The 56,542-nt window shown below is 69.8% G+C and carries 54 protein-coding genes and 1 pseudogene (1 of these 55 cut by a window edge); 37 read left to right on the forward strand and 18 right to left on the reverse strand.

Annotated elements, in window-relative coordinates; translation table 11 throughout:
* Positions 1–237 (reverse strand): annotated as a pseudogene (locus E1294_RS15040) (molybdopterin molybdenumtransferase MoeA); the annotation flags it as partial.
* A gap of 307 nt (positions 238–544) precedes the next feature.
* On the opposite strand from E1294_RS15040, the gene E1294_RS15045 reads away from it, so the two are divergent.
* From E1294_RS15045 to E1294_RS15085, 9 genes are all read left to right on the forward strand, one after another.
* On the forward strand, positions 545–1,522 hold the full coding sequence (locus E1294_RS15045) for a 2-dehydropantoate 2-reductase (protein WP_132508933.1): 978 nt from the start codon (positions 545–547) through the stop codon (positions 1,520–1,522).
* A gap of 37 nt (positions 1,523–1,559) precedes the next feature.
* The gene (locus E1294_RS15050; RefSeq protein ID WP_132508935.1) at positions 1,560–3,461 is read left to right on the forward strand and encodes a molybdopterin oxidoreductase family protein; all 1,902 of its coding nucleotides are present in this window, start codon (positions 1,560–1,562) and stop codon (positions 3,459–3,461) included.
* Positions 3,462–3,465: 4 nt separating this feature from the next.
* Positions 3,466–5,271: an NAD(P)H-dependent oxidoreductase subunit E gene (locus E1294_RS15055; protein WP_132508937.1), complete on the forward strand. Its 1,806-nt coding sequence runs from the start codon at positions 3,466–3,468 to the stop codon at positions 5,269–5,271.
* Entirely contained in the window at positions 5,268–6,110 is an 843-nt protein-coding gene (locus E1294_RS15060; RefSeq protein WP_132508939.1) for a 2Fe-2S iron-sulfur cluster-binding protein, read from the forward strand. Before E1294_RS15055 ends, E1294_RS15060 begins: the two co-directional genes overlap by 4 nt.
* Positions 6,103–6,936: a formate dehydrogenase accessory sulfurtransferase FdhD gene (fdhD, locus tag E1294_RS15065; RefSeq protein ID WP_132508941.1), complete on the forward strand. Its 834-nt coding sequence runs from the start codon at positions 6,103–6,105 to the stop codon at positions 6,934–6,936. Before E1294_RS15060 ends, fdhD begins: the two co-directional genes overlap by 8 nt.
* Before the next feature lie 513 nt (positions 6,937–7,449).
* Positions 7,450–8,418: a metal ABC transporter substrate-binding protein gene (locus tag E1294_RS15070; protein WP_246083027.1), complete on the forward strand. Its 969-nt coding sequence runs from the start codon at positions 7,450–7,452 to the stop codon at positions 8,416–8,418.
* Positions 8,415–9,197, forward strand: coding sequence for a metal ABC transporter ATP-binding protein (locus E1294_RS15075; RefSeq protein WP_132508945.1), 783 nt, complete (start codon positions 8,415–8,417; stop codon positions 9,195–9,197). The genes E1294_RS15070 and E1294_RS15075 overlap by 4 nt, the downstream gene beginning before the upstream one ends.
* Positions 9,197–10,069, forward strand: a complete 873-nt coding sequence (locus E1294_RS15080; protein ID WP_132509039.1) for a metal ABC transporter permease — start codon at positions 9,197–9,199, stop codon at positions 10,067–10,069. Before E1294_RS15075 ends, E1294_RS15080 begins: the two co-directional genes overlap by 1 nt.
* On the forward strand, positions 10,066–10,455 hold the full coding sequence (locus tag E1294_RS15085; RefSeq protein WP_132508947.1) for a Fur family transcriptional regulator: 390 nt from the start codon (positions 10,066–10,068) through the stop codon (positions 10,453–10,455). Before E1294_RS15080 ends, E1294_RS15085 begins: the two co-directional genes overlap by 4 nt.
* On the opposite strand, the gene E1294_RS15090 is transcribed toward E1294_RS15085, so the two are convergent.
* A complete protein-coding gene (locus E1294_RS15090) occupies positions 10,395–11,312 on the reverse strand; it encodes a DMT family transporter (protein ID WP_132508949.1) in 918 nt (305 codons plus the stop codon). The genes E1294_RS15085 and E1294_RS15090 overlap by 61 nt on opposite strands.
* Positions 11,313–11,383: 71 nt before the next feature.
* Between E1294_RS15090 and E1294_RS15095 the strand changes: the two genes are divergently transcribed.
* Positions 11,384–11,932 carry a CGNR zinc finger domain-containing protein gene (locus E1294_RS15095; protein ID WP_165977293.1) on the forward strand — a complete coding sequence of 183 codons (549 nt, stop codon included), beginning with the start codon at positions 11,384–11,386 and terminating at the stop codon, positions 11,930–11,932.
* Between the two features lie 4 nt (positions 11,933–11,936).
* Here the strand turns inward: E1294_RS15095 and E1294_RS15100 are convergent, their stop codons facing one another.
* Positions 11,937–12,710, reverse strand: a complete 774-nt coding sequence (locus tag E1294_RS15100; protein ID WP_132508951.1) for an isoprenyl transferase — start codon at positions 12,708–12,710, stop codon at positions 11,937–11,939.
* Entirely contained in the window at positions 12,707–13,441 is a 735-nt protein-coding gene (gene recO, locus E1294_RS15105) for a DNA repair protein RecO (RefSeq protein ID WP_132508953.1), read from the reverse strand. The genes E1294_RS15100 and recO overlap by 4 nt, the downstream gene beginning before the upstream one ends.
* A 150-nt stretch (positions 13,442–13,591) precedes the next feature.
* On the opposite strand from recO, the gene E1294_RS57160 reads away from it, so the two are divergent.
* Both E1294_RS57160 and E1294_RS57165 read left to right on the forward strand, forming a co-directional pair.
* The gene (locus tag E1294_RS57160; RefSeq protein WP_132508955.1) at positions 13,592–15,160 is read left to right on the forward strand and encodes a CDP-alcohol phosphatidyltransferase family protein; all 1,569 of its coding nucleotides are present in this window, start codon (positions 13,592–13,594) and stop codon (positions 15,158–15,160) included.
* Positions 15,157–15,882 carry a DUF5941 domain-containing protein gene (locus E1294_RS57165; RefSeq protein WP_132508957.1) on the forward strand — a complete coding sequence of 242 codons (726 nt, stop codon included), beginning with the start codon at positions 15,157–15,159 and terminating at the stop codon, positions 15,880–15,882. Before E1294_RS57160 ends, E1294_RS57165 begins: the two co-directional genes overlap by 4 nt.
* Positions 15,883–15,928: 46 nt before the next feature.
* On the opposite strand, the gene E1294_RS15120 is transcribed toward E1294_RS57165, so the two are convergent.
* Positions 15,929–16,603, reverse strand: coding sequence for an ATP-binding protein (locus tag E1294_RS15120; protein WP_165977294.1), 675 nt, complete (start codon positions 16,601–16,603; stop codon positions 15,929–15,931).
* 374 nt (positions 16,604–16,977) lie between these two features.
* Between E1294_RS15120 and E1294_RS15125 the strand changes: the two genes are divergently transcribed.
* From E1294_RS15125 to E1294_RS15135, 3 genes are all read left to right on the forward strand, one after another.
* The gene (locus tag E1294_RS15125) at positions 16,978–17,967 is read left to right on the forward strand and encodes a hypothetical protein (RefSeq protein ID WP_132508961.1); all 990 of its coding nucleotides are present in this window, start codon (positions 16,978–16,980) and stop codon (positions 17,965–17,967) included.
* Positions 17,964–18,734: a vWA domain-containing protein gene (locus E1294_RS15130; protein WP_132508963.1), complete on the forward strand. Its 771-nt coding sequence runs from the start codon at positions 17,964–17,966 to the stop codon at positions 18,732–18,734. The genes E1294_RS15125 and E1294_RS15130 overlap by 4 nt, the downstream gene beginning before the upstream one ends.
* Positions 18,735–18,934: 200 nt before the next feature.
* Positions 18,935–20,293: a glycoside hydrolase family 16 protein gene (locus E1294_RS15135; RefSeq protein WP_246083028.1), complete on the forward strand. Its 1,359-nt coding sequence runs from the start codon at positions 18,935–18,937 to the stop codon at positions 20,291–20,293.
* 77 nt (positions 20,294–20,370) lie between these two features.
* Here the strand turns inward: E1294_RS15135 and E1294_RS15140 are convergent, their stop codons facing one another.
* Positions 20,371–21,549: a hypothetical protein gene (locus E1294_RS15140; RefSeq protein WP_132508967.1), complete on the reverse strand. Its 1,179-nt coding sequence runs from the start codon at positions 21,547–21,549 to the stop codon at positions 20,371–20,373.
* Between the two features lie 152 nt (positions 21,550–21,701).
* Positions 21,702–24,053 (reverse strand): GH1 family beta-glucosidase, encoded by a 2,352-nt coding sequence (locus E1294_RS57740; RefSeq protein WP_132508969.1) that lies wholly within the window; start codon positions 24,051–24,053, stop codon positions 21,702–21,704.
* 92 nt (positions 24,054–24,145) lie between these two features.
* Here E1294_RS57740 and E1294_RS15150 point away from each other — a divergent pair, with 92 nt between their 5' ends.
* The 3 genes from E1294_RS15150 to rocD all read left to right on the forward strand — a co-directional run bounded on the left by E1294_RS15150 (position 24,146) and on the right by rocD (position 26,769).
* Positions 24,146–24,631: an Lrp/AsnC family transcriptional regulator gene (locus E1294_RS15150; protein ID WP_132508971.1), complete on the forward strand. Its 486-nt coding sequence runs from the start codon at positions 24,146–24,148 to the stop codon at positions 24,629–24,631.
* 123 nt (positions 24,632–24,754) lie between these two features.
* Complete coding sequence (gene ddaH / locus E1294_RS15155; RefSeq protein ID WP_132508973.1) at positions 24,755–25,552, forward strand: dimethylargininase; 798 nt, start codon at positions 24,755–24,757, stop codon at positions 25,550–25,552.
* 2 nt (positions 25,553–25,554) lie between these two features.
* Positions 25,555–26,769, forward strand: a complete 1,215-nt coding sequence (gene rocD / locus E1294_RS15160) for an ornithine--oxo-acid transaminase (protein ID WP_132508975.1) — start codon at positions 25,555–25,557, stop codon at positions 26,767–26,769.
* Positions 26,770–26,773: 4 nt separating this feature from the next.
* Here rocD and E1294_RS15165 read toward each other — a convergent pair whose 3' ends face one another.
* Positions 26,774–28,327 carry an alkaline phosphatase D family protein gene (locus tag E1294_RS15165; RefSeq protein ID WP_165977295.1) on the reverse strand — a complete coding sequence of 518 codons (1,554 nt, stop codon included), beginning with the start codon at positions 28,325–28,327 and terminating at the stop codon, positions 26,774–26,776.
* 215 nt (positions 28,328–28,542) lie between these two features.
* Between E1294_RS15165 and E1294_RS15170 the strand changes: the two genes are divergently transcribed.
* A complete protein-coding gene (locus E1294_RS15170) occupies positions 28,543–29,820 on the forward strand; it encodes a Glu/Leu/Phe/Val family dehydrogenase (RefSeq protein WP_132508977.1) in 1,278 nt (425 codons plus the stop codon).
* A 26-nt stretch (positions 29,821–29,846) separates the two neighbouring features.
* Here the strand turns inward: E1294_RS15170 and E1294_RS15175 are convergent, their stop codons facing one another.
* Entirely contained in the window at positions 29,847–30,389 is a 543-nt protein-coding gene (locus tag E1294_RS15175; RefSeq protein WP_246083029.1) for a MarR family winged helix-turn-helix transcriptional regulator, read from the reverse strand.
* A gap of 48 nt (positions 30,390–30,437) precedes the next feature.
* Here E1294_RS15175 and E1294_RS15180 point away from each other — a divergent pair, with 48 nt between their 5' ends.
* From E1294_RS15180 to E1294_RS15195, 4 genes are read left to right on the forward strand one after another with little or no spacing between them, the layout of a single operon-like run.
* Positions 30,438–31,238, forward strand: a complete 801-nt coding sequence (locus E1294_RS15180) for an ABC transporter substrate-binding protein (RefSeq protein WP_246083030.1) — start codon at positions 30,438–30,440, stop codon at positions 31,236–31,238.
* Between the two features lie 47 nt (positions 31,239–31,285).
* Positions 31,286–32,653, forward strand: coding sequence for an APC family permease (locus tag E1294_RS15185; protein ID WP_132508979.1), 1,368 nt, complete (start codon positions 31,286–31,288; stop codon positions 32,651–32,653).
* The gene (locus E1294_RS15190; protein WP_132508981.1) at positions 32,650–33,654 is read left to right on the forward strand and encodes an acetamidase/formamidase family protein; all 1,005 of its coding nucleotides are present in this window, start codon (positions 32,650–32,652) and stop codon (positions 33,652–33,654) included. The genes E1294_RS15185 and E1294_RS15190 overlap by 4 nt, the downstream gene beginning before the upstream one ends.
* Positions 33,655–33,709: 55 nt before the next feature.
* Positions 33,710–34,534, forward strand: coding sequence for a trypsin-like serine peptidase (locus E1294_RS15195; RefSeq protein WP_132508983.1), 825 nt, complete (start codon positions 33,710–33,712; stop codon positions 34,532–34,534).
* 16 nt (positions 34,535–34,550) lie between these two features.
* On the opposite strand, the gene E1294_RS15200 is transcribed toward E1294_RS15195, so the two are convergent.
* Genes E1294_RS15200 through E1294_RS15210 form a run of 3 tightly spaced genes read right to left on the reverse strand, consistent with a single transcriptional unit; the run spans position 34,551 to position 36,702 of the window.
* Positions 34,551–35,438, reverse strand: coding sequence for a Gfo/Idh/MocA family protein (locus tag E1294_RS15200; protein WP_132508985.1), 888 nt, complete (start codon positions 35,436–35,438; stop codon positions 34,551–34,553).
* A complete protein-coding gene (locus E1294_RS15205) occupies positions 35,435–36,346 on the reverse strand; it encodes an NAD-dependent epimerase/dehydratase family protein (RefSeq protein ID WP_132508987.1) in 912 nt (303 codons plus the stop codon). Before E1294_RS15205 ends, E1294_RS15200 begins: the two co-directional genes overlap by 4 nt.
* Before the next feature lie 2 nt (positions 36,347–36,348).
* Positions 36,349–36,702: a YrdB family protein gene (locus E1294_RS15210; RefSeq protein ID WP_132508989.1), complete on the reverse strand. Its 354-nt coding sequence runs from the start codon at positions 36,700–36,702 to the stop codon at positions 36,349–36,351.
* 113 nt (positions 36,703–36,815) lie between these two features.
* Here E1294_RS15210 and E1294_RS15215 point away from each other — a divergent pair, with 113 nt between their 5' ends.
* Genes E1294_RS15215 through E1294_RS15230 form a run of 4 tightly spaced genes read left to right on the forward strand, consistent with a single transcriptional unit; the run spans position 36,816 to position 38,724 of the window.
* Positions 36,816–37,508, forward strand: a complete 693-nt coding sequence (locus E1294_RS15215) for a TetR/AcrR family transcriptional regulator (protein WP_132508991.1) — start codon at positions 36,816–36,818, stop codon at positions 37,506–37,508.
* A gap of 24 nt (positions 37,509–37,532) precedes the next feature.
* A complete protein-coding gene (locus tag E1294_RS15220) occupies positions 37,533–37,862 on the forward strand; it encodes a PadR family transcriptional regulator (RefSeq protein ID WP_132508993.1) in 330 nt (109 codons plus the stop codon).
* Positions 37,859–38,464, forward strand: coding sequence for a hypothetical protein (locus E1294_RS15225; protein WP_132508995.1), 606 nt, complete (start codon positions 37,859–37,861; stop codon positions 38,462–38,464). Before E1294_RS15220 ends, E1294_RS15225 begins: the two co-directional genes overlap by 4 nt.
* A complete protein-coding gene (locus tag E1294_RS15230; protein ID WP_132508997.1) occupies positions 38,449–38,724 on the forward strand; it encodes a hypothetical protein in 276 nt (91 codons plus the stop codon). The genes E1294_RS15225 and E1294_RS15230 overlap by 16 nt, the downstream gene beginning before the upstream one ends.
* On the opposite strand, the gene E1294_RS15235 is transcribed toward E1294_RS15230, so the two are convergent.
* The 3 genes from E1294_RS15235 to E1294_RS15245 all read right to left on the reverse strand — a co-directional run bounded on the left by E1294_RS15235 (position 38,711) and on the right by E1294_RS15245 (position 43,300).
* Positions 38,711–39,301: a TetR/AcrR family transcriptional regulator gene (locus tag E1294_RS15235; protein ID WP_132508999.1), complete on the reverse strand. Its 591-nt coding sequence runs from the start codon at positions 39,299–39,301 to the stop codon at positions 38,711–38,713. The two genes, E1294_RS15230 and E1294_RS15235, sit on opposite strands and share 14 nt — an antisense overlap.
* A 9-nt stretch (positions 39,302–39,310) precedes the next feature.
* A complete protein-coding gene (locus E1294_RS15240; RefSeq protein ID WP_246083031.1) occupies positions 39,311–41,713 on the reverse strand; it encodes a PEP/pyruvate-binding domain-containing protein in 2,403 nt (800 codons plus the stop codon).
* A 186-nt stretch (positions 41,714–41,899) separates the two neighbouring features.
* Positions 41,900–43,300: an MFS transporter gene (locus tag E1294_RS15245; RefSeq protein ID WP_132509003.1), complete on the reverse strand. Its 1,401-nt coding sequence runs from the start codon at positions 43,298–43,300 to the stop codon at positions 41,900–41,902.
* Between the two features lie 158 nt (positions 43,301–43,458).
* Here E1294_RS15245 and E1294_RS15250 point away from each other — a divergent pair, with 158 nt between their 5' ends.
* The 3 genes from E1294_RS15250 to E1294_RS15260 all read left to right on the forward strand — a co-directional run bounded on the left by E1294_RS15250 (position 43,459) and on the right by E1294_RS15260 (position 45,414).
* Entirely contained in the window at positions 43,459–44,013 is a 555-nt protein-coding gene (locus E1294_RS15250; RefSeq protein WP_132509005.1) for a hypothetical protein, read from the forward strand.
* Positions 44,014–44,064: 51 nt separating this feature from the next.
* Positions 44,065–44,433: a hypothetical protein gene (locus E1294_RS15255; protein ID WP_132509007.1), complete on the forward strand. Its 369-nt coding sequence runs from the start codon at positions 44,065–44,067 to the stop codon at positions 44,431–44,433.
* Positions 44,434–45,294: 861 nt separating this feature from the next.
* Positions 45,295–45,414 (forward strand): DUF397 domain-containing protein, encoded by a 120-nt coding sequence (locus E1294_RS15260; protein WP_132509047.1) that lies wholly within the window; start codon positions 45,295–45,297, stop codon positions 45,412–45,414.
* A 254-nt stretch (positions 45,415–45,668) separates the two neighbouring features.
* Here the strand turns inward: E1294_RS15260 and E1294_RS15265 are convergent, their stop codons facing one another.
* A complete protein-coding gene (locus E1294_RS15265; RefSeq protein ID WP_132509009.1) occupies positions 45,669–45,986 on the reverse strand; it encodes a hypothetical protein in 318 nt (105 codons plus the stop codon).
* A 566-nt stretch (positions 45,987–46,552) separates the two neighbouring features.
* Between E1294_RS15265 and E1294_RS15270 the strand changes: the two genes are divergently transcribed.
* The 3 genes from E1294_RS15270 to E1294_RS15280 all read left to right on the forward strand — a co-directional run bounded on the left by E1294_RS15270 (position 46,553) and on the right by E1294_RS15280 (position 49,634).
* Positions 46,553–46,846, forward strand: a complete 294-nt coding sequence (locus E1294_RS15270) for a hypothetical protein (RefSeq protein WP_132509011.1) — start codon at positions 46,553–46,555, stop codon at positions 46,844–46,846.
* Positions 46,843–49,047, forward strand: coding sequence for a hypothetical protein (locus E1294_RS15275; protein ID WP_132509013.1), 2,205 nt, complete (start codon positions 46,843–46,845; stop codon positions 49,045–49,047). The genes E1294_RS15270 and E1294_RS15275 overlap by 4 nt, the downstream gene beginning before the upstream one ends.
* 143 nt (positions 49,048–49,190) lie before the next feature.
* Positions 49,191–49,634: a hypothetical protein gene (locus E1294_RS15280; RefSeq protein ID WP_132509015.1), complete on the forward strand. Its 444-nt coding sequence runs from the start codon at positions 49,191–49,193 to the stop codon at positions 49,632–49,634.
* Positions 49,635–49,673: 39 nt separating this feature from the next.
* Here E1294_RS15280 and leuA read toward each other — a convergent pair whose 3' ends face one another.
* The gene (leuA, locus tag E1294_RS15285) at positions 49,674–51,377 is read right to left on the reverse strand and encodes a 2-isopropylmalate synthase (protein ID WP_132509017.1); all 1,704 of its coding nucleotides are present in this window, start codon (positions 51,375–51,377) and stop codon (positions 49,674–49,676) included.
* 319 nt (positions 51,378–51,696) lie between these two features.
* Positions 51,697–52,443 (reverse strand): dimethylargininase, encoded by a 747-nt coding sequence (gene ddaH, locus E1294_RS15290; RefSeq protein ID WP_132509019.1) that lies wholly within the window; start codon positions 52,441–52,443, stop codon positions 51,697–51,699.
* A gap of 38 nt (positions 52,444–52,481) precedes the next feature.
* On the opposite strand from ddaH (E1294_RS15290), the gene E1294_RS15295 reads away from it, so the two are divergent.
* The 4 genes in view from E1294_RS15295 to E1294_RS15310 are tightly spaced (at most 57 nt apart) and all read left to right on the forward strand, a layout consistent with a single transcriptional unit that may run on beyond the window.
* Complete coding sequence (locus tag E1294_RS15295; protein ID WP_132509021.1) at positions 52,482–52,727, forward strand: DUF2630 family protein; 246 nt, start codon at positions 52,482–52,484, stop codon at positions 52,725–52,727.
* Positions 52,728–52,778: 51 nt separating this feature from the next.
* Complete coding sequence (locus E1294_RS15300) at positions 52,779–53,759, forward strand: GNAT family N-acetyltransferase (protein ID WP_132509023.1); 981 nt, start codon at positions 52,779–52,781, stop codon at positions 53,757–53,759.
* Positions 53,760–53,816: 57 nt separating this feature from the next.
* Positions 53,817–56,270 carry a glycoside hydrolase family 6 protein gene (locus E1294_RS15305; protein WP_165977296.1) on the forward strand — a complete coding sequence of 818 codons (2,454 nt, stop codon included), beginning with the start codon at positions 53,817–53,819 and terminating at the stop codon, positions 56,268–56,270.
* A gap of 50 nt (positions 56,271–56,320) precedes the next feature.
* Positions 56,321–56,542 carry the 5' portion of a Mut7-C RNAse domain-containing protein gene (locus E1294_RS15310; protein ID WP_132509027.1) on the forward strand. The gene runs 498 nt beyond the window's last position, so 222 of the gene's 720 nt are visible here — the first part of the coding sequence; its start codon is at positions 56,321–56,323; its stop codon lies beyond the right edge, outside the window.

The following is a 56,542-nucleotide window of genomic DNA, read 5'->3' on the forward strand; positions in this document are numbered from 1 at the left end:
CCGCAGCACTCCCCCGTACGGCGCTCCCCCGGCCAGGACACCGCCCACGACCAGCCACGGCCCCCGGCCCGCCACGGCGTAGCCGTCCATCGCCGCCACGTCCACGCCCGGCACCGGCACGAGCGCCGCCAAGGGGGCGGTCAGGCGGCGGCCGAGCGCCTCCTGGAGCGGGACCCACGCCGGTTCCAACCGTCCCGCCGACCGTGCCGCGAGGGCCCGCGCGGCGGCCCATGACATCGCTTCCACCACTGGTTCATGCCGAACAACGGTCACAGGCACGCTCCTTGACCCGACTTTTTCCATACTGTATACCGAATGCACAGTAGCTCGCGTCCAGCGAGCTACTGCAGGCAGCGGAGAATCCGCGCCTACGGTCCCCTCGTCCAGCGATCCGCCGCGGGGCAGCGAAGATTCGCGCCTACACGGCCTAGCGTCCAGCGAGCTACCGCAGGCTGTGGAGCATTCGCGCCAACGGTGGGCCGCGGCGGCGGCCATCGCTGCACGGGGGCCGTACAGACAGTCCGACGCGAGAACGGAGCGGATGATGAAGGTCGCTGTTCTTGGCGCCGGCGCCATCGGCGCATACGTGGGGGCCGCCCTCCACAGAGCGGGAGTCGAGGTGCACCTCATCGCCAGAGGCGAGCACCTGCAGGCGATACGCGCCGCCGGTGTGCGGGTGCTCACCCCCAGGGGCGATTTCGTCGCCCATCCCCATGCCACCGACGACCCCACCGAGGTCGGCCCGGTGGACCACATCTTCCTGGGCCTCAAGGCGAACAGTTACGCCTCCGCGGGCCCCATGATCCGGCCGCTTCTGCACGAGGCCACGAGCGTCATCGCCGCGCAGAACGGCATCCCGTGGTGGTATTTCCACGGACTCAAGGGTCCGTACGACGGCTACCGCATCGAGAGCGTCGACCCGGGCGGCGCGGTGACGGCCGCGCTGCCGCTGCACCGGGCGATCGGCTGCGTCGTCTACGCCGCCACCGAGATCGAGGCGCCGGGCGTGATCCGCCACCTCGAGGGCACCAGGTTCTCCATCGGCGAGCCGAACGGCGAGCTGACCGAGCGGTGCGCCGCTTTCAGCCAGGCAGCGGTGGAGGGCGGACTGAAGTGCCCGGTGGAGCATGATCTCCGCCGGGATGTCTGGATCAAACTCATGGGCAACATCGCCTTCAACCCGATCAGCGCGCTCGCCAGGGCGACGATGGCCGGGATCTGCCGCCACGACGGCACCAGGGAGCTGGTCGTGGCCATGATGCGGGAGACGGTCGAGGTGGCGCGGCGGGTGGGCTGCGATCCCGGCATCTCGATCGAGCGCCGGCTGAGGGGGGCCGAGAAGGCCGGCGAGCACAAGACGTCCACGCTCCAGGACCTGGAGAAGGGTAAACCGTTGGAGCTCGACGTGCTGCTGGCGGCCGTGGTCGAGCTGGCCGACCTCACCGGAGCGGAGGTGCCGACCCTCCGCGCGATCCACGCTGTGAGCGATCTGCTGAACGCGAACCTTGTCCGCGCGGTCTAGCTGGGAATACCGTAATTGTATACAGAATGGAGGGATCATGAGCTATGACCGCCTGACCCATCCACTGGTGCGCGAGAACGGCGTGCTGCGCAGGGCGAGCTGGGAGGAAGCGCTGGAGCGCGCGGCGGAGGGATTCCGCCGCAACGTCACCAAGCACGGCCCCAACTGCTTCGCCATGCTGTCGTGCGCCCGTTCCACCAACGAGATGAACTACGTCGGGCAGAAATTCACCCGCGTGGTAATAGGCACCAACAACGTGGACTCCTGCAACCGCACGTGCCACGCGCCGAGCGTGGCCGGGTTGTCGGCGGTGTTCGGCAGCGGCGGCGGCACCTCCTCCTACCAGGAGGTCGAGGACACCGACGTAATCGTCATGTGGGGTTCGGCGGCCAGGAACGCCCACCCCATCTTCTTCCAGCACGTCCTCAAGGGCATCCGTAAGGGCGCGCGGATGTTCGCCGTCGACCCCCGCCGCACCGGCACCGCCCAGTGGGCCGACCTGTGGCTGGGGCTCAACGTCGGCACGGACATCCCGCTCGCCCACGCGGTGGCCCGCGAGATCATCCACTCCGGCCTGCACAACGAGGCGTTCATCGAGCGGGCCACGATCGGCTTCGAGGAGTTCAAGGAGTCGGTCGAGCCGTGGACGCTCAGCGCGGCCGAGCAGGTCACCGGCGTGCCCGCGGCCGCCATCCGCGAGCTGGCCCACGCCTACGCCCGCGCCGACCGCGCCCAGCTGTGCTGGACGCTCGGCATCACCGAGCACCACAACGCCACCGACAACGTACGGGCACTGATCAACCTGTCCCTGCTGACCGGCCACGTCGGCCGCTACGGGTCGGGCCTGTCGCCGCTGCGCGGGCAGAACAACGTGCAGGGCGGCGGCGACATGGGTGCCATCCCCAACCGCCTGCCCGGCTTCCAGGACATTCTCGACCCGGATATCAGAGCCAGGTTCGAGAGCGCGTGGGGCCGGCCGATCCAGCCGACGTACGGGCACAACCTCACCGAGATGCTCGAGGCGATGGCCGAGGGCGAGGTCACCACCTGCTATCTGATCGGTGAGAATCCCGTGCAGTCGGAGGCCGACTCGCTGGCCTGCATCAAGCGCCTGTCCATGCTCGACCACCTCGTCGTGCAGGACATCTTCCTCACCAAGACCGCCCAGATGGCCGACGTCGTGCTGCCGGCCAGCGCCGCCTGGTGCGAGGCGGACGGCACGTTCACCAACAGCGAGCGCCGCGTCCAGCGGGTGCGCAAGGCTCTGGAGCCGCCGGGCGAGGCCCGCGACGACATCTGGATCATGTGCGAGGTCGCCCGCAGGCTGGGCCACGACTGGCAGTACGACGGCGCGGAGGAGGTCTGGAACGAACTGCGCGCCCTGTCCCCGCAGCACACGGGCATGACCTACCAGCGGCTGGCCGACCTGCAGGGCATCCAGTGGCCCTGCCCGTCGGAGGAGGAGCTGGAGCCCCCGTACCTGCACGGCAGGCTCTGGGAGAACGACCCGTCGAAGCGGGGCATGCCGGCGCCGTTCGCGGTGCTGCGGCACTCGCCGCCGGTGGACCTGCTGGACGACGAGTATCCGCTGCGGCTGACCACCGGCCGCCGGCTCGACTCCTACAACACGGGCGTGCAGTCGTCCGGTTTCGCCTCGCCGCTGCGCCGCGGCGAGACCATCGAGCTCTGCCCCGAGGACGCCGAGCGGCTCGGCCTGACCGAGGGCGAGGAGGTGCGGATCACCTCGCGGCGCGGCTCGGTGACCGCACCGGTCTATATCGACCCCGCCCTGCGGCCGGGGCTGGTGTTCATGACGTTCCACTTCCCTGACGAGGTGGACACCAACTCCTTGACCATCGAGGCCACCGACCCGCTCTCGGGCACGGCCGAGTTCAAGGCCGCCGCCGTACGTGTCGAGAAGCTCGTCAAGGCCGGGTGATCAGATGGATTTGAGATTTCGTGGTGCGGAGCCGTCCGAGGAGGAGCGCGCGGCGGTCGACGCCCTGCTCGGACCGCCCGCCTCCGCCTGGGACGGCGGATCGAGGACCGAGGCCGACCTGCGCTTCGCCGCCCGCGCCGAGGCCGCCCGCGACCAGTTGCTGCCCGCGCTGCACGCGGTCAACGACCAGGTCGGGTGGATCAGTGAGGGGGCGCTGGAGTACATCTGCCGCCGCCTGACGATCCCGCCGGCCGAGGCGTACGGTGTGGCGACGTTCTACGCGCTGTTCTCGATGAAGGAGCGGCCGAAGCGGGTGCTGCACGTCTGCACCGACCTGGCCTGCCAGGCGAAGGGCGCGGAGTCCGTCCGCAAGCGCGTCGAGGACCACTTCGGCCCGGCGGGCACGTCGTGGCACGAGAGCCCCTGCCTGGGGATGTGCGAGCGGGCCCCGGCCGCGCTCGCCCTGGAGGCGGGCACGCCGCCCGTGGCGCAGGTGTACGCTCCCGCCACCCCCGACACGATCACCACCATGGCCGAGGCGCCGCCGAGCTCCAACGGGAGCACGCCGAGCGTCAAGGTCACCGGCGAGACCCCAGAACGGGCGGCGGTGCCGCAGGCCGGGCAGGACGGGTTGCTCCTGCTCAGGAGAATCGGCGCCGTCGACCCGGCCAGCCTGGACGACTACCGGGCGGCCGGCGGCTACACCGCGCTCAGGCGGGCGTTCGACCTCGGCCCCTCGGGAGTGATCCGCGAGGTGCTGGAGTCGGGCCTGGTCGGCAGGGGCGGCGCGGCGTTCCCGACGGGGCGCAAGTGGGACGCCACGGCCCGCCAGCCGGACCACCCCCACTACCTGGTCTGCAACGCCGACGAGAGCGAGCCGGGCACGTTCAAGGACCGGGTCGTCATGGAGGGCGACCCGTACGCGCTGGTCGAGGCCATGACGATCGCCGCCTACGCCACCGGCTGCGCCAAGGGATACCTCTACATCAGGGGCGAATATCCCCGGGCGGTCGCGCGGCTCCAGCACGCGATCGCGACCGCCCGCGCGCGGGGCCTGCTCGGCGACGACATCCTCGGCAAGGGTCTGTCCTTCGACATCGAGCTGCGGAGAGGCGCGGGCGCCTACATCTGCGGCGAGGAGACCGCGATCTTCAACTCGATCGAGGGGCAGCGGGGCGAGCCGCGCAGCAAACCGCCGTTCCCGGTGGAGAAGGGGCTGTTCGGCAAGCCGACCGTGGTCAACAACGTCGAGACACTGGTCAACGTGCTGCCGATCCTGGAGCGCGGGGCGCAGGCGTACGCGGCGGCCGAGCCCAAGCTGTTCTGCGTCTCGGGCGCGGTGGAACGCCCCGGCGTGTACGAGCTGACGTTCGGCGCCACGCTGCGCGAGCTGCTCGACCTGTCCGGCACCACCGGGACGACCAGGGCGGTGTTGCTCGGCGGCGCGGCCGGCGCGTTCGTCACCGACCTCGACATCCCGCTCACCTTCGAGGGCACCAGGGCCGCCGGCGCGACGCTCGGCTCCGGCGTGGTGCTCGTCATCGACGACGGCGTGGACCTCAAGAACCTGCTGCTGCGCATCGCGGAGTTCTTCCGCGACGAGTCGTGCGGCCAGTGCGTGCCCTGCCGGGTGGGTACCGTACGCCAGGAGGAGGCCCTGCACCGGCTGTCGCGCCGGGTGGACGACGATGATCTCGTGCTGCTGCGCGAGGTCGGCCAGACCATGCGTGACGCCTCCATCTGCGGCCTCGGACAGACCGCCTGGAACGCCGTCGAATCGGCCATCGACCGCCTGGGAGTTTTCAGATGATCCCGCTCCAGCCGCCCCGCCGGCTCATCGACGTCGAGATCGACGGCGAGACCGTACGGGTGCCAGAGGGCTCGACGATCCTCGACGCGTGCGCCGCGGCGGGCAAGGACATCCCGACGCTCTGCTACGGCGACACGCTCACCCCGAAGAACGCCTGCCGGGTCTGCGTCGTGGAGGTGGAGGGCGCGCGCACGCTGGCGCCCGCCTGCTCCAGGCAGGCCGAGAAGGGCATGAAGGTCGGCACCGACACCGAGCGCGCCCGGCAGAGCCGCAAGGTCGTGCTGGAGTTGCTCGGCTCCTCGGTGGACATGTCGACCACCCCCAGGGCAGCCGAGTGGGTGGAGGAGTACGACGCCGACCCTGCCAGGTTCGGCGACGACGCCGCCACCGTCGAGCAGCCCGCCAAGGTCGACAACGAGCTCTACGTACGCGACTACAGCAAGTGCATCATGTGCTACAAGTGCGTGGACGCCTGCGGCGACCAGTGGCAGAACACGTTCGCCATCGGCGTCGCGGGCCGGGGCTTCGACACGACGATCTCCACGGAGTTCGACGCCCCGCTCACCGACTCGGCCTGCGTCTACTGCGGCAACTGCGTCGAGGTGTGCCCCACGGGCGCGCTGTCGTTCAAGACCGAGTTCGACATGCGGGCCGAGGGCACCTGGGACGAGTCGAAGCAGACGGAGACGACGACGATCTGCAGCTACTGCGGGGTCGGCTGCAACCTGACCCTGCACGTGCAGGACAACAAGATCGTCAAGGTGACCTCGCCGCACGACAACCCGGTCACCAAGGGCAACCTCTGCGTCAAGGGCCGCTTCGGGTACGGCTATGTCTAGGGTCTCCGTCAAACGCCGCATCCTGCGGGTGAAGGACACCGCCCGCACGCGCAAGATCGACTCGCTGGCCGCCGAGGAGCCGCTGGAGATCCGGCTCAACGGCACGCCGCTGACGGTCACCATGCGCACGCCCGGCGACGACTTCGACCTGGCCGCCGGCTTCCTCGTCAGCGAGGGGGCCGTGGGCGCGGCGGACGACATCGCCACGATCCGCTACTGCGCGGGCGCGACGGTGGACGGCGGCAACACGTACAACGTGCTCGACGTGCGGCTCGCACCAGGCGTTCCGGCGCCGGAGCCGCGCAACTTCTACACCACCTCCTCCTGCGGCGTCTGCGGCAAGGCGTCGCTGGAGGCGGTGCGCACCGTGGCCCGCTGGAGCGCCGGCGACGACCCCGTCGAGCTGACGCAGCCGGTGATCACCTCCCTGCCGCTGCGGCTGCGGGCGGCCCAGCGGGTCTTCGACAGGACCGGAGGGCTCCACGCGGCCGGTCTGTTCACGGCGGACGGCGAGGCGCTGTGCGTACGCGAGGACGTGGGCCGGCACAACGCCGTCGACAAGCTCCTCGGCTGGGCGCTCACGAACGGGCGGCTGCCGTTGCGGGGCACTGTGCTGATGGTGTCCGGCAGGGCGTCGTTCGAGCTGGTGCAGAAGGCGGTCATGGGGGGCATCCCCGTGCTCGCCGCGGTGTCCGCGCCCTCCTCGCTCGCGGTCGAGCTGGCCGCGGAGGAGGGGCTGACGCTCATCGGCTTCCTCCGCGGCGACTCGATGAACGTCTACGCCGGCGAGCACCGGCTGGCGGAAGAGGCCCTGCTCCCCGACTGAACCCAGCTCCGTGAGGCGCCGGGCGACCGCAAGCGCCTCGCGGACCGGGGCCGCGAACGTCGCTCCCGGGCGCCGGCAACGGCTCTGCCAGCGTACGAACATCGGAGCGACCGCGGGATGCCGAGCGGCGTGCCTGGGCCCCCAGCCGCCGTCCGGCATCCTGTATGTACGGCCTCCACAGTGTTCATGGCCTGTGTTCATGGCCTGTGTTCATGGCCTGTGTTCATGGCCTGTGTTCATGGCCTGTGTTCATGGCCTCCACTCCGTGGAGGCGGGCTCGGTCGCCCGACGCCGCCGCCTTCCCCCGCTCTGGTCGCTACGCTTCCGCCGCTCCTCCAGGCGACCGCACTCCCTCGCAAGCGCCCCGCCACCCCATCGGTCGACGGCACTCCCTCACCGACTCCCGCCACACCCCAGGCGACCGGACTCTCTCGCTAGATTTTGACAATCATTTTCATTCTGTCGCATACTGGGTGCATGATTTCAGGATTTTCCCGGTCTTGTGCTGCGCGTTTGCTGGCGGGAGCCGCGCTGATCACCACCGCCGCGTGCGGCGGCGGTTCCGCAACCACCGCGGCCGAGGGCGGCAAGCCCGAGGTGGTCGCCGCCTTCTACCCGCTCCAGTGGCTGACCGAGCAGGTCGGGGGATCCGACATTCAGGTGTCGAGCCTGACCGCGCCCGGCGTCGAGCCACACGACCTGGAGCTGGGCATCCAGCAGGTCACGGCGATCAAGAACGCCGCGCTCACCGTCTATGTCAAGGGTGTCCAACCGGCCGTGGACGATGCCGTGGAGCCCGGCACGAGCTTCGACGCCGCCACCGCCGTCAAGACGATCCCCGCCGGTGAGCACGCCGACGGGCACGCGGACGAGCCCGCGGATGGGCATGCGGACGAGCACGCCGACGAGCACGCGGATGGGCATGCGGATGAGCACGCGGAGGAGGGCACCGAGGAGCACAACCACGAGGTCGCCTACGACCCGCACCTCTGGCTCGACCCGTCCCGCCTGGCCACCGTCGCCACGACGCTGGGCGAGCGGCTGGCCGCCGCCGACGCCCCGCACGCCAAGGCGTACCAGGACCGCGCCGCCAAGACGGCCGCCACGCTCGGCGCGCTCGACCAGGAGCTCACCAAGGGCCTGAGCACGTGCGAGACCAGGACGATAGTCACCGCGCACGAGGCGTTCGGCTACCTCGCGGATCGTTACAAGCTCAAGCAGGTCGGCATCACGCTCGACCCCGAGACCGAGCCGTCGCCCACCCGCATCTCCGAGGTCGCCAAGATCGCCAAGGCCGAGGGCGTGACCACGATCTTCACCGAGGCTCTGGTCAGCCCGAAGGTGGCCAAGGTGCTCGCGAGCCAGGTCGGCGCGAAGACGGCCGTGCTCGACCCGCTGGAGAGCAAGCCCTCGGGCGACTACCTGTCTGCCATGCGCGATAACCTCAAAACCCTACAAACAGCACTGGGGTGTAAGGCATGAGCGAAACGGCCTTCGCGATGACCGGCGGCCGGGTCTCCTTCGAGGGCAAGCCCGTCCTGCGAGGGATCGACCTGACCGTCCGTCCCGGGGAGGTCGTCGCCCTTCTGGGCGCCAACGGCTCGGGCAAGTCCACGCTGGTCCGCGCGCTGCTCGGCCTCACGCCGCTGTCCGGCGGCACGACCCTGGTGTACGGCTCGCCGCCGGCCAGGTTCCGTGACTGGTGGCGCATCGGCTATGTGCCGCAGCGGCTGCACGTCGGAGGCGGCGTGCCCGCCAGCGTGCGCGAGGTCGTGGCCTCCGGCCGGATCGCGAGGCAGAGCAGGTTCCGCAGGACGAGCGCGGCCGACAGGGCGGCCGTGGCGAGCGCGCTGGAGGCCGTCAGGCTGGCCGACCGCGAAGGTGATCCCGTCCAGTCGTTGTCCGGCGGCCAGCAGCAGCGGGTGCTCATCGCCCGCGCGCTGGCCGGGGAGCCGGACACCTACGTGATGGACGAGCCGACCGCGGGCGTGGACGCCGAGACCCAGAACCTGCTCGCCGAAACCCTCTCCGCGCTGGTGCTGGACGGCAAGACCGTGGTGCTGGTCGCGCACGAGCTCGGCCCGCTGGAGTCGATCATCACGCGGGGCGTCGTGATCCGCGAGGGCCGGATCGTTCACGACGGCAGGCCGCCGCGGCCCGAGGGCGACTGCGCGCGACCCGGGCACCAGCACCAGCACCCGCACGCGGCCGTGGAGCCGGGCGCGGGACCACTCACGGGGTGGCAGGGGGACCCACGATGATCATAGAGCTGCTTCAAGAGGAGCTCTTCCAGCTCGCGCTGATCGCGGCGCTGCTGGTGGGGCTCTGCGCGCCCGCGGTCGGCACGTTCATCGTGCAGCGCAGGTTGTCGCTGCTCGGCGACGGCATCGGCCACGTGGCGCTGACCGGCGTGGCGCTGGGGTTCCTCACCGGCACCGCTCCCGTGCTGACCGCGGTGATCGTGTCGGTGCTCGGCGCCGTGGCCATCGAGCTGGTCAGGGCGCGCGGCCGCACCAGCGGCGACGTGGCGCTGGCGCTGCTGTTCTACGGCGGGATCGCGGGCGGCGTCATGCTCATGGGCATCGCGCCGGGCGGCAGCACCACCAAGCTCAACTCCTATCTGTTCGGCGCCATCGCCAGCGTCACACCCGAGGACATCTGGATCATCGCCGCGCTGGCAGCAGCCGTGATCGCGGTCGTGGTGATCTTCGGCAGGGAGCTGTTCGTGCTCTGCCAGGACGAGGAGATGGCCAGGGCGAGCGGCCTGCCCGTGCGCTTCCTCAGCCTGCTGATCGCCGTCACCGCGGCGCTCACCGTCGTCATCGCCATGCGCGTGGTCGGCCTGCTGCTGGTCAGCGCGCTGATGGTGATCCCGGTGGCCACCAGCCAGCAGCTGACGCGGGGATTCCGCACGACGATGGTGCTGGCCATGCTGTTCGGGGTGCTCGCCTCCGTGGGCGGCCTGCTCGCCTCCACCTACTCGGCCAAGGTCCCTCCAGGAGCCGCGATCGTGCTTCTTGCGCTCGCCGGCTTCGTCCTGGCCCTCGTTGTCGGTAGATTCGTACGGCGAGGCCGGACCCAGGAGTCACCATTGAGCGAGCGACACAAGCTGCGCGTCAAGGAGGTCGCATGACGACGAGGCGCGATGCCGTCCACGACACTCTCCGCAAGAGCGCGGGTTTCCGCAGCGCGCAGGACGTCTATGCCGAGATGCGCCTCCACGGCGCCAAGATCGGCCTGACCACCGTCTACCGCGCGCTGCAGGCGCTGGCCGACGGCGGCCAGGTCGACGTGCTGCGCACCGACGACGGCGAGTCGGTCTACCGCGCCTGCGCGAGCGACACCCATCACCACCACCTGGTGTGCCGCCGCTGCGGCCGCACCGTGGAGGTCGCGGGCCCCGCGGTCGAGCGCTGGGCCGAGACGGTCGGTACCGAGCACGGCTTCACCGACATCACTCACACGGTCGAGGTCTTCGGCACCTGCTCGTCCTGCTCCACCGCGGTCAGGACGGGCTGATCGCGGCGTGAGCCGTAGAGCACCCCGAGCACGATCACCGCGCAGCCCGTGAGCTGCAACACCGAGGGGCGCTCCCCGAGCGCCAGGGCGGAGATCCCCACGGTCGTCATGGGCTGGATCAGCAGCAGCAGTGCCGTGAGCGCGGCGGGCTGGCGCGGCAGCGAAAACGTGATCAGCGACCACCCGAGCACCTGCGGCCCGAGCGCGAGCAACAACAGCCATCCGTGCGCGGGCCAGCTCGGCGTGAAGTCCGCGCCCCCGAACACCGGGCTGAGCAGCGCGATCGTCGCGGCGGTCACCACGGTCGCGTGTGCCAGCGGGCCCGCGCCGCGATCCGGCCCGGCCTTCATCAGCAGCAGGAACACCGCGTACGACAACGACGTGGCCACCCCCGCGAGCACTCCCATCATCGGGTCGCTGCCGTAGGCTGCGCTGTCGAACACCCCGGAGATCAGCACCACGCCTCCGAACACCACCGGCGTCCCGACCATCAGCCGCGCGGACGGCCGCTCCCCGAACACCGCCCAGGCGGCGAACGCCACGATGAACACCTGCAGGTTTCCCAGCACGGTCGCCAGCCCCGCGCCGACGTACTCGATCGCATGGTGCCAGAACAGCAGGTCGAGCGCGAAGACCGCGCCTGCCGACCAGGCCAGCAGGAGCGCCCTGCGCGGCATGGGGCCTAACCTGCGCCGCTCCAGCCAGGCCAGCACGAGCATCGGCGGCACGGCGTACGCGCAGCGGAAGAATGCGGAGGTCGCGGGTGACACGTCCGCCATGCGGACCATGGGGCCAGAGGTGGAGATGATGAGCGCTCCGGCGATCGCGACCATGACGATACGCCGATGTGCACTCACGGAAACCCCCGGAACCCCATGCAAGAGATACGCTGCGACAACGCTAGAACCCGGCGCGTACAGGAGTCAACATGCCGTTTGGCCATGACATGGTGCATTCGCTGGCCACCGTTGTCGAGCTGGTCAACACCTCGCCCTCCACCGGCGGCGAGGAGGGCCTGGCCGGCCTGGCCGAACTGCAGGCGTTCGTGGAGTCCCGCCAGATCAGCGGCGTGAGCCGGCTGACGGCCCGCGACCTGGGTCAGGTGCGGATGGTGCGGGAGGCGTTCCACCGTGTCTTCACCGCCACCGACCAGCCGAGCGCGGTCCGCACGTTGAACGCGCTGCTGTCGGAGACGCGCATCACGCCCAGGCTCACGGAGCACGACGGGCACCCGCTGCACGTACACTATTTCGCCGCCGACGCGGCGCTGGCGGAGCACGTGGCGGCCGACTGCGGGGTGGCGCTGGCCCACCTGCTGGTCGAGGGCGAGGCCGAACGCCTGCGCACGTGCGCGGCGCCCGACTGCGACCGGGTGTTCGTGGACGAGTCACGCAACCGCTCGCGCGTCTACTGCGACAGCCGCACGTGCGGCAACCGCATGCACGTCGCCGCCTATCGCGCCCGCCGCCGCGCCTGAGCCGCTAGACCTGGTTGGGCATCGCCCCGCCGTAGCGGCGGTCGCGCTTGGCGTAGATCTCGCACGCCTCCCACAGGTCCCTTCGGTCGAAGTCGGGCCAGAGCCGGTCGAGGAACACCATCTCGGCGTAGGCCGACTGCCACAGCAGGAAATTGGAGAACCGCTGCTCGCCCGACGACCGTACGAACAGGTCGACCTCGGGGATCTCCGGCTCGTCGAGATAGCGGGCGAACACCTTCTCGTTGACCCTGGACGGTCTCACCCGCCCGGCCGCGATGTCCTCGGCCATCCGGACCGCCGCGTCGACGATCTCGGCCTGCCCGCCGTAGTTGACGCAGAACTGCAGCGTCAGCGTGCGGTTGGCGACGGTCATCTCCTCGGCCGTCTGCAACTCGGAGATGACGCTCTTCCACAGCCGTCCCGGTCGGCCGGCCCAGCGTACGCGCACGCCCATGGCGTTGAGCTCGTCGCGACGCCGCCGGATGACGTCGCGGTTGAAGCCCATGAGGAACCGCACCTCGTCGGGCGAGCGCTTCCAGTTCTCCGTCGAGAACGCGTACGCGCTCAGATAGGGGATGCCCAGCTCAAGAGCCCCCTCGATGACGTCGAACAACGAGGACTCGCCTGCTTTGTGCCCCTCGGTGCGCGGCAACCCCCGCGCCTTGGCCCAGCGGCCGTTTCCGTCCATGACGATCGCGACGTGCCGGGGCACCAGCTCGCGCGGGATCGGCGGCGGTGTCGCGCCTGACGGATGCGGGGACGGTGGTCGGACGTTCACGCGGGCTCCCTTTCGACGTGTCGGAGAGAGCGTATGCCGTGTTCGAGGTGCCACTGCAGATAGGCGGCGACAAGGCCGCTGCATTCGCTGCGATGGCGCGACTCGGAGGCGTCGGCCAGGGCCCAGTCGCCGCGCAGCAGCGCGGCCATGAGCACGATCGTCTCTCCGGCGGGCACGGCGGACCCGGACGGCTTGCACGCCCCGCACACCACGCCGCCGGCGATGATGGCGAACGCCCTGATCGCCGGGGCCCGGCACTTGGCGCACGCGTCGAGCGCGGGGGCGTAGCCGGCCACGGCCAGGGAGCGCAGGAAATAGGCGTCCAGCACCAATCTGGCCTCGTGATCCCGGCCGGCGAGCGTGCGCAGCCCGCCCACCAGGAGCAGGAACTGCCGCAGCGCCGGCTCCTTCTCCCCGTGCGTCAGCCGGTCGGCGGTCTCCAGCATCGCGGTGCCCGCGGTGTAGCGCGGATAGTCGGCGGCCAGCGCCTCTCCATAGGGCCTCAACGTCTCCGCCTGGGTGACGACGTCGAGGGTGCGCCCGGTGTGCAGCTGCAGGTCGACGTGGGTGAACGGCTCGAGCCTCGCCCCGAAACGCGACGTCGTGCGGCGCACGCCCTTGGCCACCGCGCGGATTTTGCCGGTGCGCTTGGCCAGAATGGTGACGATGCGGTCGGCCTCACCGAGTTTCTGTGTACGCAGGACCACGCCTTCGTCACGGTAGAGACTCACTCGGACATCTTACGGCCACTCTCGGTACCGACGGGCGGACGTTACGGGCATGCTCTGTTGACGCGACTTTGCGTAACCCTCACTAGACTTTGACGCCTGTCCCCGCATCACCCGTTGTTCAACCCCCCGCAATCGCCTCGAAAGGGAGACATGACCCGCGTGGTCCTGCTGGGCGCCTCGCCCGGCCCCGAAACCTCTCCGACCGGCCTGAGGCTGGCCGCGCTAACCGGCAACCCCACCGTGGCCGAACGACTACGCAGCCAGGTCACCTCCATGGATCCGCGGCCCGCCACCATCGAGTCAGGCGATGTGGCCGCCGCCCTGCGAGCCCTGGCCGATGTCGCAGCATCAGCAACGGAAAACCTCTTCATCATCCCGACCAACTCCGTCGTCCACGACGAGCTGATCTACCAGATCACCAAGTCCAAGCGCGGTGCGCTGGCGCTCGTCGCGAAGGAGCCGCGCTACGGGATCACCGAGGAGGCGCAGGAGGACACCGGTCAGGAAGACAACGGCCAGGAAGACGGCGACGACGAGTCCGGTCAGGAAGGGCGCGTCCCGATCGCCGAGGCGGAGCCGGAGATCGGCTACGAACGCCTCGAAGGCCTGCCCGTCCGCGCCCGCATCGGCAAATCCTCCCGCGTGGTCTCGGTGGGCACCGCCCACCACGCGGTCACCAGGCCCAACGCGGCGCTGCTCGGCCCGCTGCACGTGAGCGCGCGCAACGCGCCCGTGCTGGCGCAGACCTGCCGCGAGCTGGCCGAGATCGCCCACCGCTTCGGCGATGACGACGACCTGGTGCAGCTCATCGTGTTCGGCCTGGTGCGCAACGGCGTGTCGGTCGGCATCCGCGGCCGCCGCGACCTGTTCTACCGCCGGGTCACCACCCAGGAGGAGGTCAACGAGGCGGGCGCCGAGATGACCGGCATGGACGAAGACCGCTCCAGGCTCAACAACGCGGTCAAGGGCGCCGACGGCTTCTTCACCACCTACTTCGTCTCCACCTACTCCCGCTTCATCGCCCGCTGGGCGGCCAGGCGCGGGCTGACGCCCAACCAGGTCACGCTGATCTCGATCGCGCTCGGCGTGGCCGCGGCCGCCTGCTTCGCCACGGGCGATCGCCCGTGGATGGTGGCGGGCGGGATCCTGATCTACTTCGCGTTCGTCTTCGACTGCGTTGACGGGCAGGTGGCCCGCTACGCCCGCAAGTTCGGCGTGCTGGGGGCATGGCTGGACGCCACGTTCGACCGGTTCAAGGAATACGTGGTCTTCGCCGGCCTGGCCATCGGCTGGGTGGTCTCCGGCAACAGCGAGGACATCTGGATCCTGGCGCTGGCCGCGATCGGCCTGCAGTCGGTGCGCCACCTGCTCGACTTCTCCTTCGGCATCTCCAACCGCCGCAAACCACCGGCCAAGCTGCCCACCGTGGCCCTCGACGCGCCCGACGACCGCGACCTGCGCGAGGCGCTGACGCGGCGGAAGGTCGAGCGCAGCCAGGGCGTGCGGGGCGTGCTCAAGATGTGGAGCAAGGCGGGCAAGAACCGCGCCGTCCACTGGGCGCGCAAGATGATCGTGTTCCCCATCGGCGAGCGGTTCGCGGCCATCGCGATCACCGCCGCCCTCTTCGACGCCCGGATCACCTTCATCACCTTGGTGATCTGGGGCTCCGTCGCCGCCATCTACACCCTCACCGGACGCCTCATGAGGTCGCTCGTATGATCACCCAACCGCAGGCCATGGCCACCCCCACGCCGGACCCCGACGAGGAACGCCGCCGCATCCAGACCGCCCGCCTGCTCGCCTACCGCGACGACGGCCCGCTCGTCCACGCACTGGCCGGCAAGATCGGCAGGGGCTTGCCGCCCGTGCCCGCCACGCTCGTCGCCCTGCTGGCGATCATCGGCCTCATCGTCGCCGGCGTGCTGGAGCCGGGCCCGATCCTGCTCCTGCCCGTGGCGATCATGCTGCTGCTGGTGCTGCCCACCGCGCCGCGCGACCACCTGGGCCGCTTCGACTGGCTGACCCCGCCGCTGCTGCGGGGCACCGAGTTCCTCACCATGATCGCCATCGGCCTCGTGGCCGACGCGCCGAGGTGGCTGCTGTTCGTGCTGGTGTACGTCGTGGGCTACCACACCTACGACACCGTCTACCGCACCCGCCAGAGCATCTGGCCGCCCGCCTGGGTGTTCCACGCGGGGCTCGGGTGGGAGTTGCGCCTGCTCATCATCGGCGCCGGGGCCGCGCTCGGGGCGCTGACCCCGGTGCTGGCGGTGCTGACGGCCTACCTGTTCGTCCTGTTCGCGGTGGAGAGCGTGACGAGCTGGGTCCGCCTCGACAAGTCCTCCGCGCAGGCGAGCGCCGACGCCGAGCAGGACCTCGAAGCCTCCCCCGAAGAGGCGATGGAGCAGGCTCAGGCCAACGGCGAGGCCGCCAAGGGCTGACCGGGGTCGATGCCGCGGCACCGCACGTCCGTACGGTGCCGCGGCCTCACCCACCGCCCGTTCTCCGGCCGCGAAGGCTCGGCACGACCCGGTCTGGTTCCACGTGATTCCACAAGGCCGACAGTGGCGAGAAGAAGATGCGGTCCCCTGACGGGAGGTTCGTCGCGCCGAGGTGCAGGACGTATCCAGCGCGGAACCTGTCGCCAAGCCTCTCTCTCAACCAGCGAAGATGCTTGGCGTCCTCGCTCTTGGGCGTGGCTGAGGCCTCGACCTCAATGCCCACCACACCGCCGTCACGGCGCTCGAGGATGGCGTCGATCTTGCGCTTCTCTCTGTCCCGGTAGTGGCGCATGGTGACCTGCCGGCGGGCGAAGGTCGACAGCTTGAGAAGTTCCGCGAAGACGAAAGTCTCCAGGAGCCCGCCGAGGGCTGGATGTCCCGGGGCGAGAAGCGCGTCAGCATCCACGTCCATGAAGTAGGCGGCCAGCCCGCTGTCGGTCACATAGGTCTTGGGCGCGTGGGTCACGCGTGAGGTGAGGTTGTTGGAACATGCAGGTGCCGAGCCGACCAGGAACACGGTTTCCAGATAGGCCAGATGCGTGCGTACGGTCGCCGCGTCGAGCCCGAGACCTTCGGCGATGTGGGCGAGGACCAGTTGCCCTCCGGCCCCGGGCGTCCATGCTGACACCCGGCCTGTGGAGAACTCCGGGTCGGCGAACACGTGATCGCAGAACGCCTGTGTCCCCCCACGCGCTCGCTGACCGCGAAAGGCCACAGATCCACGAACGCCACACGGCCCGCGAGTGACTCTGAGAGCGTGGGGATCACCGGTTGCGGATGTCTACGCGCGAAAGTGCGCGGGTCGTCCTTGGCGATCGCGAGTTCGGAGCGATCGTCGAGGGTGGTGAACGTGGCTTCGCCGAAGCGTCTGCACGTTTGCAGCAGGGTGGTCTTACCCGCCAACCGTGAGAGACGGCATCTTCACGTTCGGCGACAGTGCTCGCCGTGCCGCCATTACCCGGAAGTGAGCACTTAGTCTGGGGGCAGGGACACTCGGGCCGGGTTCCGGTCCGGCCGGAGCCAGGAGAGACGCGGATGGCGTTCTTGTCGCGGCTGTTCAAGCGGGGCGATCCGCTGGCCGAGCGCGAGGAGGCGCGCCGACAGGGGATGCGGGACGCCCGCCGGCATCCGTTAGGCGAGTTCACCGATCCGGAGTTCCAGCCCGCGTACGTGACGGAGATCCGTGCCCGGGCCCGCGAGCAGATCACCGAGGTCGACCGGCGCCTGGCCGCCACGCGTACGGCACTGATGGAACGAGCGCTGGGTGAGCGGGAGGTCATCCTGCGGGAGCTGGGCAGGAGCGACACCCTGCCACCACCGTCCACGTCCCCGAACGGTCACGCCCCCGCGCCGCCCGAGCCAGGACCAGGCGCCGCCCCCGACACCGGCCCGAACACCACTCCCGAGAACCACCCGGGCGCCACCCCCGAAGCCCGGCAGGACGCCGAGTCCGGCCAGGCACCGGTGCAACAGGCGGCGGGGGCCGATGCGGCGGCCACCTGGGCGGTGGGAGCGAGGGAGCGGGATCCGTTCATCTCGATCGCGGAGGCCAGGGCGCTGCGGGCGGAGGCGCGGCGGCGGGCCGTGGTCGAGGAGGCGAACGCCGGCGTGCAGCGGGCCAGGGCCCGCATCGAGCACCTCACCCAGGAGTGGGACAGCGCGCTGATCCAGCGCGACCACGAGGTGGAGGCGGTGCAGGCCAGGGCCGAGCAGCTCATCGCCGCGTACAAGAGCGGCGTGCTGCGGGCCCATCCGCGTAAGGAGGAGGTCCCGTCGTTGTGGAAGGGCGAGATCATCGCCATGGACGCCACGGCGGGCAACCCCACGGCGGTCTCGGGCCGGCAGGAGATCGGGCGGATCCTGCGCGAGGTGGAGAACCGCATCGAGGTGTGGCACGCCGAGGTGCTGCCCAGGGAGTTGCCCGGCGGGTCCCGCCGCCAGCTGTCACCGGGCACGCCGGACACGGACGCCACGGACACGAAGGACGACCCGGACGATTCGCCGCACAGGCAGGAGGACGGATGATGGCGGAGGGAAGCGGCGGGGCCCGGGACCGGCGCGCGGTTCCGGGAAGAGCCCGGACGGCGCGCCGCCTGATCGCGGCGTTAGGGGTGCTGCCGGTGGTCGCGGCCGGTCTGACGGCGTGCGGGACCGAGGCCAGAGGGCTCTGCGGGGTGGTCGTCGACTCGACCAGTTACGCCGATCCCGCCACCTCCAGGAACGACGTCGCCTCCAAGGTGCCGGCGTTCGCGGAAGGGTGCGACTGGATCGGGTTCGCGGCGGTCACGGGCAGCTCGGAGAGCAGCGCCTGCCGCCAGGACCCGGTGCCCGTCGCGGCGACCCGGGCCGAGAACCCCAACGACAATCCCATGGTCGAGGAGCGGGTCAGGAAACACCGCATCACGCAGGTGGTGCCGCGGGCGGTCAAGCTGTTCGACTGCCCGACGGAGGGCGAGGGGTCGGACGTCCTGGGGGCGCTGCGGTACGTGGCCAAGCAGCTCAGCGCGCAACGGCAGCCGGACAGGGCGCACCGGATCCTCGTCTTCAGCGACCTGATCAACAATCGGGGTGAGCTGGACATCAACCGGCTGGACCTCAGCGAGAGCGCGCGTAGCCAGAAGATCAAGGAGTTGCGGGACGCGCGGCTGCTGCCCGACATGACCGGGTACGCGGTGGTCGTGCATGGTTTCCTGCGGGAGAAGACGTCGAGCCCCGACCGGTTCCCCCAGCTGGAGGCGTTCTGGCAGGAGGCGTTCGAAGCGACCGGCGCGACCACCGTGGACCTGCTGTGACGTCCGGCGTGGGCCGCAACGAGAGCGCTCTCTGGAAACGCTCCGAGCCCGCCTTCACGAGCGTGGGGTGCCCCGTGTGGCGATGATTGACAGGAACCATCTGCTGTGTTCACATCGTTGAGAGAGCGCTCTCTCGCCATCCGCACCCCCATGGAGCGATGATGACAACAACAAACAGGCACCGGCGCCGCTTAGCGGCCGTGGCCGTGGCTCTCACCGCACTCACCGGGCTGCTCGTCCAGATGACCACCGGCGCCTCGGCGTCCGTGCCGCCCACGCCGTCCGGCTGGTCACTGGTCTGGTCCGACGACTTCAACGGCCCGGCGAACACCCTGCCCTCGTCGAACAACTGGATCATCGACACAGGGCACGCGTACCCCGGCGGCCCGGCCAACTGGGGCACCGGCGAGATCCAGAACTACACCTCCAGCACCTCCAACCTCAGCCTCGACGGCTCGGGCAACCTGCGCATCACCCCGCTCCGCAGCGGCTCCGGCGAGTGGACCTCGGCCCGCATCGAGACCAGGCGATCCGACTTCAAGCCCGCCGACGGGCGCATCCTGCGCATCGAGGGCCGCATCCAGATGCCGAACGTGACCGGCAACGCCGCCCTCGGCTACTGGCCGGCGTTCTGGGCGCTCGGATCGCCGTACCGGGGGAACTACTGGAACTGGCCGGGGATCGGCGAGTTCGACATCATGGAGAACGTCAACGGCCTCAACTCCGTCTGGGCCGTGCTCCACTGCGGCGTCGCCCCCGGCGGGCCGTGCGACGAGAACAACGGCCTCGGCGCCAGCCGCGCCTGCCCCGGCACGTCCTGTCAGTCGGGCTACCACACCTACCGCTTCGAGTGGGACCGCAGCGTGAGCCCCAACCAGCTGCGCTGGTACGTGGACGGCCAGCTGTTCCACAGCCTCAGCCAGTCCCGGTTCGACGCCACGACCTGGAACAACATGACCGGCCACGCCGGCTACTTCCTGCTGCTCAACGTGGCGATGGGCGGCGCGTTCCCCAACGGCGTGGCCGGCTTCGGGACCCCCACGGGGGACACCGTGCCCGGCAGGCCGATGATGGTGGACTACGTCGCGGTCTGGCAGAGCGGCACGGGCGGCGGCGACCCCGACCCGACCGACCCGCCCGGCAACGTCGACGCCCGCTCCACCATCCAGGCCGAGCGCTACACCGCCCAGTCGGGCACCATGATCGAGTCGACCACCGACTCGGGCGGCGGCCAGAACGTCGGCGGCATCTCCAACGGCGACTGGCTGCGCTTCGACGGAGTGAGGTTCGGCTCGCAGGCCGCCCGCCAGTTCAAGGCCAGGGTGGCGTCCGGGGCGGGCGCCGGGGTCAGCGGGCTGGTGCAGGTGCGGCTCGGGAGCCCCACGGCCGCGCCCATCGGTGACTTCGCCGTGGGGAACACCGGCGGATGGCAGAGCTGGCGCACCATCCCGGCCAACATCTCGGGGGTGACCGGGACGCACACGGTCTACCTGACCTTCAGCAGCGGCCAGCCTGCCGACTTCGTCAACGTCAACTGGTTCACCTTCTCCACCTCCTGACCGCCTGTCCCGCCTCCGCCGGCGGGCCCGTACGCGCGTGATCCCGTGCGTACGGGCCCGCGGTGCGCTGGAGGAGGTCAGGAGGAGCGGGTGCGGCGCTGCAGGACGATGCGTTCGGCCCAGCTGGCCGCCTCAGGATCCTTCAGGCCCTCGACGACTCCCCCGAGGTACGCCGTAGCCAGGCTGTCGAAGCCGCCGTCGAGCTGCCGCAGCCGGCTGGCCCGGCGGCGGTCCACGGCCTCGACGTAGTGGGCGATGCTCTCCGCGTAGCCGGCGTCGTGCTGGTAGGCCGCCTGGGCGCCGACGAAGGCGCAGGCCTCGGCGTCACGTTTGGCCCGGAGTTCCCTGAGGCGGCGGTCGTTGGGGTTGTGCATGCGGCGCCCCAGGTCGGCGGCGATGAGGGCGGTGGCCACGAGGAGCGCCAGCAGGAGGACCATGGTGGGCAGCTGGCCGACGCCCTCGGAGGTGGGGCCGACCTCCTGCCCGTCCACCACCAGGGGCTTGACCAGGGCGTCCCGGCGCAGCACGGCCACGGCAACGATGAGGCCCAGCCAGACGAGCGCCACGCCGATCAGCAGCCAGCGCCCCTCGGCCGAGCTGCCGTGCTCCTGCCAGGAACGGAACGCGCGCCCGTACATGTGCGGCGCCACCAGCATGATCAGGGCTGCGCCCGCGGCGAGGAGCGCGGTCATCGCGACGCTGTCGCCCCAGCTGAGGATCACCTGGTAGAGGATGGGCACCTCGACGACCAGCAGGAGCAGCAGAAGGAGCGCGGCGGGCAGCCAGCGGCGGACGACCGGCCAGTGGCTGCCGGAGACGGCGATCGAGCTGGGGCGGCCGTCGCCGGGGCGCCTGCTGGGGTGTTCCAGCTCGGTGACGCGCTGCCGGCTGTCGTCCAGGGCCTTGCGCGCCTCCCCGAACGCGCGCTGCGACTCCGCCAGGCGGATCTTCTGCGCCTCTAACTCGGCGCGGGCCCGCTGGGTCTCCCGCTCCGTGCACTCGTCGATTCTGGCGAGCTCTTCCCGGCGTTCGTCCTCCAGCTCGTGGAAGCGGGGCACGCTGCCGGTCTGGAGGGTGAGCGTGTCGATCTGGCCGCCTTCGGCGTGGGCGCGGCCCAGAGCGCGTTCTTCGCCGCGGCGCCGCGGCCACTCGGGCAGGTGGTAGAGGTCGCCGTCGTACGCGGCCGCGGGCGCGATGCGGGTGACCTGGCCGTCGGGCTCGACGGATGCTTCCTGCTTGCGGCGGACGAAGCGCATCTGGCCTCCCAGCGGGGTCCTGCCATCGATGCTAAGTCGCCGGGGCGCGGATCGACGGCAGGCGCCCGATTCGGGAGACAAGAGACGGATGAGCGGCCGTCAGGTGGAGCCCCCGACCAGCCGGGAGCACGGCCGACGTGACGTGGCGGCCGTCAGGTGGAGTCCCTGACCACGAGCCTGGCCGGGAGCACGACGGACGTGACGTGGCGGCCCTCCAGGCGCGACAGCAGGAGCCGGGCGAGCGCGAGGGCCTGGTCGGCGACAGGGACGCGCACGGTGGTGAGCTGCGGGGTGGTGGCCGAGGCGGCGTCGATGTCGTCGAAGCCCGCGATCGCCAGGTCGTCCGGCACCCGCCGCCCGGCCTCCTGCGCCGCCCGCAACGCCCCGATGGCCAGCTGGTCACCGGCCACGAAGATCGCGTCCAGTGACGGGTTGTCGCCGATGAGCCGGCGCGCGGCGGCCGCGCCGGACGCGCGGGTGAGGTCGTCGGCCGGGGCCAGGAGCGGCCTCATGCCGGCGCGGTGCAGGGCCGCGCGGTGACCGGCCAGGCGGTCCTGGACGGAGACCAGGTCCATGGGGCCGCAGATCATGCCGATGTGGCGGCGGCCGCGCGCGATGAGGTGCTCGGTGGCGGCCGCCGCTCCCCCGGCGTTGTCGACGTCCACGTACGGCACCAGCGACGCGACCGCGGGTTTGCCGAGCAGCACGATCGGCACGCCGGTCCGCGAGAGCCGCTCGGCCAGAGTGTCGGCCCGGTCGGGCGGCAGAAGCACGACGCCGTCCGCCAGCCGCGCCTCCACGTGGGAGGCGATGCGGCGGTGGCTCTCGGCGGTGTCGGCCAGCATGAGCGTGATCTGCTTGCCCGCGCCCTCGAGCATGCTGGTGACGTACTGGACGACGGCCGCGGTCAGCGGATCGCCGCCCTGTCTGGGCACCGACAGGACGAGGGCGACCGTGTTGGTGCGCCGGGTGACCAGGCTGCGGGCGGCCGCGTTGGGCACGTAGCCGAGCTCTCTGACGGCCCGCATCACCGTCGCGCGGACCTCAGGGCTCACCGAGGTCTCGCCGTTGACGACGCGCGAGACCGTGGCTCTGGAGACGTGGGCGCGGGCGGCCACGGTCTCCAGGGTGGGCCGCCTGGCGCGGGTCTCGCTCAGGCCGTTGCGCGCGACGACGTCGCGATACCACCGGGCGCTGTCTTTCATGCGGCGTTTCTGGGTGGCGAAGTCCACGTGCACGAGGCCGAACTTGCGCTGGTAGCCGTCGGCCCATTCGAGGTTGTCGAGCAGCGTCCAGACGAAATATCCGCGGGCCCTGGCGCCGTTCTCGATCGCGGATCTCAGGGCGCGCAGGTGCTCCTCGATGAAGCTGATCCTTTCGACGTCGTGAATGCCGTCGCCGGTCACCACGTCGACGAAGTCGGCGCCGTTCTCGGTGATCATCAGGTCGGTTTCCGGATATTCCCGCGAAAGACGGCCGAGCAACTGGGAGAGGCAACCGGGCACGATGGGCCAGCCCATGGCGGTGACCGCCGTGGGCACCGTGCAGAAGAGCACGCCCTCGCTTCCCGGGAAAGCCGGATCGGCGGGTTCGCTGGGCTGCGCCTGCACCACCAGCGGCGCGTAGTAATTGACGCCGATCAGGTCGATGGGCTGGGCGATGACGTCGAGGTCGCCGTCGCGGACGTGGCCGAGCCCCGCGTGGCGCTCGATGAGCGGGATCAGGTCGGCCGGGTAGGCGCCGCGCAGCATCGGGTCGAGGAACTGCCGGTTCGCCAGGGCGTCGATCCTGGCCACGGCCTCGGCGTCCTCCTCGCTCAACTCCCTGCCGAAGTCGCTCACCTGGGCGGGCGTCAGCACGGGTGAAATGTTGACGACGGCGCTCACCTTGGCGGCCCCGGCGGCGCGCAGCGCCTGGACGCCCAGCCCGTGGGCGAGCAGCATGTGGTGGGCGCTGCGGAAGGCGTCGGCCGCCGACGTCCTGCCAGGCGCGTGAATGCCGGAGCCATATCCGAGAAAGGCCGCCACCCACGGTTCGTTCACCGTGAACCACGTGTCGACCCGGTCACCGAGCCGCTCGTGAACGGCCGCGGCGTAATCCGCGAAATGGCGGGCGGTGTCGCGGACCGGCCAGCCACCCTGGTCTTCCAGAGCCTGCGGCAGGTCCCAGTGATAAAGGGTGGCATAGGGGGTGATGCCCGCGGCGAGCAACTCGTCGAGCAGCCGGTCGTAGAAGCCGAGCCCGGCCGTGTTCACCTTTCCGCAGCCGTCGGGAATCACCCTCGCCCAGCTCACCGAGAACCGGTAGGCGGCTATTCCGAGGTCTTTCATCAACCGCACGTCCTCGGTATGGCGGTGGTAATGGTCGCACGCCTCCGCGCGGTCGGCGGAGAAGCCGTCCCAGATGGACGGGCCGCGGCCGTCTGCGGTCGTGGCCCCCTCGATCTGGAAAGCGGAAGTCGACACTCCCCAGACGAAACCCTCGGGGAAACTCGCTGCGCTCATCGTGGTGAAAACCCTCCGGACACGGTTCGGGCGCCCAGTCTCCCGCGCGCCGCACGTCGCGCGCCAGCCTGGCCAGGCTGTATACAGAGCGCGTGGAACTGGACCGGCTCGATCGTGACATCATCGCGGCGCTCGTCGACGACGCCCGTGCGACGTACGCGGACATCGGTGACCAGGTGGGGCTGAGCGCGTCGGCGGTCAAGCGGCGGGTCGACCGGCTGCGGGCGACGGGGGCGATCACCGGGTTCAGCGCCCGGGTGGCGCCCCAGGCGCTGGGCTGGACGACCGAGGCGTACGTGGAGCTGTTCTGCCAGGGCAAGACCAAGCCGTCGGACATCGCGCTGTCCGTGGCCAAGTTCCCCGAGGTGGTGGGGGCGGCCACGATCACCGGCGAGGCCGACGCGCTGCTGCACATCAGGGCGACGGACGTCCGTCACGTGGAGCGGGTGATCGAGCGCATCGCGGCGGAGACGTTCGTGGTGCGGACCAGGAGCGTCATCGTGCTCTCCAGGCTGGTCGACGCACCTCCTGGCACCACCGTGCCGCAACCGCGCAACGGAACGCATACGAGCGCCTGAAAGACGCAACAGACCTGCGCATATACGCAATGTCGACGTCTTGGCCGCCATGACGGCGGTTCCTAGGCTGGCTGCGTCCCTCCAGAGCGGGATTTTCCCTGGTCAACGATGATGGAGCGCTGCATGCCCAAACACTTCCTCATGTGTCGCCCCGACTACTTCGCCGTCGAATACAGCATCAATCCGTGGATGCGCCCGGAAGCCGGCGCGTCCCGCGACGTCGCGGTTCGGCAGTGGGAGGAGCTCAAAGCCGCATACGAGGAACTCGGCCATCGCGTCAGCCTGATCGACCCGATCGACGGGCTGCCCGACATGGTGTTCGCCGCCAACGGCGCGCTGGTCGTCGACGGGCGCGTCTACGGCGCCCGGTTCGCCTACCCGCAGCGCGGCCCCGAGGGCCCGGCCTATCTGCGCTGGTTCGCCGAGCGCGGATATCCGGCGCACGAGCCGCGGCACGTCAACGAGGGCGAGGGCGACTTCCTCGCGCTCGACGAGGTCATCCTCGCCGGCACCGGCTTCCGCACGGACGTGCGAGCCCACCAGGAGGCGCAGGAGATCCTGGGCCGGCCGGTGACCTCGCTGACGCTGGTCGACCCGCGCTTCTACCACCTGGACACGGCGCTGTTCCCGCTGGACGGCCGGAACGTGGCCTACTACCCGGAGGCCTTCTCGCGGGGCAGCCAGGAGGTGCTGCGCCGCATGTTCCCCGAGGCGATCCTGGCGACCGCCCTGGACGCCGAGGTGCTCGGCCTGAACGCGGTCAGCGACGGCACCCACGTGGTGATCAATGCCGAGGCCTCCACCCTGCAGTTGGAGCTCAAGCGCCGGGGGTACGAGGTGATCCCGGTCGACCTGTCGGAGCTGCGTAAGGCGGGTGGGGGCCCCAAGTGCTGCACACTGGAGATCAGGGGGGAGAACTGACCATGACCACCAGCGCAGAGCTGATCGAGATCAGCGAGAGCCGCAGCGCACACAACTACCACCCACTGCCCGTGGTGATCCGCGAGGCGCATGGAGCGTGGGTCACCGACGTCGAGGGGAAGCGTTATCTGGACTGCCTGTCCGGCTATTCCTCGCTCAACTTCGGCCACAGCCACCCGAAGATCGTCGAGGCGGCGAGGGACCAGCTCGAACGGCTGACCCTGACCAGCCGCGCCTTCTACCACGACCAGTTCGCGCACTTCTGCGCCGGCCTGGGCGACCTCACGGGCAAGGACATGATCCTGCCCATGAACACCGGCGCCGAGGCCGTCGAGACCGCCATCAAGGTGGCGCGCAAGTGGGGCTACGAGGTCAAGGGCGTCGAGCCCGACCAGGCCAACATCATCGTGATGGAGAACAACTTCCACGGCCGCACCACCACGATCATCAGCTTCTCCACCGACGCGGAGGCGCACGACGGCTTCGGCCCCTACACGCCGGGCTTCAGGATCGTGCCCTACGGCTCGGCCGACGCGATCAGGCAGGCCGTCGACGCCAACACGGTCGCCGTGCTCGTCGAGCCCATCCAGGGCGAGGCCGGGGTGCTGGTGCCGCCGGACGGCTACCTGACCGAGGTCAGGGAGCTGTGCTCGGCGGGCGGGATCCTGATGATCGCCGACGAGATCCAGTCAGGCCTGGGCCGCACCGGGCAGACGTTCGCGTGCGACGTCGAAGGGGTCGTGCCCGACATCTACGTCCTGGGCAAGGCCCTCGGCGGCGGCGTCGTACCGGTGTCGGCCATCGCGGCCGACCGCGACGTGCTCGGCATCATCCACCCCGGCCAGCACGGGTCCACGTTCGGCGGCAACCCGCTGGCGTGCGCGGTGGGCATCGCGGTCATCGAGCTGCTGAACACCGGCGAGTTCCAGGCCAGGGCCACCAAGCTCGGCGAGACCCTGCACACCCGGCTGCGCGAGCTGATCGGCAAGGGCGTCACCGAGGTGCGCGGGCGCGGGCTGTGGGCTGGCGTGGACATCGAGCCGTCGCTGGCCACCGGGCGCGAGGTGTCGAAGGCGCTGCTGAGGCGCGGCGTGCTGGTCAAGGACACGCACGGCTCCACGATCCGGCTGGCTCCGCCGATCGTCGTCTCCGAGGACGACCTGATCTGGGCGATCGACCAGCTCACCGATGCTCTCTACGCCTTGAAGGAGCGGTAAGGGCTCAACCCACGCGTAAGGACTCGATCGGCTTCATGGCGTCGTCGCGCGACTCGTACCAGGTCAGCGTGCCGGGGAGGGTCAGGGTGGCCAGCGCATTCTGAAACCAGGGGCCCTTGACGATCCTCCACCGGAAGGGCGCTCTCGGGATGCCCGCCGACCGCGCCAGCAGGCCGCCCACCAGCGTGGCCAGGCCGAACTGGGTGAACACGTTGGCCCAGCGCAACACCCGGCTGAGCGGGTTGCGGATCGGCGAGCACACGACCTGGTAGACCGGCCCGGTGTTGGCCTTGGCCAGGTAGGAGTAGTGCACGTCGCCGGAGAGGATCAGCACGGGCTTGCCGAGCTTGATCAGCATCCTGGCCAGGTCTTCGAACGAGCGGCGGAACGCCGCCCAGTGCTCCAGGTCGAAGGCCTGCCGGAGCATCTCGGAGCACCGGCCCACCAGGCGGCCCCACTTGCCGTCGCACAGGACCTCGTTCCAGTTCTGTACGCCGTGGACGCCCTCGGGCAGCAGGAACGGGATCGACGAGCCGATGATCAGCCGCTCGGCCGGGCGGGTGACCTGCTCCTGGAGCCAGGCCCACTCGTCGGGGTCGAGCATGCGGCGGTCGCCGGGCGTGAGCTGCCTGGCGCACCGCGTGTCGACCATGATCAGGCGGGCCTCCCCGAGGTCGCGGGCGTAGCTCCAGCGGTTGCTGCTCGGCTCGGCGTCGGCCTTGTCGGCGAACTCGTCGAGCGCGTCTCCGGTGTCGCCGTCGCCGCCCAGCAGCTTCTGCAGGAGCGGCTCCTCCGCGCGCTCGGCCGGTGAGAGGTTGCCAAGATGCTGGTAGACGTAGTACGCCCCGAGCCCCGCGATGACCCGGCGGCGCCACCATGGCGTTCTGGCCATCTGCTCGCGCCAGGTCTTCGAGGTGTTCCAGTCGTCGCGCACGTCGTGGTCGTCGAAGATCATCGCGGTCGGCACGGTGGACAGCAGCCAGCGGATGTCGGGGTCGGTCCACGCCCGGCGGTAGAGCTCGGCGTATTCCTCGAAGTCGGCGATCTCCCCCTGCGGGGCGGTGTCTCTCCGCGACCTGATGTAGGCCAGGATCTCGGGCGACGGGTTGTCGGCGTAGACCTGGTCGCCGAGGAGCAGCAGCAGGTCGGGCCACTCCTCGTCGCCGGCCTGCGCGAGATGTCCGCCGAGCGTGCGTAGCATGTCGTTGCCGTGCGTGAGCACGTGCGCCGCGTCGTGCGGCACGCTGGTGCGGCACGAGCCGAACGTCAGCTTGCGCACCCCTTCTGCGGGCAGCAGCCTGATCCGGCTGGGCGGGCGACCTTCCTGAGGCCATACGGCCTCCCCGTCGAGTGTGACGGAATAGGACCCGATATCCTGGGAGAGTCCAACGAGATCCACGATCGCGTAGTGGTGTCCGTGCACGGTGAAGGTAGGCGACCGGTAAGCCCTGCCGTCCGCTTCGACGGTGACCGTGCAGGGGTCGGCGGTCTCCACCCAGATCGAGGCGCTGTCACGATCGACATAACGCAGCATCGGCCCCACCACGAGTGCGGGCATTCCACTCCTCAGATCGACGGATCGGCTTGCATCCGCTCGTAAGACTGCCAGAGTGGCGCCGCTCGTGGCACCTCGGTCACCGGCTTGGATTTCTTCCAAGACCCAGGCAAGGTCAAACCCCTCGCCTATAGGATGATCGTAACAAGATCGCCCAAAGTGGAAAGCAACGGCGCTTTCCGCGTAAATGGGCGTAAATACCAGGAGGAAACTCTTCAATGAGCATCATGGTGCCGTCAACGACGCCGGCCCTGATCACACCGGGCCGTCAAGCGCTCGACTCCGCTCTCCACCAGCTCGACCAGGCCGCCGAGCATCTCGGGCTCGACGACGGGCTCCGCACGATGCTGGCCACGCCCCGCCGCTCCCTGACCGTCTCGGTCCCGGTGCGGCGCGAGGACGGACGGCTCGACGTCGTCCAGGGATACCGGGTCCAGCACAACGTCTCACGCGGCCCCGCCAAGGGCGGGCTCCGGTTTCATCCCAGCACCGACATCCACGAGGTCACCGCGCTCGCGATGTGGATGACCTGGAAGTGCGCACTGGTCGGCATCCCGTACGGCGGCGCCAAAGGCGGCGTGGCCGTGGACCCGGCCGGGCTCACCACCCACGAGCTCGAACGGCTGACCCGCCGCTACATCAACGAGATCCTGCCGCTGATCGGCCCGGAGAAGGACATCCCCGCACCCGACGTCGGCACCGACGAGCAGACGATGGCGTGGGTCATGGACACCTACAGCGTCAACGCAGGCTATTCCGTGCCCGGCGTGGTCACCGGCAAGCCGATGACGCTGGGCGGCTCGCTCGGCCGTGCGGGCGCGACCTCGCGCGGCGTGCAGATCGCGGCTCTGGCCGCGCTGGGCGGCTCTCCCGAAGGCGTGACCGTGGCCGTGCAGGGCTTCGGCAAGGTGGGCGCGCTGGCCGCGCAATACCTCTCCGACGCCGGCTGCAAGGTCGTGGCCGTCTCCGACGTCACGGGCGCCGCCTACGCGAGCAGCGGCCTCGACATCGCCCGGCTGCGCGCCTGGGTCGCCGAGGAAGGCGGCGTGCACGGCTACCGCCACGCCGACGCGCTGGCCCGCGACGACCTGTTCGAGCTGGACGTCGACGTGCTGGTCCCGGCCGCGCTGGAAGGCGCGATCACCGAGGCCAACGCGCCCAGGATCCGGGCCAGGCTGATCGTCGAGGGCGCCAACGGGCCCACCACGCCGCAGGCCGACGAGATCCTCGCCGCCTCCGGCACCACGGTCGTGCCCGACATCCTGGCCAACGCGGGCGGGGTGATCGTGTCCTACCTGGAGTGGGTGCAGAACATGCAGGCCTACTCCTGGAGCTCCGGCGAGGTCGAGCTCAAACTGCACGACCTCATGCAGGGCGCCTACTCCGAGGTGAAGTCGCTGGCCGCCGAGCGCGGGCTGACGCTCAGGCAGGCGGCGCACGTCATCGGCGTGGGCCGGGTGGCCGACGCGCACCAGATGCGCGGCCTCTACCCGTGACGGCCGGCAGCCAGAACGACTAGGGGTCAGGAACGACCGGGGCCCGCCGTCCGGGGCGGGTTCCGGTGCTCATTCCTTGGGCCCACTTCCTGGGCCCACTTCCTGGGCCCACTTCCTGGGCCCACTTCCTGGGCTCGGCGTAGTCGAGCGCGGCCACCAGACCTTTCGAGATCGCGCATGAGCCGCTCGGTGCGATCGGCGCCGAACGCGACCGCGACGAGCCCGTGGTGCTCGGCCACCGCGCCGTCCACCCGCGCGAGCAGCTCGGCCCCCCGGTCCGAGACGAACACCGCCACCCGCCGCCGGTCGCCCTTCGACAGCCCGCGGTAGACCAGCGCCCGCTCGATCAGCCGGTCGATCGCCTTGGTCAGCGTGGGGTGCGGCATCAGCACCGCCGCGGCGAGCTCGCCCATCGAGTCGCCCCGCCCGTCGGCCAGCGCGCGCATGATGCGCCACTGCTCGACGGTGACGTCCTCGCCGGCCAGCGCCGCCGCCAGCCCCCGGTTGACGCTGCGCTCCGCGCGGCTCAGCAGATAGGCGAGCGAGGACCCGAGCCCAGAGGAGGTCATCGAGGAGGTCCTTTCATCGGGGAGCTACAACGGAGGATACTCGTCGGCGTGGCGGCGACCGTCGATCCTCTCGAAGCACGGCTCTTACCCTCTGGTTCGATCAGGATCGGCCTGGTCGTGCCCGTGTCCGGGGTGCTCGGCCCGATGGGCCCCTGCGCGATCAACTGCGCCGTCCTGGCGGCCGAGGAGCTCAACGCCGCGGGCGGCATGCTGGGCAGGCCGGTCGAGCTGGTCCTCGTCGACGGCGGGCGGCCCGCGCGGCAGGTGGCGGCCGAGGTGTCCGAGCTGGTCGCGACAGGCACCGTGCAGGCCGTGGCGGGCGCCCACGCCAGTGACGTGCGGGTCGAGGTGGTGGCCGCGATCGCCGGGCGGGCGCCGTTCGTCTACGGGCCGCCGTACGAAGGCGGCGGGCACGCGCCGGGCGTCTACTTCCTCGGCGAGACCCCCGACCGGCAGCTCGCGCCGGGGATCGAGTGGCTGGTCGGCACGCGCCGGGCACGCCGGTGGTTCCTGCTGGGCAACGACTACATCTGGCCGCGCCTGGTGCACGCGAGCGCCCGCCCGCTGCTGCGCGCGCTCGGCGCCACCGTGGTGGGCGAGCACCTCGTCAGGTATGGCGAGGCGATGCACCTGCTCGACCGGGTGGCGGCCGCCCGCCCCGACGCCATCCTTCTGACGCTGATCGGCAGCGACCTCATGGACTTCAACCGGGCGTACGCGGCCGGCGGGCTCGGCGCGGCCCGGTTCTGCGGCGCGCTGGAGGAGCACGGCCTGCCGTTCACCTCGGGAGGGCTGACGGCCTGGATTTCTTTCTGGAGAAACCTCTTCACTAGAAAGCTTTGGTTCTAAGGTGCGAAACGCCCCCGATGCACCCCCCGATGCACAAGGAGCCGTCCATGAGCACGATCGAGCAGTTCGGCTACCGCCAGGAGCTCCAGCGCTCGCTGGGCTTCCCCGACCTGATGATCTACGGCTTGATCTTCATGGTGCCGATCGCGCCGTTCGGGATCTTCGGCAACGTCTTCTCCGTGTCCCACGGCATGGTGGCGCTGGCGTACCTGATCGGCCTGGTGGCGATGGCGTTCACGGCGCTGTCGTACGCGCAGATGGCCAGGGCGTTCCCGATGGCCGGTTCCGTCTACACGTACGCGGGCCGAGGCATCGCCGCCCCCGTCGGGTTCATGGCCGGCTGGGCCATCCTGCTCGACTACGTGCTCGTGCCGTCGCTGCTCTACCTGGTGGCCAGCGTTGCCATGAACTCGTTCGTGCCCGTGATCCCCGTCTGGGCCTGGCTGGCGGCGTTCGTGGTGCTCAACACCGTCGTCAACTACCTCGGCATCCAGATGACGGCCAGACTCACCCGGATCATGCTGGCGGCCGAGCTGGTCGTGCTGGCGATCTTCCTGGTGGTCGCCGGCGTCGCGCTGGCCCAGGGCAAGGCGCAGACCGGCGCGTTCACGCCGATCTTCGAGTCCTCCGGCTTCACCTTCAGCGTGGTGTTCGCCGCCGCGTCGGTGGCCGTGCTGTCGTTCCTCGGCTTCGACGGCATCTCCACGCTGGCGGAGGAGAACCGCGAGGACGCCCGCAGGCTCGGCAGGTCCATGGTGGCCGCCCTCGGCCTGGCGGCCGTGCTGTTCGTGACGCAGACCTGGGTCGCGGCGCTCCTCACGCCCGGCCGCGACGCCCTGATCGCGGGCGGGGACCCGGCGGGCGACGCCTTCTACGACACCGCCGCGTACGCCGGCGGCCAGTGGTTGTCGGTGCTCACCGCCGTGGCCACCGCCGTCGCCTGGGGCTTCGCCAACTCGCTGGTCGCGCAGGCGGCGACGTCGCGGCTGCTGTTCGCGATGGCCCGGGACCGCCAGCTGCCCGCCTTCCTGTCCCGGGTGAACGCGAAGCACAAGGTGCCGGTCAACGCGACCCTCGCGGTGGCCGCCGTCTCGCTGGTGCTCGGCGTCTTCATGAGCACCAGGGCGAACGGCGTCGGCGAGCTGGCCTCACTGGTGAACTTCGGCGCCATGACCGCGTTCCTGGTGCTGCACGTCTCCGTCGTCGTGCACCACGTGGTCCGGCAGCGCAGCACCAACTGGTGGGCCCACCTCGTCGCCCCCGTGATCGGCTTCGCCGTCCTGGTGGCCGTCGTGTACAACCAGAACGTCGCGGCCCAGTGGGTCGGCGGCGTCTGGCTGGCGATCGGCCTGGCGGTCCTGGGCATCACCTACCTGATCGGCCGTAAGCCCACCCTTCCCACGGAGGTCTCGTGAACGTCGTCTCCTACCACCCCACGCCGGAGGAACTGAGCTACACCTTCGGCGGGCGCCCCGCCGTCGGCAAGGTACGGCCGGGCACGATCGTGGAGCTCTACACGGAAGACTGCTTCGGCGGCCTCGTCCGGGGCGTGGACGACCTGCCGTCCCGGGTGTGCGAGTTCCCCTACCTCAACCCCGTGACCGGCCCCTTCCACGTGGAGGGCGCCGAGCCGGGCGACACGCTGGCCCTGCACTTCATCACCATCACCCCGGCCAGGGACTGGGCGGTCTCCACGACGTTCCCCCACTTCGGCGCGCTGACTGGCACCCACACCACCGCCATGCTGCAGCCGCCGCTGGAGGAACGCGTCTGGCGCTACGACATCGACCTCGCCAGGGGCGTCGCCGTCTACCACGCCCGCACCAGCGACTTCAGCGTGGAGCTGCCGCTCGACCCGATGCACGGCACCGTCGGCGTGGCCCCTGCCGCGAACGAGGCCCGCATGACGATCACCCCCGACGCGCACGGCGGCAACATGGACACCCCCGAGCTGCGCGCCGGCGTCACCGTCTACCTCGGGGTCAACGTCGAGGGCGGGATGTTCTCCATCGGCGACGGCCACGGGCTGCAGGGTCACGGCGAGGTGTGCGGCACCGCGGTGGAGTCGGCCATGAACACGGTGGTCGCGGTCGAGCTGATCAAGGGAGTGGCCACGCCGTGGCCCCGGCTGGAGGACGACCTGCACCTGATGTCCACCGGATCGGCCAGGCCGCTGGAGGACGCGTACCGGATCAGCCAGCACGACCTGGTCACCTGGACCTCGGAGCTGACCGGGCTGGACACGCTCGACGCCTACCAGCTCGTCAGCCAGGCCGGGCAGGCGCCGGTCGGCAACGTGTGCGACACCAACTACACCATGGTCGCCAAGCTGCCCAAGGCGTATGTGGGCGACGCGGCGGTCTACGGGTCGGCCCACACCCGCCTGCGCGCGCTCGCCGCCCAGTACACGACTTAGTAAAGACGGATGTCGCAGGTCAGAGGTCTGATCATCGCCCCCGTAGGCTGACCGGGTGCTCAGGCTGGTGTTGTCCCTCGCTCTGCTCGACCCGACCGCCGTCACCGAGGTCTCCCAGCGCAACGTTCCCGCCCCGCGCGTCCTGACTCCTGACGGAGACCGCCTCGGCTACGCGCCGGTCCCGCGTCCCTACACGGGCGCGCGGCGGCTCACCGGGGTGCTGCTCGGTCACGACCCCGTCTCGCGGCGGGGCGTGTTGTGCGGGGGCACGGTGATCGGCTCGCGCAGCCGCAGCCTGGTGCTGACGGCCGCGCACTGCCTCTTCCACCACGGCCGGCTGCTCGAGAACCTGGCCTTCCTGCCCGGCTACGACGGCGGGCGGCCGGGGCTGGGCGTCTGGCCGGCCGTACGCACGTGGGTGCCGGCGAGGTGGCGGCACCGGCCGTACTCGCCGGGGCTGCTGCCGTACGACATCGGGCTGGTGGGAGTGGGGCGCGGCAAGCGCCCGCTGGAGGCGGTGACCGGCCGGGGCCTGCGGACGATGGCCACGGACAGGGGCACCACGCTGCAGGGCCTGGAACTGCTGGGCTACCCGGCCGGCAAGGGTTATCCGGGCACCAGGCTGTACCGGTGCCTGGGTGACGCGGCCGAAGCGGTCTCCGAGGGGCCGGGGCTGATGGTCACCCGCAACTGCCACGCCGCCGCCGGTGGCAGCGGCGGGCCCGCGTTGTACGGCGGCTCGGTGGCCGGCGTCGTCTCGTCCTCCAGCCCGCTGGGCGACACGAAGGGCTACACCGTGCTCGCCCGGCTCGGGAACAAGGCGTTCAAGCGCATGTTCGCCAGGGCCGACAGGACGATGCAGCTCAGGCAGCGCGACTGACCCCCTCGGGCGCAGGTCAGGCGGCGTGCCCGGCGATCTCCTCGCAGAGGGCGTGGGTGGCCAGGGCGTCACCGGCGTCGATCACCCGGCCCTCGCGTACGGCGGCGAGGAACTCCAGGCAGATCTGCTCGATGCCGCGCTGCCTGGCCACCGGCACCCAGTCGGGCCGTCTGACCAGGGTCTCGCCGCCCTTGTGGTCGATGACGTCGCCGAGGTTGACCACGCGCCGCTTGGCGCCGTCGCCCATGGCCACGCAGGTTTCCTCTGAGGCCCCGCCGACCCGGTTCATGATGCCGATGGCGGTGCAGCCGTCGCCGGACATCTCCAGGACGATGTGCTCGACCAGGCCGTTGCGGACGCGGGTCCTGATCATGGTGCCGGTGACCGGGCGGGGGGCGAGGAATCTGAGGGTGTCCACCACATGGATGAAGTCATCAAATATCACCCGGCGGGGTGTGTCGGGGTGATTGGCGCGGTTCTTCTCCATGAGGAGGAGATGACGGGGGTGAGCGGCAAGCCCGACATATCCGGGCGCGTACCGGCGATTGAAGCCCACCATCAGGGATCTCCCCTCGGCCCTGGCCAGCCGCACGAGACGTTCGGACTCGGCGAGGGTGTAGGCGATCGGCTTGTCGACGTAGACGTGGACACCCGCTCTGAGCAGCGGCTCGACGATCTCGGGGTGGGCGTCGGTGGCGGCGTGCACGAACGCCGCCTCGACGCCGTCCTTGATCACCTCGTCCACGCCCGACGACCGGGCGGCGATCCGGTAGGTGTCGCCGAGCCGGTCCAGCCGAGCCGTGTTGCGCGTGCAGAGGTGCAGGTCGAGTGCGGGCTGCGCGGCGAGCACGGGAAGGTAGGCCTTCTCCGCGATGTCACCCAGGCCGATCATGGCTATCTTCACGCGTCGAGCGTAGCCTTGAGCGCCGCCTCGATCGGGGTGGGCGCCACGCCGAACGTGCGCTCGAACGCCGACGAGTCGAGCACGTAGGGCGCGACGAACTGGTACCGCGTGTGCTTCAGCTCGCCGATGAAGGGCGAGAACAGCCCGGCCGCCCGCAGCAGCGGCCACGGCATCTGCATCATCCGGGGCGCGGGCCGGCCCAGCAGCGCGGCCATCTTCTCCCCCAGCTGGCGGAAGGTCAGCGGCGCGCCGGTGGGCACGTGCCAGGGCCTGCCCCAGGCCCGCTCGTCACCGCCCGCCGTGATCAGCGCGTCGGCCACGTCCGGCAGGTACGTCCAGCTGCGCGGGATGTCGGCCGGCCAGACGATCGGGATGGTACGCCCCGCCCTGAGCGGCGCGAGGAACCGTTCGCCCAGGTAGGACTGGTCGGTCGCGCCGGGGCCGAAGTAGTCGGAGCCGCGCACCTCGGTCACCCTGATACGGCCGGCCCGGTGCGAGGCCAGCGCGTCGGTCCACATCTTCGCGCGTACCCGCATCTTGGGAGTGGTGGAGGCGAGCGGCAGGTCCTCCGTCATCGGGACGGAGACCGGGCCGTACGGGTAGAGGTTGCCCAGGATCACCAGCACGGCGCCGCTCGATTCCGCGGCGGCCAGGAACGACACGGCCATCGGCGGCCAGTCGGTGAGCCAGCGGTGGTATTGCGGGTTGACGCAGTTGTAGAGGACGTCGGCGCCCCTGGCGATCTCGGTGAGCCTGGCCCGGTCGGCGATGTCGGCGGCCACCTTGACCGTCCCGTCGGGACCGCGGCCCGAGCGGGTCACGACGACGACCTCGTGCCCCTGCGTGACGAGTTTGGCGGCGAGATGCGAGCCGACCTGGCCGGAACCCACGACGACGTGCTTACCCATGATCAGACCTGCTTCCAGATGATGCGGAGAACCGCGTTGACGACGAAGAGCGCGGCGAAGAAGGCCGCGGAGGTGGTCAGTCCGGAGGCGTAGAGCGCCGCCGCGCCGCCACCGAACCACACGATCTCGAGCGCGGCGCGTGCCGGGCCGGTGAGCGGGAAGGTGGCGTTCGCGCCGCCTCCCGCGCCGAACAGCGCCCACGCCGCGATGAACAGCGCCGGAGCACCGAGCCCGGCCAGCAGTTTGATCGCCCAGCCGGTGGAGAGCGTGAAGCCCCAGTAGCCGGCCGACGCCAGCACCCCCAGCTCCAGCAGGAACATCAGGGCCATGTTGGCGTGTTTGGCGAGGTTGAGCATCGGGACCTCCGGGACCACCCGTTCGCTTACGAGAGCAATGCTCTCCCAAAAGAGCGTTGCTCGTCAAGAGCGGTGCTCTCGTTTCTTGTCACCGCTCTGATAACCTGCTGTGCATGACTGCCAGCCGTACCGCCAGAGAACGTGTCAGGGCCGAGCTCACCAGGGAGATCACCGGCATCGCGCGGCGCCAGCTCGCCACGGAGGGAGCGGGCGGCCTGTCGCTGCGGGCCGTCGCACGGGAGATGGGCATGGTCTCGTCGGCCATCTACCGCTATTTCCCGAGCCGCGATCACCTGCTCACCGCGTTGATCGTCGACGGCTACAACGCCCTCGGCGAGGCCGTGGAACAGGCCGAGTCCGCCTGCCCACGCCACGACTTCGCCGGACGGTGGCTGGCCGCCTGCCACGCGGTGCGCGAGTGGGCCGTCGCGCACCCGCACGAATACGCCCTGATCTACGGCTCCCCCGTACCCGGCTACCAGGCGCCCCAGGACACGATCGCAGCCAGGGTGCGCGACGTGGCGGCGTACAGCCGAATCGTCTGCGACGCCTGGGGGTCCGGTGCGATCGCTCCACCCGCGAACGAAGGCCCCGAAGAGCTCCAACCCGACGCCGGCTCCTTCCGCGAGCTCATGCCGGGCGTGCCCGACGCGGTGATCTGGCAGGCCGTCGCGGCGTGGACCGCGCTGTACGGGTGGGTCAACTTCGAGGTGTTCGGCCAGTTCAACAACGTGATCGAGAACCGCAGGACGGCGTTCGAGCACGCGATGCGCCACGCGGCGGCCACGTTGGGGCTTGCTCAGTAGCACTTACTAAGTTTCACTGAATACATGGCACGGAAGACCTCCCAGCTCGGCCGCTTCACCGACGTGGCGCTGCTGGTGCTCATCAGCCTGGCCGAAGGGCAGAAACACGGCTACCGGATGATCCACGACATAGAGGAGTTCTCGGGGACCGCGCTGGAGCCCGGCACGCTCTACGGCGCGCTGATGCGACTGGAGGAGCGCGGGTGGATCGAGCCCGTGGAGACGGCCGAGCGGCGCAAGCCGTACCGGATCACCGAGAGCGGGCGTGACACGCTGCGGGAGCAGCTCGCCACGCTGCGGCGCATCGAGCGGGCGGGCGCCCGGCGCACCGCGATCTCCTGGGGGTTGTCGTGATCCTGCGTGTCATCGCCGAGTCGGTGCTGAGCCTCTATCCGAACGCATGGCGGCAGCGCTACGGCGAAGAGGTCGCCGACCTGGTCGCCTCCCGGCCGGTGCGCGTGCGCACGGTGCTCGACCTGATCGGGGGCGCCGCCGACGCGTGGCTCCACCACCGGCGCATCCCAGGACGGCGACCGTTCCGGATCCCGGCGACCGCCGCCCTGTACGCCCTGGGAGCCGCACTGTGGGTGCTGTGGAATCCGGGTGTGCGCGACCCGCAGAGCCTCCACCGTGTCTGGACCGAGGCCACGCGCATGGGGGCGCTCGCCCACACGCTGGAGGGGATGGCGACGTCGTTGTTCGTCACGGCGGGGGTCATGGGGGCCCTGGCGGTGGCGCCGGTCGTGCTCGCCGCCTCCAGCGCCATGGGCAGCCCCGGGCAGGGACTCGTGGCGCGGGCGACGGCCCGGCACGTGGTCAGAACGGCGGTCGCCGTCGCCGTCCCCGCGCGCTGCTCGGCTACCTCTACTACGCGACGGCCTTCGCCGGTCCCCTCGGCGACGCGATGGCGGGCGGCTTCCTCGTCCCGCCCATCCTGGCGTTGTCGTTGCCCGTGATCGCCGTGGCGGCGCAGGCGAGCCCGCTGGCGTCCGAGGTCAGGACCGCCGCCACCGTGCTCGCGGTGGCGGCTATCATCAACACGCTGGCCTGGCTGCCCGTGGCGGCCATGATGCTGCCCGGCCTGACGCGGGCGTCGTGGACGTTCGCGGCGGCGGTCACCATGAGCGCGGTGGTCAGCAGCTGCATGGCGGGGCTGGCCGCGCGGCTCGCGCTCAGGCAGGGCCGGGCCGCGGTGGGCCGGCTCACCCCCGCTTGAGCAGCGGCACCAGCACCTCGTCCACGATCTCCACCACGAGGCTGTCCGGGATGGGCGTGCCCTGGAAGAGGAAATATTGCCGAAGCAGCGCCTGCCCGGCGTCGAGCCGGCGAGGAGTGACGTCGCCGGGATCGACCTCGCCGCGCTCCACGGCCCGGCGGACGACCTCCTCCATCATCTTCCTCCCGGCACCCTGGCTGCTTCTCCGCATGGCGTTCAGCGGCGACTCGCTGCGGAGCGCCTCGCCGAGCAGCCCGCGCATCGCCTCGCCGGCCGGACCTGACAGCGCCTGTGCCGTACGGCCGAGCATGGCCACCAGGTCGTCGCGGAGGTTGCCGGTGTCGGGCGAGGACTCCGGGGTGGGCAGCGCGCTGTAGACCGCCTCCATCACCAGCTCGATGCGGGAGGGCCAGCGCCGGTAGAGCGAGGCTTTGCTGGCCCTGGCCCGCTCGGCGACCCGCTCCATGGTGAGCCCGGCGTAGCCGACCTCGGCCAGCTCGTCGAGCGTCGCCTCGTAGATGGCAGCGTTGAGCGCCTCGCCCCGGCGCCGTGGCAGCTTGCGGTGGTCGGTGACCATGCCTGCATCCTAGGTAGCGCGGGCGACCGTACCCGCACCACCGTCGACCGTGACGATCTCGCCGTCCTGGAGCACCGACGTGCCCGTGCCCGTGCCCATGACGGCGGGGATGCCATACTCCCTGGCCACGATCGCCGCGTGCGAGGCGGCCCCGCCGGTGTCGACGACCACGGCCGCCGCCTGCTGGAAGAGCGGCGTCCACGAGGGGTTCGTGTACGGGCAGACGAGCACGTCGCCGCCGTTGAGCTTGCCGAAGTCGGCTGGCTGCCTGATCAGCTTCACCGGCCCGGTCGCGACGCCGCCGCTCGCGGGCGACCCGGTGAGCAGCGCGTCGCCCGTCGCGCGGGACGGGAAGACCACAGCGGGGTCGATGAGCCGCACGCCGGACAGTTCCTCCCGCTTGGCCGCCCGCGACCTGACCTTCTCGCGCAGCCGCTCCTTGTCGTCCGTGGGCAGCGCGGTCACGTCCCCGATCGCTTCGAGCTCCTCCAGCCGCAGGTGGAAGACGTCCTCCGGACGGTCGAGCACCCACACGTCGACCAGGCGGCGACCGATCTCCAGCAGCGACCTGCGCAGGACGGGCTGCGGCAACGTGAAGGAGAAGTGGCTGTCCTCCCGGAAGGCGACGCCCGCGCGGGCCGCCGCCACCCAGCGCCGCACCCTGGCGCGGCGGCGCTCCGGACGCAGGCGAGGGTGGCGGAGCAGGCGGTCGAGCGCCTCATCTCCCTCCTTCTTCTCGGGCGGGGTGCCGGCCAGGGCCTTGACCAGGCCGAGCACGGCCTCCGGCGCGTCCGCCCAGGTCGGCGGGGTGACGAGGATGGGGCTCGACGTCTCGCGGTGGCCGTACTCGGCGAGGAACGCCCCCAGCTCGGCCTCGAACGCGGCGGGCAGCGGGCCGGCGTCGAGCGCGCCGGTGCGCTCGGCCACCTCCGCGAGCCGTTCCAGCGCCTCGTTGGCGTCGGTGGTGCGGGTACGCGCCCCGAACAGCAGGTCGCCGAACCATTCGCGGCGCCCCAGCAGCCGGACCGTCACCAGCAGCCGCAGCAGCGCCAGCCCCGAGCCCGGCAGGTAGTCCATGCGCAGGTCGGCCACCGGCTGCACGATGTCGAGCGCCTCCCTGGGCACGCGGACCAGCCGCTCCCACGGCAGCGATCCGAGATCGCGGGAGGCCAGCTCCCTGGCCCGGCCGAGGTAGTGGCGGTAGCGCGGGTCCTCGGTCCAGCGGGCGGGGTCGTACCGCCTGGCCTTGGCGAGGAACCTGAACGGGGTGGCCAGCATTCTCGGCGTCGGATGTGGCTTCGGCGGCACGAGTTGGTAGACGACCCCGTCCTCCTCGCGCAGGAAATTCTCGAACGCGCCGTGGATCCCGAACGAGGACGTGACCTTGGCCATGAGCCCGGCCGGGCCGTACGGCAGCCAGGTCGTCACGTCGATCGGATAGGGCCGCTCAGGGAGGTATTCGAGCAGGACGGTCGCCAGCCGGCGCTGGATCGGGTTGAGCTTTCCAACCGGTGGCGGCGGCAGCGCGGTCATCGGGCGCGCCTGCAGCAGGTGCACCCGGCCGCCCGCGTAGGCCCACTCGATGTCCTGGGGGCGGCCGAAATGGGCTGCGACGTCCCTGCCGAGCCGGGCCAGTTCCTCGATCACCGCGTCGGGCAGCCGCTCGGCTGTGGCCGCCGCGCCGGTCTCGCGCGCGACGCCGCCGCCGGAGGCGCCGCGGATGACCACCTCGCGGCGGCCGGGAGTGAAGTCGGTGTGTCCCGAAGCGCCGATCACATAGTGGTCGGGCGTGACGAGGCCGGAGACGACGGCCTCCCCGAGGCCGCTGCTGGCGTCGATGACGAGCTGCGCGCGGTCGCCGGTGACGGGGTTCGCGGTGAACATGACCCCGGCCGTATCCGCCTCGACCATGCTCTGGACGACCACCGCGATCCGCACCCCCGAGCTGTCGATCGCGAGCTTCGCGCGGTACGCGATCGCGCGCTCGGTCCAGAGCGAACCCCAGCAGCGGCGCACTGCGTCGAACAGCGCCTCCTCGCCGACGACGTTGAGGTAGGTGTCCTGCTGGCCGGCGAACGCGGCGCCCGGCAGATCCTCGGCGGTGGCACTGGAGCGCACGGCCACGGGCCCGCCGCCGAGCCCGGCGTAGGCGTCGGCGATCGCCTGCCGCAGGCCGGCGGGCAGTTCGGCCCGTTCGAAGTGCTCGCGCGTGTCGTGGCCCTGCGCGACCTGCCCGTACGCGTGGGTCGTGACGACGAAGCCACCTGGCACGGGCAGGCCCTTCCTGACGAGCTCGCCCAGGTTGGCGCCCTTACCACCGGCCACGGCCAGATCGTCATGACCGAAGGCGTCCAGGGGTGCGACGAGCTTCACGGCCTCTTCCCGGCTTTCATGGCTTCTCTCCGCTTTCACGACATCTCCTCGGCTGGCACTCACGACTTGTCCTCGGCTGGCACTCACGACTTGCCCTCGGCTTCCAGCCACGGGCTCTTCTCGGCTTCGCCCTTCAGCCACGGGCTCTCCTCGATGTCGGCTTTCACTCACGGCCACTCCTCGGCTTGCCCTCATGGCCTCTCCCCGGCTTTCACGGCCTCTTCCTCAACGTGAGCGGTGGTGCGCGGAGTGGGCTTCTTCCTCGGCGTGAGCGGTGGTGCGGAGCGGGCGCGCCGGCAGCGCCAGCGCGAGCACGAACGCCACCGCGAGCAGCGGTGCCATGGCCGCGAACACTGGCGGCACGGCGGCGGCGAAGGCTTCGCGCACACCGGCGGGCAGGACGGCCGGGTCGGTGGCGGCGATACCGGATCTCATGGTGATCAGCGCCCCCACCAGTGCGACCCCCGCCGAGGCGCCGATCTGGCGCAGGAACGTCACCGACGAGGTGGCGGTGCCGAGATCGGCGTACTCGACGGCGTTCTGCGCGGCTAGCACCATGGTCTGCATGACGAGCCCGACGCCCAGCCCGGTCAGCAGCAGGGCCAGGGCGAGCGCGAGCGGCGAGGCACCGGCCAGGCCGATCAGCCCCAGCCCTGCGGCGGCCACCGCCGTGCCGGCGATGGGATAGGGCTTGTACTTCCCGGTCCGCGTGATCAGCCGGCCGGACACGACGGCCGTGGTGAGCACGCCGCCCATGAGGGCGGTCACCAGCAGGCCCGCCTGCGTGGCGCTGGTGCCCACCGCGATCTGCAGGTAAGCAGGCATGTACGTGACCGTCCCGAACAGCGCGAACCCGATGAGCAAGCTGATCGCCACGGGGATCGCGAAGGCCCGGTCGCGGAAGAGGCGCAGCGGCAGGATCGGGTCCTTGGCGTACCGGGCGCTGACCAGCCAGGCGACCAGCCCTGCGCCGGCCACGACCAGGTAGACGGGGTCGCGGGTCTGCCCCACCATGACCACGCCGACCACGGCGACGGCCAGGGTGAGCGCGCCCACGGCGTCCAGCGGAGCCCGCGTGCGCGGCTTCGGCAGCCGCAGCGTGACGCTCAGCACGACCAGCGCGACCAGGCCGAGCGGCGGGTAGATGGCGAAGATCCACCGCCAGCTCAGCTGGTCGATGAACAGCCCGCCGATCAGCGGTCCCCCCACGGCGGCCACGACGTAGGCGGCCCCGATGAAACCGAGATAGCGGCCCCGCTCGCGCGGGCTGACGATCTCGCCGATGATGGCCTGGGCACCGATCATCAATCCGCCGCCACCCAGTCCCTGCACGGCGCGGAAGGCGATGAACTGCGGCATCGAGGTGGCCAGCGCGCACAGCACGGCTCCAATCACGAACACCACGATGGCCGCCTGCATGATGGGCTTGCGGCCGTACCTGTCGCCGAGCTTGCCGTAGACGGGCATGACCACGGTGGCGGCGACGAGATAGGCGGTCACGACGGCCGGCATCTGGTCGAGCCCGCCCAGGCTGCCCGCCACGGCCGGGAGCGCGGGCGCCATGATCGTCTGGTCGAGCGCACCCAGCAACATCGTCAGGATCAGGCCCGACAACACGAAGCCCATGACACCATCCCCTAGAGAACGAATCGTTCTCTATCGAGAGTAGGCTTCATCCCATAGAAACGCAACGTTCACTAAACGAGTGTTGCCCAGATCACCACGAGCTGCCGGCAGCGATTTCTCCGCAAGCTGGCCTTGCCGCCTGCGACCGAGGATCGCCGATGACAGCATTGCCGGAAGACGGCTGGATCCACAGCATCCGCCCCCAGCCCAGTCGCATCTCCGCTGGGGACTACGAAAAGTTCCAAGAGGAGATCTCACGGGCCATCGAGATCGTGGACGGATACGTGGTATGCTGCGAACCCCCGGCGCCCGGCCACCAGATCGCAGGCAGACGGCTTGCCAACCTCCTGGAACGCCACCGCGGGCAGGCCATGAGCCGCAGGCACGAGTGCCTCACCGTCGCCAACGACGTGGATCTCCGGCTGCGAGACGCACCGCTGCTCAACCACCGTCCCGGCGTCGTGATGTACCAATGCCTGAATGACGAGCGTGACGAGACAACGCGCCCATCACGCGCTGCGGGTCTGGCAACCCGGGTTCGGGGGCTCGTCGCCATCGCCACCGGCCACCGCGGCGTCTCCCCCCTCGCCACCTTCGGGAGCGCCAATCCCGGCTCGGGTTCGATGAGGATACCCCTGGCTGACCAGACTCCTAAGCCTGGACCGGACGTTCTCGGTGTTCTTGGCAAGCCCGCGCGGGAAATGACCGGCTAACGTCCGGATAAAGCCCTGGTTCCTCACCTCTCGATGATTCAGGCTGATGCCATGAAATTACCGAAGGTTACATTCATCGCGGGAGCGGCCCTGACCTTTATGACCCTGGTGGGCACGACCGGCACGGCACACGCCGCAGCCGGACAGCTGACCTTGATCAGCGGAACCGACAGTCGCGCGTTCGTCTACGAGAGCTGTCAGCCTCCGAGGCAGTTCCAGCAACCGCTCTTCCAGCTCGAATCGTTCCGCAATCAGCCACCCCCTGGCTGCCAGGCCGTCCTGGTCAACCGCGCGGGCGCCAGCAAAGTGTTGTGCGTGGGCCACGGCTACGTGCCGTCCGAATTCAGCCGCGCGTCGCTCGTCCGTATTCAGCCCGGCACCGCGCCGGCTTGCGCGTATGAGCCGATGACACGCCACTGACCTGACTCGCCCATCTCGTCTCACAACAAGCAAGGGGGATGGCCGTGACAGAATCGCCGCCAGTCTCGCCATGTGCGTGTCAGTCTGCGCATTTGGAACGGCGTTCGCCGCCCCCGCGAACGCGGCGGAGAACAGCGGCTGCAACGGCTACGCCTGAGCCAAGATCACGGGGAGCGGCGGCCGGGTATCCCAGATCCAGGCCTATACGAACGTGTGGAGTGTCCTCAGCTTCTACGGCCACTTCCGCCTCTGGGGCCCGGGCTTCGCCTACAACACCGCCGACCGGAACAACCCTCACACGCTCATCCATTACCGGAACATCAACCGCACGTTCCCGAGTGGGAGCAAGTTCTTGCGTTGAGGCTTACCGGAAGAACTCCAACGGCTCGTACTCACGCATGGGACTCCCCTGCGTGCACTCTCCAGTATCGTAGACCTTACGGAAAACTGGGCTCGCAGCACAACAATGAGCATTCTTCGGCGGCGCCCGTCTTGCCCTGCCAAGATGGGCGCTTGCCCGATATAGAAACCGGTCACCGTGCTCAGCGATGTTCTGGAAAATCAGCCAGCGCTAGCGTCATGCGTTCCTCGAACGACATGCCGCGCCAGTTATCTCATGTGAACAGCGGCACATGCATGAGCAGCTCCTCCGCGAGGAGCTCAGGGTACAGACAATCCCGATTCTGGACACGAAAGCCCCGCCGCCTTGCGATGGGCTGTTGGCCCGCAGTTCAGCTGCGTGACGCTACAGAGGTTGAGTTGTTGAGGTGACGCTAGGTGGTTGCGCGTATGTGAGCGGGTCGGGGACTATACCGGTGGTATGCGATATCCGGATGATGGTGGTCTGACTCTGTCGCCGAACTGTCCCATGGACACCGAGCCGTCCGTGACAGCAAGAACCCCACCGGCCCTGCCCTCATCTTCACTCCAGGCGAATGGAACGCCTTCATCAGCGGCGTGAAGAGCGGCGAATTCGGCTGACAACCACTGGCCCGACGAGGGAAGTTCCCGACCCTCCCGCCTACCTCTGCACCGAACCTTCCCTCGTCGGCCCTTGTCTCCGCGCCCGGCTCCCCACATACGCAACCACAGCCGGCCAGGCAAGTCGCCTTATTTGCGTAGTCGCGCGTTTCCCTTTCCGGCCCTGCGTCAAGCAGCCAGGATCTTCCGTCGACCGCTTATCGGGCGTATTTGTGAAAGGCGGCCCCGTCCCGACTCTCCGTGCGTGAAGCGGCTCAGCCGGGGCCGTTCGTCGTGCAGGGACCAGTAGGTCTCCCGGACGGCTCGTTGATCACTTCGGGCGGGGACGCACCGAGTCTGGGTATCAGTTCGGAGCGGATGACAGCGAAGCAACTGTCCATATGGCGGCGGAGGCTGGCGAGTTCGTCGCCGAGAGCCGCGAGATCGAGTCTCATCTCGGCCCGCATGTCGGCGATATCAGCCAGCACCCGGGCGACGTCGGTCATCGTGGAGCTGCCGTCTCCGGCATGCGTGCTCGCCTCGAGCGCCCGGAGACGCGTGATCAAGGTGAGGATCTGTGCCTCTTCGTTCACCGCATTCCTGCCTTTGCGAAGCTGGGAATGGCAACCCGCGCCGGTGGGCGGGGCAAGGTTTGACGGTGAGCATAGTGGCACACAGCCGAAGTTCATGCTGGTCATCACCCGTGCCCGGGTGTAGTTCTTTCTCCCGGCGTCTGGCGTGTTTCTCCCCAGGAATGTGATCTGGCGTGGGCGGCTGGAGAGCGAAGAGGAGATCCGTCCCCGGCGGACAGCGCCGTTGCCTTCGCCTCCGCGGGTTCAAGGCCACTATCCCGATCAAGGTGATCAGGCCGCCAACCAGCGCAAGGAGGCTCGCAATGCGGCTGGCCACCGGGCGGTGGCCACCTGCTTCGACGAGCTTGCCGTGCGCTACGAAGACATTGTTCACATTGCCGCGATCATATGTCGCACATCGGCCGGATCGTACCGTTGACTTCGCACTCCGCGACCCTGAAGCGAAAGAGTCACAGCCAGGCAAAACGCCTATTCACGGATGAACTTCGAACGCGCCATACCTTTCACCGGGGTTCAACTTGTTTTGTTGATGCGCTGTTGATTACCGTGCGAATGAGGTGGGCGACGTGCCGCCTCCTGACCTGTTCTGGCGCGGCGAACCGGGCGAGGGGATCAACGTGGCTGACCTCGATCGAGAGGCGATGCGTGCCGTGGCGCAGCGGATCCAGCGGCTGTCCGACGAGCACTGGTGGTCGCTCGATCCGTCCTGCCGCCTGATGGAGAAGGACGCGTGGGTGGGGCCGACGGGCGGCCGGTTCGACGCCCAGCTCCACGCCGACCAGCAAGAGCTGCGCGACATGCTCAGGCAGGCCGTCCACAGCGCGAACCAGAAGCTGGCGTCCATCCCGGACAAGCCATGACCGAGTTCACCGGGGTCAAGCAGCCCGATTTCGACACGATGACGAGCAAGCACATCGAGGCCGCCAGGCGGCTGGAGGAACTTGCTCAGGCTCTGCACAGTGAACTGCGGAGCGCCGGGCTCGACACCTCACCGGCGGCGCAGCTGCGGCAGCTGGCCGGGCGAGTGACCACGCAGGCCGAAGATCTACGGCGGCGGCAGAAGCTCGTCCACGAGCTGCAGCGGCAGAAGATCACCTTCGGCCGGAGCACGCCCGCCGGAAGCTTCCTCGAGATGCCCGACGGTTTGGAGGCGGCCACAGGGTTGCTGGACGGCACACTCGCCGGCCGTGCCGCGCTGAAAGCTACCGATGGTGACTCCAAGGCGCTGGCCGAGCTGGAGAAATACGCGTCGCGGGGAGGAGATGCGGATTTCGTCAAGGCGTTCCTCGGCACGCTCGGAGCCCGGGGCGTGACGCGCCTCCCCGGCTCACTCGCCGCCCAGCTCCGCGACGCCAAGGCCCACGGCGACTCTAAACGCATGGCCCAGCTCTCCAACGGAGGCAGCAAGGCGCTGCGCATGCTGAGCGCCGCCCTGGCCAGAGGGACAGATCCGAAGAATCCGGCCTATGCGGGCGCCGGTTTCCTCAAGGACCTGGTGAAGGAGGGTCGGGCCCAGCACCAGTCGGGAGGCACCACCTACTCGGGGTACCAGGCGCAGGCGCTCATCTGGCGAGCGCATGACGGGAAGCCGCCGTACTCGAAGGAGTTCATGGAGACAGTCGGACGCGACGTGATCGTCTACGAGCACGAGCAGCGCAAGGACGAATGGGCGGCGAGCAAGGAGCCGCTGGGGCGTGTCTTCGCGGGCACCCAGCTCCCCATCATCGACCTGGCCGGCGCGCTCGGCCTCGGCACCCTGCTGAGACCCGAGACCCATGCAGGCGCTCCGGGCGCCAAGGCCCAATCGTCCGTGATCGACGACCTGTTCCACGCGGCGAAGTCCAGCCGGGAAGCGTCCCATGCCTTGCTGAACCACACTCCGCCCGGGTGGAAGGAATCCGTCCTGGACTACTTGCTGACGACCCGCTGGAAAGCTTCCCTCTACACGAAGGACCACGCCCCGTTCAACGACCTGCTGGTGACCGCGACGACCGGCCAGGACGCCACGTCTCAGAAGCTGGCAGCCGACCTGACGAAGATCCTCTCCAACGAGGTACGCGGCGCCTTCGGCAAGGCCGACAGCGGCAATCTGGAAATCAGGGACCGGGAGGTTTTCGACCGATTCGCCACGCTCGGCTATCCCCTGGCCCGCGCGATCTCGGCCAACATCGACCAACTCTCCCGGCTCTACCTGAACCACGCGACCTTCCACCAGGTCGCAGCCCAGGACATGTCCTATGCGCTACTGCTCGCCACCTCCAATGACGCCGGGTTCGAGGCCCTGGTACGCGCACAGACCGAACATATGCGAGCGGCACTCGACACCGTACCCCCAGTCGGCCTCAACGCTTCCAACGCCGATCGACTCGGTTTCACCGAGGCGGACGTCAAGCGCTTCGATCTCAATGAGAATGGACTGGTTGATCGGACCGATGTCATGCAATTTCTTACAGACCGAACAGTGGAGGAAGCAACCCCCTTCAACCACCTTGTTGAAAGCCGCCGTCAGGCGCTGATCGCTCAAGGTATCGATGACAAGAAGGCGGACGAGGCGCTGAAGACAATGGTCAGCGACGCAATAGGACTGCTGCCGGTGCCTGGAGCCAGGCAGGCGGGCGAACTGGCCACTGGAGCCTTCGGCGAGATGCTCGGTAAGGGTTACGACAAGTTCGCCGGAGTCGCGTATGACGAAATCGCCAAACAGACCGCCCTGCGCATAGCCGAGCCTGATCATGGCCTGGACGACACGTACCGGGCTCTGGCGGACAACCGAATGGCAGTGGAGAGGTTGACAGAGCAGATGCTCGCAACAGCCATGCTGAATAGAGGTTTGCTCGACAAGTTGGAACTGAGAGAGCAAACGTTCGCCGCCGAGCAGCCGCGCATGATCAAGCCCTTCGCCGAAATGACTCCGCAGGAGTACAGCCAGTTTCTCGAATGGGCTCGTACAAGGGGAGGCAGCAGCGACCTACTCAATGACTTCAGCACCACCTTTCGCAGCACCAGCAGGGTTGACGACTATCTCGACCTTGAAATTCCCGCCCCCGGCGGTGGCAGATGAGGCGCTATTCTTTGCCCGTCGCTCTGGCCGTCCTGGTTCTGCTCACGGCATCCTGTACCAAGGAGAAGCCACTCATCTCCCCGCCTGCCCCTGCCCCACAACCGGTCATAGATTCGCCACCATACGTCTGCAGGCTTATCCCCATGGATGCGTTTCGACTCGTCAGCGGTGTGAGCGAATCGCTCATAGAGAAATCCCACGGCACCGAGAACAACGGCGACTGCCGAGCTTTTGACAAAAGCCGATCTCTGAGTGTGTGGTGGGCTAGGGAAGGCTCCGGAATGCCCCTAGGGCACATGGAGTTCCTCATGGATAACGACCGGCAAACGCTCTACCGCGACCACGGCGGAATATCGCTTCCCCCCGAACTCGGTGAAGGCATGGCTGCATACGTGTCGAGCGCCCCGTTTATCGACCAGCCGTACCGAGTGAGTGCAATGTTTCGCTGCGGCGACAAACAACGAATGATCGATATTTACCTGCCCCAGATCGCCAAGGGAAGGGATGGGATCAAGGATCTGATCGAGCTCATGCGCATTGCGCAACAGCGGTATAGCAAGGTGTACGACTGCGAGCTCGACGCATAAGAGCCCGAGCCCCCCGCCAGAGGGGCCCGGGCGGGTCGGTCAGCGGTAAGCGCGGTTGACGGCGGAGATGATGGCCTTGAGGGCGGCCGTTGTGGCGTTGGCGTCGACGCCCACGCCCCACAGCACCTGTCCGCCCACGTCGCACTCCAGGTAGGAGGCGGCCTTGGCGTCGGTGCCCGCGCTCATCGCGTGCTCCACGTAGTCGAGGACCCGCGCCAGGATGCCGACCTGTGCGAGGGCGTCGATGAAGGCCGAGATCGGGCCGTTGCCCGTGCCGGTCACCTCACGGATCTCGCCGTCGAGGCGGACGTCGGCGCTGATGCGGTCGTGCTCTTCCGTGGACTCGTGGCGGTGGGCCATGAGGCTGAGCCGGCCCCACCGGTTGGCGGGGTTGGGCAGGTATTCGTCGCGGAAGACGTCGTACATCGCGGCCGGGCCGATCTCGCCGCCCTCGGTGTCGGTGCGGGCCTGTACGACCTTGGAGAACTCGATCTGCAGCCGGCGCGGCAGGTCGAGCTGGTGGTCGGCCTTCATGATGTAGGCGACCCCGCCCTTGCCCGACTGGCTGTTGACCCGGATGACGGCCTCGTAGGTGCGGCCGATGTCCTTCGGGTCGATCGGGAGGTAGGGGACGGCCCAGGTGAAGTCGTCGACCGGCACGCCCGCCGCCACGGCGTCCTTTTCGAGGTGCTCGAAGCCCTTCTTGATGGCGTCCTGGTGGGAGCCGGAGAAGGCGGTGTAGACCAGCTCGCCGCCCCACGGGTGGCGCGGGTGGACGGGCAGCTGGTTGCAGTATTCGGTGACGCGGCGGACCTCGTCGATGTCGCTGAAGTCGATCTCGGGGTCGACGCCCTGGGAGAACAGGTTCATGCCCAAGGTGACCAGGCAGACGTTGCCAGTGCGCTCGCCGTTGCCGAACAGGCAGCCCTCAATGCGGTCGGCGCCCGCCATGTAGCCCAGCTCGGCGGCGGCCACGGCGCTGCCACGGTCGTTGTGCGGGTGGAGCGACAGGATGATCGAGTCGCGGCGCTTGAGGTTGCGGTGCATCCACTCGATCTGGTCGGCGTAGATGTTGGGCGTGGCCATCTCGACGGTGGCCGGCAGGTTCATGATGACCTTGCGGTCGGGGGTGGGCTGCCACACCTCGGTGACCGCGTCGCACACCTCGACGGCGTATGCGAGCTCGGTGCCGGTGAACGACTCCGGGGAATACTGGAAATGGACGTCGACGTCGGTCGCGTCGGCGAGCTTCTTCACCAGCTTGGCGCCCTCGACCGCGATGGCGGTGATGCCGTCTTTGTCCTGGCCGAAGACCACGCGGCGCTGGAGGGTGGAGGTCGAGTTGTACAGGTGGACGATGGCCTGCTTGGCGCCCTCGATCGACTCGAAGGTGCGCTCGATCAGCTCGGGCCTGGCCTGGGTCAGCACCTGGATGACCACGTCGTCGGGCACGCGGCCCTCTTCGATGATCTGCCTGATGAAGTCGAAGTCGGTCTGCGAGGCGGCGGGGAAGCCCACCTCGATCTCCTTGTAGCCCATGCGTACCAGCAGCTCGAACATCTGGAGCTTGCGGTGTGGGTCCATCGGGTCGATCAGGGCCTGGTTGCCGTCGCGCAGGTCCACCGCGCACCAGCGGGGCGCCTTGGTGATGACCTGGTCGGGCCAGGTGCGGTCGCGCAGGCGTACGGGCTCGAAAGGTTGGTAACGATGGATGGGCATGGGGCTGGGCCGCTGAGCGGTCATGGCTGCTGCTCCTGAGTCGGACGGAAGGAAGCGGCCGACGCGCACGACAGGCTCCGCGGCGAGGGAGCCGGCCTTAGAGGCCCCCGCCGCGGCAGCTAAGCAGGAGGCCGCGCAGCATGCCAACGACGGTACCAGACGTCTCGCCATGCCCCGTCCCAGGTCTCGGATGTTGAGACCTGGGACGGGCGAGGCCTCCGTCCCGGGATTAAGTTCGAGGCATCTGTCCGGAAATGGGTAGTAGGAGGCGGCTCCGGATGGAGTTGCTGGCGTCTGTCCGGAAATCGGTCGTGGGCGGCGGCTCGGGAGTGGGTTGCTGGAGTCAGTCCGGGATGAGAACGCTGAGGCAGGTCACGCAGCCTTCGAGCTTCTCGTACTCGGAAACATCAACGGTTGTCACGGTGAGTCCGCGCTGTTCGAGCAGGGCGGCGGTCCGGGGCGCCGAGGCGGCCATCAGGACGTGGTCGCCGCCGAGCGGCACCACGTGCGCACCCGGCTCCTCCTCCGGCACGAGCAGATCGGGCAGGTCCACGTGCCGCGGATCGCCGATGAGCGTCCCGTCGGGCAGCGCCGTCACCCCCGACTTCAGGTGGAGCACGCCCCTCAGCTTCACGGGCACGACCTCGCGTTCGGGGAGGAGGGCCGCCAGCTGCGCGATCCCGTGAGCGTTGGTGCGCGCCGATCTGCCGGCGTACAGGGTGACGCCGGTCTGCAGCACGTCGCCGCCGTCGAGCGTGCCGGGGGCGGCGATCCTGACCGCCGTCAAGCCGAGCTCGCGTACGGCCGCCGCCACGGAGTCCACCTCCGGCCGCCGCTCCGGCGCGCCGGGCCTGGTCAGCACCGCCAGCCGTCCCGACACCACCACCGCGTCCTCCACGAACGGCGCGTCGGGCAGCTCGTCGGCGGGCGGCACGTACACGGGCCGCCATCCGCCGGCCGCCAGGGCCTCGACGTAGGCGTCATGTTGCGCGAGAGCCCGCCGGTGATCCACGGGTTCGCGCTCTATGTGGGTGACGATGCCTTCGGCGATTCGGGGACCGGGCTTCCTTACCAGCGCAATACCAGCCATGGGGCGTCTTCTATCACGGGATGATTAGAGTCTTGGGCATGCGGGACGACGAGATTCTCACCAGGATCGGCGCTCTGGTCAGCGAGGAGCACGCGCTGCGCGACAAGCTGACGGCGGGCGAGGTGACCACGGACGAGGAACACGCGCGCATCAAGGAGCTGGAGACGGCCCTCGACCAGTGCTGGGACCTGCTCAGGCAGCGCCGGGCCAGGCGCAACGCGGGCGATGACCCTGACGACGCCGCGGCCAGGCCCGCCGGCGAGGTGGAGAACTACCGCCAGTAGGCGGCGGGAAAACCGGTCGCCGGGCCGCCGCCGGTGCGCTTTGCTGACCTCATGCGGATCCAGCCGATTAGCCTCGACGACCAGCCGGACGATCTGGTCGCGGGCCTGTACGACGCCCATGTGGCCGCCGCCTCCGCCGACGACACAGGCCCTCAGCCGAGGCTCCCCCGCTTCCGCAGGGACGTCTGCGCGCACAGCCCCAGCGGGCGGGCCGAGGTCTGGGTGGCCGTCGCGGACGGCAAGGTCGCCGGCGGCTACGGCCTGTCGCTCCCGATGCTCGACAACACCCATATCGGGACGGTCTTCCCGTTCGCCGTACGGCCTGAGCACCAGCGCCGCGGGCTCGGGACGGAGCTGTTCGGGCACCTGCTCGACCGCCTGCGCCATCACGGCAGGCGCCTGCTGCTCGCGGAGACCAAGGCCACCGGTACCGGCGCCCGTTTCGCGCGCGCCCGCGGCATGAAGGTGGCGCTCGTCGAGGCCCGCCGCATGCTCGACCTGCGCAAGGTGGACTGGGCGGCGCTCGAACGGATGATCCCCGAGGTCGCCGGTTACCACGTCGAACGGTTCGCCGGGCCCGCGGGCCCCGAGCTCGTGCCCGACCTCGCCACGCTGATGGGCGGCATGAACGACGCTCCGCGCGACAGCGGCGTCGAGGACTCGAACTTCAGCCCCCAGCGCCTGCGGCACCGCGAGGAGGGCATCGTCCCCGGGGGCCAGACCTGCTACACCTCGATCGCCCGACGCGACTCCGACGGCGCCCCGGCGGGCTACACACGCATCTACGTCAACGCCGACCGCTCCGACGGCTGGGCGGGGCAGGCCGACACGACGGTGCTCGGCGCGCACCGCGGCCATCGCCTTGGCCTGCTGCTCAAGCTGGGCAACCTGCTGTGGTTGCGCGAGTGCGAGCCGCACGTCGAACGCGTCATCACCTGGAACGCCACCAGCAACACCCACATGCTCGCCATCAACGAGGCCATGGGATTCGAGCTCTTCGACGAGTGGAACGCGTGGCGCATGGAGGTGTAGACGCGTCGAGTCCGACGCATGGATCATCCGGCGCGCGGGGAGCTAACCTGGCCCTCTATGACCATGGAGGCGCTGAGAGACGGAGACCCCAGGCAGGTGGGCCCGTACACCCTCCTGGGAAGGCTGGGCGAAGGCGGCATGGGCGTCGTCTACCTGGGCCGCTCTCCCGACGGCACGCAGGTGGCCGTCAAGCTGATCCACGCCAGGCTGGACGCGCACGCCGACTTCAGGCGCCGTTTCGCCCGCGAGGTGGCCGCCGCCAAGCGGGTCGCCAGGTTCTGCACCGCTCCCGTCCTCGACGCCGACGTCCAGGGCGAGCTGGCCTACCTGGTCACCGAATACGTCGAAGGGCCCAGCCTGGGTGACGTCGTCCGCTCCTCGGGGCCGCTCAAGGGCTCGGCTCTCGACGGCCTGGCCGCCTCGGTGGCCATGGCCCTGCGCGCCATCCACGGGGCAGGGGTGGTGCACCGCGACCTCAAGCCGTCGAACGTGCTGCTGTCGCAGGTGGGGCCCAAGGTCATCGACTTCGGCATCGCGCAGCTCGCCGACGCGGAAATGAGCAGCGCGATCGTGGGGACGCCGTCGTACATGTCGCCCGAGCAGGTGTCGGGCGCCACCATCGGGCCGCCGTCGGACATCTTCTCGTGGGGCTGTACGGTCGCCTTCGCCGCCGGGGGCGTGCCGCCGTTCGGGTCGGGCTCGGTGCCGACGGTCCTGCTGCGCATCGTCAACGAAACCCCCGATCTGCGCGGGCTCACGGGGTCGCTGCGGGACCTGGTGGTGGCGTCACTGGTCAAGAACCCCGCACAACGCCCGACGGCCCAGGATCTGATGGACCGCCTCAGCACCTCGGCCGTGCCGGGTCCCGGCGCCTCGGGGCTGAGCACCACCACCGGCCCTGGCGCGCCGGTGCCAGGAGGCGGTGTCGCGGGAACAGGCGAGGAAGGCGGCAGCAGAGGTGCGGGGGCGGGATCAGGTGCGGCAGGCGGCGCCGGCGCCGGTGCCGCGGTGAGCAGGCCAGGCGGCGGTGGGGCGCTGCCGGGAGGCGCGTGGGAAGGCGGGCGGCCGACCGCTCCTGGTGGCACCGCCGGGCCGACCACGGGAAGCCCGGGAGGTCCGGGACGTCGCGACGGTTCCGGGGGTTCGGGGAGTCACCACGGTTCCGGAGGCCCGGGGGGTCACCACGGTCCGGGAAGCCTGTTAGATCACAGCGGTCCGGAAGGTGCGCGGAGCGGTGGGCCGCGGAATGCCCGAAGGCGCGGGGTGTCGCGGCTCGTGGCGGCGGGCGGGCGGCGCAGGCTGACGGCGGCCGCCGCGGCCGTGGTCGTGGCGGTGGCCGGGGTGTCGGCGGCGCTCATGTGGCGTGACCGGGGCACCTCGGACACCACGACGGTGGACGAAGTCACCCCCACCCTTGCTGCCACCTCCGGACAGAACGGCACCGCCGATCAGAGCAGCACCACAGGTCAGGACGCGACCCGGCCGGCGGGCGCAATCCGCAACCCGCTCATGGCCCAGGGGAAGGTGTCGTTCCACTCCCCGCCCGAGCCCGGCGCGAGCAGGCAGGCGACGTTGTGGAAGCAGGATCGCCCCGAGGACGCGGAGCTGATGAGCAGGCTGGCCGCGGTCCCCCACGCCATCCGGCTCGACCAGCCCGAGGTCAGGTCGGAGGTGGACGTCACGATCGAGGCGGCCGAGAAGGCGGGCGGTGTCCCGGTGTTCCTGATCAATTCCATGCCGGGCAGCGACTGCCTGCCGATCGAGCCGAAGGACATGACCGCGTACCAGGAGTGGATCACGGGCATCGCCCGCCAGATCGGCCAGGCCCGGGCGGTGGTCATCCTGGAGCCGTCCAGCCTGGTCAAGCTGCCGGGGACGCGGAAGTGCGACGCGGACGGCTCCCCCGAGCAGCGTTACCGGGACCTCAGGCAGGCCGTGCGGAGCCTCAGGTCCAACCCCCGCACGGCCGTCTACCTCGACGGCAGCCAGGACTACTGGCCGGGCACCGACGTCATGGCGCGGCGGCTGATCGGGGCAGGGGTCGAGGAGGCGGACGGGTTCTTCGTCAACACCGCCGGCTACCAGCGTACGGAGAAGAGCGTCGAATACGGCAAGGCGCTGTCGGCCTGCGTCAGCGTCCAGCTGAGGACGGGCCGCGAGGAGTGCCCGCAGGACACGCCGGTGGACCGGTCGCGGATGCCGCACTTCGTGATCGACACCGCCAGGAACGGCCAGGGCTCGTGGACGCCGGAGAAGAAATACGCGGACCCGCAGGTGTGGTGCAACCCTCCGGGCAGGGGCGTCGGCCCGCGGCCCACCACGGAGACGGGTGAGGAGCTGGTTGACGCGTACCTGTGGATCGCGCGGCCGGGCACGTCGAGCGGCCGGTGCAGGCGCGGCGCCGGCGGCGAGGAGGATCCCGTGCGCGGTGTCGTGTCGCCGGACGGCGGCCAGTGGTGGGCCGACCTGGCGCTGGAACGGGCGAAGAACGCGAATCCACCGCTTCGGTGAGCGCGTCCCGGGAGATATCAGCATGAATTCCCGTTGTCCGGTCCACCAGAATGGGGATTGTGACTGCACGCCTGCGCATCGCCTCCGAGCTGAGGATGTTCCTGCCGGTGAGCCGGCGACGGGAGTGGCAGGAGGTGGCCCCCGACGGCACCTCCACGCTGGGGCACCACGTCGAGTCGATCGGCATCCCGCTGACGGAGGTCGGCCCGTTGATCGTGGCCGGCGATCACGGCGTGCCTCCGTCCTACCAGCCCGCGCCCGGCGACGTGGTG

It is taken from the genome of Nonomuraea diastatica (assembly GCF_004349015.1).
GTDB classification, from domain to species: domain Bacteria; phylum Actinomycetota; class Actinomycetes; order Streptosporangiales; family Streptosporangiaceae; genus Nonomuraea; species Nonomuraea diastatica.

Bases quoted from the DNA above. Each gene is read 5' to 3' on its own strand.
- E1294_RS15295 (WP_132509021.1), top strand. From the start codon at position 52,482: ATGCGGGACGACGAGATTCTCACCAGGATCGGCGCTCTGGTCAGCGAG.
- E1294_RS15140 (WP_132508967.1), bottom strand. From the start codon at position 21,549: ATGCGCTTCGTCCGCCGCAAGCAGGAAGCATCCGTCGAGCCCGACGGC.
- E1294_RS15305 (WP_165977296.1), top strand. From the start codon at position 53,817: ATGACCATGGAGGCGCTGAGAGACGGAGACCCCAGGCAGGTGGGCCCG.
- E1294_RS15255 (WP_132509007.1), top strand. From the start codon at position 44,065: ATGAAATTACCGAAGGTTACATTCATCGCGGGAGCGGCCCTGACCTTT.
- E1294_RS15050 (WP_132508935.1), top strand. From the start codon at position 1,560: ATGAGCTATGACCGCCTGACCCATCCACTGGTGCGCGAGAACGGCGTG.
- E1294_RS15095 (WP_165977293.1), top strand. From the start codon at position 11,384: ATGCCGTTTGGCCATGACATGGTGCATTCGCTGGCCACCGTTGTCGAG.
- E1294_RS15185 (WP_132508979.1), top strand. From the start codon at position 31,286: ATGAGCACGATCGAGCAGTTCGGCTACCGCCAGGAGCTCCAGCGCTCG.
- E1294_RS15215 (WP_132508991.1), top strand. From the start codon at position 36,816: ATGACTGCCAGCCGTACCGCCAGAGAACGTGTCAGGGCCGAGCTCACC.
- fdhD (WP_132508941.1), top strand. From the start codon at position 6,103: ATGTCTAGGGTCTCCGTCAAACGCCGCATCCTGCGGGTGAAGGACACC.
- E1294_RS15075 (WP_132508945.1), top strand. From the start codon at position 8,415: ATGAGCGAAACGGCCTTCGCGATGACCGGCGGCCGGGTCTCCTTCGAG.
- E1294_RS15205 (WP_132508987.1), bottom strand. From the start codon at position 36,346: ATGGGTAAGCACGTCGTCGTGGGTTCCGGCCAGGTCGGCTCGCATCTC.
- E1294_RS15210 (WP_132508989.1), bottom strand. From the start codon at position 36,702: ATGCTCAACCTCGCCAAACACGCCAACATGGCCCTGATGTTCCTGCTG.
- E1294_RS15060 (WP_132508939.1), top strand. From the start codon at position 5,268: ATGATCCCGCTCCAGCCGCCCCGCCGGCTCATCGACGTCGAGATCGAC.
- ddaH (WP_132508973.1), top strand. From the start codon at position 24,755: ATGCCCAAACACTTCCTCATGTGTCGCCCCGACTACTTCGCCGTCGAA.
- E1294_RS15250 (WP_132509005.1), top strand. From the start codon at position 43,459: ATGACAGCATTGCCGGAAGACGGCTGGATCCACAGCATCCGCCCCCAG.
- E1294_RS15130 (WP_132508963.1), top strand. From the start codon at position 17,964: ATGATGGCGGAGGGAAGCGGCGGGGCCCGGGACCGGCGCGCGGTTCCG.
- rocD (WP_132508975.1), top strand. From the start codon at position 25,555: ATGACCACCAGCGCAGAGCTGATCGAGATCAGCGAGAGCCGCAGCGCA.
- E1294_RS15170 (WP_132508977.1), top strand. From the start codon at position 28,543: ATGAGCATCATGGTGCCGTCAACGACGCCGGCCCTGATCACACCGGGC.
- E1294_RS15245 (WP_132509003.1), bottom strand. From the start codon at position 43,300: ATGGGCTTCGTGTTGTCGGGCCTGATCCTGACGATGTTGCTGGGTGCG.
- E1294_RS15280 (WP_132509015.1), top strand. From the start codon at position 49,191: ATGGATGCGTTTCGACTCGTCAGCGGTGTGAGCGAATCGCTCATAGAG.
- E1294_RS15055 (WP_132508937.1), top strand. From the start codon at position 3,466: ATGGATTTGAGATTTCGTGGTGCGGAGCCGTCCGAGGAGGAGCGCGCG.
- leuA (WP_132509017.1), bottom strand. From the start codon at position 51,377: ATGACCGCTCAGCGGCCCAGCCCCATGCCCATCCATCGTTACCAACCT.
- E1294_RS57165 (WP_132508957.1), top strand. From the start codon at position 15,157: ATGATCACCCAACCGCAGGCCATGGCCACCCCCACGCCGGACCCCGAC.
- E1294_RS15275 (WP_132509013.1), top strand. From the start codon at position 46,843: ATGACCGAGTTCACCGGGGTCAAGCAGCCCGATTTCGACACGATGACG.
- E1294_RS15165 (WP_165977295.1), bottom strand. From the start codon at position 28,327: ATGCCCGCACTCGTGGTGGGGCCGATGCTGCGTTATGTCGATCGTGAC.
- E1294_RS15085 (WP_132508947.1), top strand. From the start codon at position 10,066: ATGACGACGAGGCGCGATGCCGTCCACGACACTCTCCGCAAGAGCGCG.
- E1294_RS57160 (WP_132508955.1), top strand. From the start codon at position 13,592: ATGACCCGCGTGGTCCTGCTGGGCGCCTCGCCCGGCCCCGAAACCTCT.
- E1294_RS15235 (WP_132508999.1), bottom strand. From the start codon at position 39,301: ATGGTCACCGACCACCGCAAGCTGCCACGGCGCCGGGGCGAGGCGCTC.
- E1294_RS15125 (WP_132508961.1), top strand. From the start codon at position 16,978: ATGGCGTTCTTGTCGCGGCTGTTCAAGCGGGGCGATCCGCTGGCCGAG.
- E1294_RS57740 (WP_132508969.1), bottom strand. From the start codon at position 24,053: ATGAGCGCAGCGAGTTTCCCCGAGGGTTTCGTCTGGGGAGTGTCGACT.
- E1294_RS15300 (WP_132509023.1), top strand. From the start codon at position 52,779: ATGCGGATCCAGCCGATTAGCCTCGACGACCAGCCGGACGATCTGGTC.
- E1294_RS15045 (WP_132508933.1), top strand. From the start codon at position 545: ATGAAGGTCGCTGTTCTTGGCGCCGGCGCCATCGGCGCATACGTGGGG.
- E1294_RS15220 (WP_132508993.1), top strand. From the start codon at position 37,533: ATGGCACGGAAGACCTCCCAGCTCGGCCGCTTCACCGACGTGGCGCTG.
- E1294_RS15175 (WP_246083029.1), bottom strand. From the start codon at position 30,389: ATGACCTCCTCTGGGCTCGGGTCCTCGCTCGCCTATCTGCTGAGCCGC.
- ddaH (WP_132509019.1), bottom strand. From the start codon at position 52,443: ATGGCTGGTATTGCGCTGGTAAGGAAGCCCGGTCCCCGAATCGCCGAA.